The following is a 57,671-nucleotide window of genomic DNA, read 5'->3' on the forward strand; positions in this document are numbered from 1 at the left end:
AAGCAGTTCATGGTGAATTATAGGGGCACGCTCATCGACGGCACGGAATTCGACGCATCGCCGGAAGGCTCGCCGGTGCCGATGACGCTGCAGGTGATCGACGGTTTCCGGGAGGCGCTGACGACCATGCCGATCGGCGCGAAGTGGAAGCTTTTCATCCCAAGCGATCTGGCCTACGGGGCGGAGCGCCGCAGTGCGGACATTGCACCGAACACGACGCTGATCTTCGAGATTGAGCTCCTTGAGATCAAGGATGCCCCGCCAGCCCCTGCCGGTGGCGGTTTTCCCATCCCGCTCCCGCAAGGTGAGTGAGCGGAGCCTGCGGTGAGCCGCCATTCGCAAGGATCCCCCCAGTTTTCATCGATTCACCCGAGCGATGCTTTGCATGGTGGGGGCCTTGAGGTGAAAAACGAAGTTCCAGCTAGCGGAATCCAGGTCTGATCCTGAATTGGGGCGGCTTAGTCCTTGCGGCGTAGGTTCAGCCATTTGCCGACATCGCGGAAGACCTTGTCGCGGTCTTCGTCGTACATCAGGAGGTGGTGGGCGTCCGGATAGTTCCGGTAGGTGGCCGGGATATTGGCAGGGATGCGGGCGAAGAAACCGCGGACATCCGAGTCGCTGTTGAAAAAGTCCTGGCCGCCGTGGAGGACGAGGGTGGGCACCTCCAGCTTTTCGGCGCAGCCATTCATGCCGTCGATGAGCTTCGCGAGTGTGGCGAGCAGGCGGAGCGTGTGTTTCTCGATATTGTAGGAATTCGTCTTCGACTGCTCGGTGTGAACCGACTCGCTGGTCATCTGGACGGCCTGGCCTCCCGAGATTGCGTCGATGGGCACGCGGGCAAGGGGCAGGGTGGCGGCGGCAACCTGGACGAGGGCGGGCTTCCAAGGCTCGATCTCATCCTTGAAGCGGACGATGGGCGAGGAGAGAACCAAGCCGTCGCAGGGGGGCTTTCCGGGCGGTGCGGAGCTCAGGGCGTGGGTGGCGATGAGCGCTCCCATGCTTTCCCCATACCAGATGATTTTTGCGCGTGGGTGGCGCTCCTCGACGAGCTGGGTGAATGCCTCCAGATCCGCATACCATTCGGCGGGATTCCCGATATCGCCGCGGCGTTCGTGGATGGGGTCGCTGCCCTGGCCGCGGACTTCATAGGCATAGACGGCGGTCTTTGGCTGCCGTCTAACGAGATGCTCGCCGAGGTTCTTGTAATCCACCGATGCGCCGCAGAACCCGTGGATTCCGATGACCACGAGATCGGGATCCACGCCTTTCCGTTTCCATGTGCGGTATCCGAAGGTTTCGGATTCGGCGTCGCCGCCCTTCTGATTGATGACCAGATAGCTTTCCGGCGCACATCCCACAGAGGCAAGCCCGAGGAGGAGTGCGGATAACAGCCAGCGAAGTCCGAACACCACAACGGAACACTGCGTTAGCGGCACCCTGATTGCAACCCCGGATGCCGTGTGTGATTTACCGCTCTTCCATCATGGAGAAGGGTTTCTGAAACCCTTTTGCGAGCAACCGGGAAAGAGCTTGGGTAGTGAGAGGGGATGTAATGCCCCACGGGCACGCTGCCCATTTTTCCATGTTTACGGTGGATCGACCGATGAAGATCACACACAGGTATGCCGCCCGCCCTTTACAGAGATTTTACCTTATCTCCGGGTTTTTGGATTTCATTCGGCAGGGTCCCGTTTACAAAGGAATACAAATCGAAATCCCGATCCCATGAAGACAAGCAGCATCGTTCCCCTAATCCTCGCCGCGGCCATGTTACCCATGGCGGCAGCACCCCGCATCACGGTATCCACCCCTACCCTGGCTCCGGAATCTGAGATCGATGTAATCTTCGACCAGCCAATGGTGGGTCAGGATGAGCTGGGGAAGGCGGTGGAGAACAAGCTGATCCTCACCCATCCCGAGCTGCCCGGGAAGCTGTTCTGGAAAGCGCCGAGCATCGCGGAATTCCAGCCGGATGGCATCCCGCAGATCGGGACGGAGTACAGCTTTTCCGCTGCCAAAGGCCTGAAACACCTGGACGGGACGGCGGTGGAGGCGGGCGAGTTCGCAAAGGTTTCGAGCGAGCCGCTGCGCATCCTCGCAGCGAACATCCCCAACCGCTGGTCGCAGGATTACTCGCCCTCCGCGCCCAGCTGGCTCATCGTTTTCAACGACGATGTGGATCCCTCAGCCGTCGCAGGCTTCCTCGGTTTCTCCTCCGGGGACAACCTGAGGATTGCCCCGAACGTGACCCATGCGACTGCGGCCCAGGCGGGTTATTACAGGACGAATTACATCAGTTGGGCGAACCGCTCCGAGCCTGGCAAGCAGCTCGCGGATGCCGATCCCTCATCCCCTGTTGGGAATATCCTCCATGTGACGCCGAACTCTCCGCTGCCGGTTGCGAAAAACTGGGAGCTGAAGGTGCTCAAAGGCCTGCCGAATGCGGGCAAATCCGCGAAGCTCGGTGCCGACGCATCCTACAGGATCGGCGATGTCGAGCCGTTCCGCCTCGACAAGGTCTATCCGCAACTCTCCTCCGATATGCCGCGCAGGCTGTTTCTTTCCTTCAATGGGAAGCTGCCTGCGGATTTCGATGCGGATGCCATTTCCGTGACCCCGCAACCGGATGGGATGACGCTGAAGGCCGAGGGGAAATCGCTCTACATCATGGGAGACCTGTCCAGGCACGACAAATATGTGGTTGGCATTGCGAAACATTTCCACTCCGCAGAGGGCAGGGAAATAAGCAACCCGGGAAACTTCGAGGCGACATTCCAGAGGCTCGAATCCCAGGTGCTGCTGCCATCCTTGGATGAGGCGCAGCTCGCCCATGGCTTGCGCAGATATGCCATCGATACGGTGAACATCTCCACGCTGACGATCCGTATCAAGAAGCTCTCCGGCCTCGGTGCCATAAGGGCTTTCCAAGGATATCGCAGCTACACAGGAGAGGGGCCGAACCATAGCCAGGTTTCCCCGGTCTCGGTGCTGCCGTACGCGCTGGTTGCCGGCGAAACCATCGCCGAAAAGGAAATCCAGCTCGGCACGGCGGTGGATACAGGCAAAACCGTCGAGATCTCATGGGATGAACTTTTGCCGAAAGGGCTCGGCACCGCTCCGCTTTTCGTGGATGTGATCGGCACCCCACACCCGGATGCGGAGGCGGAAGGCCGACGCAACGCCCAGGCCATCGTCCAGCTCACCGATATCGGGATCGCATGGAAATTCACGGAAAGCTCCTCGCTCGTGTTCGCGTTTTCCTGCCAGACGGGAAAACCATTGCCCGGGGTGAAGATCGGCGTGCACGGCGAGGATGCGAAGCTTCTTGCCGAGGCTGTCACGGACGGGAGCGGCCTGGCCACCATCGTGCGCAATGCGGATGTCCGCCACCTCCAGGCGCGCCTAGGCAATGACTCCTACACCGTCGCCTTCGACGAGACGCTCGACAGGGTGGGAATGTGGCATTTCCCCGTGAAATACTCATGGATGAAGCAGCGCCCCGAGACGCGCCGCGCATTCCTTTTCACCGAGCGCTCGCTCTACCGCCCGGGCGAGATCGTCCGCATCAAGGGCATCGTCCGGGATCAGCTTGGCAATGCCATCGCCCTTTCCAAACAAGCGCCCGCCCGCATCGTCATCACCGATCCTGAGGAAAAGGAAATCTTCACCCAGGCGGTGGAGCTTTCCGCGCTCGGCTCCTTCGATGTCACCTACGCCCTGCCGGATTCGAAAACCGGAGACCACATGATCAAGCTGGAGTTCCCCGGCGAGCTTGAGATCGCCGCGAAGACGGAGGACTGGGAGGAGCAATACGCCATGGAGCAAAGCGCTTCGTTCAGCCTGCCGCTCAAGGTCGAGGAATTCCGCCGCAACACCTTCGAGATCGTCCAGAAAATCGATGTGCCCGCGCCGGGTGCGACGGAAATTTCCGCGAAGCTCACCGCCACCTACTACCAGGGCCAGCCGGTTGCCGCCGGAAAAGCATCGGCCTTTACCGAAATCACCGAGATCAACCCCTACCCGGAGCGCTACCGCGATTTCCTCTTCGGAAACCACCGCAGGGACGACTGGAGATACTGGTACAACTATTTCGGATACCGTGACAACGACGGCGACGATGGCATCTCCAGCACGACCTTCGATTCCGAGCAGGTGCTTTCCAGGGAGGGTTTCGCGGAGATTCCGGTGAAAATCCCAACCGGCGATTTCCCAACGGCCAGGCAAGTAAGCATCGCCACGGAAGTGACTGATGCGAACAGCCAGACGCTCACCGCGCGCTCCACCTCGACCGTCCACCCGGCGGCGCTTTATGCCGGGATTTCTCGCATCGACCGACTCATCCGCGTAGGCGACGAAACGCCATTCCGCATCGTCGTCACCGATACCGAGGGCGAGCCGGCCAAGGGTGACATCGAACTGATGGCGACCGTCACCCGCGAGGTGCATACAACCACCAAGGTCACCAACGCAAACGGCGACACCGTCACCAAGAGCGAGCCGCACGAAGAGGACGTATCCTCCGCACGGATCACCGTTACAGCGGCGGATTCCGCGAAGGAAGGCTTTTCCCTGGCGATCTCCCCGAAAAACGACGGCCTTCATTTCCTCACCGTGAAAGGCAAGGATGAGCAAGGCCGCGAGTTTGCGACCGTCACCCGTTTCCACGTCTATGGCGCGAAGGAATACCCATGGCAATACGAGGAAGGGCTGCGCATCAAGCTCGTCTCCGAGAAGAAATCCTACCAGCCTGGGGAGACCGCACGCATTCTCGTGCTATCACCCATCGAGGGCACAGCACTCGTGACGGTGGAGCGGGAAAATGTCCTGAGCTCTTACCTCACCGAGCTGAAGGCTGAGAACCCTGTCATCGAGATCCCCCTGACGGACGACCACGCCCCGAACGCATACGTTTCCATCCTCATCGTGAAAGGTTCCGCGGAATCCGCCCGCGAGATCAAGGAACCGCAGCTCCGCCTCGGCTACTGCGAGCTGAAAGTCGAGAACCTGCGCGACAGCCTGACAGTCTCAATCGATACCCCTTCCGAAAGCTACCGCCCCGGCACTTCCGTCAGCCTCGGAGGCATGGTGATGGCCTCCGACGGCAAGCCCGCCGCAGGCGCGGAGGTGACCCTTTACGCCGTGGATGAAGGCACTCTCGCCGTAATGGGTTACGACACCCCGGACCCGATGGCACACTTTTATGACAGGCGCTACCTGTCTGTGGATGCCGGCACCTCGTTCCACGATTTCATTCCGGAGAACGAGGAATACCGCTCCTTCCACAACAAGGGATTTTTCGTCGGCGGCGGCGGCGACCTTGGCAAGCTTGAAGACTTGATGCGGAAAAACTTCGACCCCTGCGCGACCTGGGCTCCAGCACTCCTAACGGATGGGGCTGGGCGTTTCACCCACACCTTCGCCCTGCCGGACACGCTCACGCGCTACCGCGTCATCGCCATCGCCCACCACGGCGGTGCGCGCTTCGGCCACGGAGAATCCGCAATTCTCGTCAAGAAGCCTCTGATGCTGGAGCCGAAGCTCCCCCGCTTCGCCCACCAGGGGGATCGCATCACCGGCCGCGTCATGGTGCAGAACGCCTCCGGCCGCACCGCCACATGGGAGGTGATCTGCTCGACCGGATCCGGCACCCTAACACCCGTCGCCATGCTGGAAGGCACGGCCCCGCAGAGCGTCACGCTCGCCGATGGTGATTCCTCCGTGCTCGAATTCCCGATACGCATCGTGGACACCGGCACGGCCGAAATTTCCTTCCGCGCGAGGCCTCTCTCGCTCGGGGAAGGGGAACTGACACCGCAGCTGAACGAGTCCCTATCCGACGCCGTCCAGGAAAGCTTTGAGTCCCATTTCCCCATGCCCCTGCTCCGCCAGGTCACCGCCGTCCGGCTGGCCGCGAACGGGAAAACCGATCTCCGCAACCTTCTCAGCAAGGATCTGCAAACCGCCACCGGCAGCGTGGAACTTGAGTTCGCCACCTCGCCGCTTGTGGAGATTTCCTCCTCCGTGGATTATCTCCTGCACTACCCCTATGGCTGCGCGGAGCAAACCAGCTCTTCCATGATGCCATGGCTCGCGGTCAAAAACCTCCGCCCCTTCGTTCCCGCCTTCGCCAAGAAAAGCGATGCGGAGGTAGAGAAAGCCATGGCAATCGGCGTCGGCCGTCTCCTCAGCATGCAGCAACCCGACGGCTCCTTTGGCTACTGGCCGGGCGCAACCGAGACCAACGAATGGGTCACTCCCTACGCCGGCCTCGTGCTCACGCTCGCCTCGCAGAACGGAGGCAATGTCCCTGCCTCCGCCCTGGAAAGGCTTTCCCAATATCTCATCGGTTCCTTGCGCGGTGCGGGCGATGCGAAGACATCCTACGAGCTGGAAAACCACGCCCGATCACTCTACACCCTCGCCCTGTTGGGAAAAGGCCAGCCGCCCTACCACGCGCTCATGGCGGAGAAACTTCCCTCGATGAGCGACACTTCACGCGCATTTCTCGCCGCCGCGATGGCCGCTTCCTCGGAAGGCAGGCCCAAGGTTCTTGCCGCCGCCAGCGGCATCATCGATTCCACGGAAAAATACCAGCCGCTTGAGAACGGCGGCTACTGGAGTCCGGGGAATTCGGCCACAGCGGCCGAGCTCATCGCCCGCCTTGCCATCGATCCGGATTCCAAGGAAGTCCATGTCACCCTCGACAGGCTGCTCAACGACCGCAACCCCTATGGCCACTGGCGCAGCACATGGGTCAACGGATGGAGCCTCCTCGCGATGTCGCAATACGCCTCGCACCAGGAAACCTCCACAAAGCCGGTTCGATTCTCCCTCAATGTAAACGGCACAAGCGATACGATACAACTCACCAGGGAAAATCCCACCGCTGCCAGCAGCTTCCGTTTCACCGCCGCCACCGCCATGGAAATCGAGACCACCGCCCCCGCCTACGTCCGTATGAAAGTTGCCGGCAAGCCCGCCATCGCTCCGATGGCGCCGGTTGCGAAAAACGGGCTGTCCATCGACCGCTTCTACGAAAAAGTCCTGCCCAGCGGCCAGACAGAGGTTCTCAAGCACCCCTCCAAGGGCGACCTGATCCGCGTCACCCTCCGCGTCACCCTGCCGCAGGATGACACCCGCTACCTCGTCGTGGACGATCCGCTGCCCTGCGTCTTCGAGACCGTGAACAGCGACTTCGCCTCCCAATCCTCCGCCCAGACCATCCGCACCAGCGAGAAAGATTGGAACATCTCCCACTCCGAACTGCGCTCCGACCGCGCCGTCTTCTTTATGGATCATGTCTGGCGGAAAGGAACATACAACATCACCTACCTCGCACGCTGCACCGTCGATGGCGGTGTCATGGCTCCCCCCGCCAAGGTCGAGTCCATGTATGAGCCCGAAAACTTCGCCCTCTCCGCCTCCCAGGAATTTTCCACGGAATGATCCGCAAGGGGGCTATGGTTGCATTTTCCTTGAGAGGCGGCTCATGCTCGCGGAGTATCCCAAGCATCATGAGAACCTTTTATGGAATCGGGATGGCCTGCGCACTTGCGGCAGGGACGACGTTCGCGGAAGTGAAGATGGAAGCGGGTCTTGGAACGCTGAAATTCACCGGCGGCGAGGGACCCGGGAAAGGCAAGCATGTGGTCCTGCTGGCTGGCGACGAGGAATACCGCTCCGAGGAGGCCATGCCGGTCATGGCACGCATCCTCGCCGAAAAACACGGATTCGACGCCACCGTCCTGTTTTCCGCCAATGAGGATGGCACGATCAATCCTGACGCCGGTGGAAGCCTCATGGGCGCGGAATCGCTGGACTCTGCGGACGCCCTCGTGATGTCCCTCCGTTTCCGCCACTACGACGATGCCACGATGGAAAAGTTCAAGGCTGCAGTGGATCGCGGGGTTCCGATGGTCGCACTTCGCACCAGCACCCATGTCTTCAATTTCCCCAAGGACAGCAAATGGGCGGTGTGGTCGTGGAACCATGCCAGCGGCGGATTCGGGAAAACCGTTCTCGGCGAGACATGGATCAGCCACTGGGGCGTCCACAAGAAGGAAGCGACCCGTGGGGCGACCGAACCCGGCCAGGAGAGCAACCCGCTGCTCAACGGTGTGTCAGGAATTTTCGGGGACACCGACGTCTATGAGGCCGCACCCCCTGAAGATGCGACGATCTTGCTTCGCGGACTCGTGCTCAAGGGCATGAAGCCGGAGGACGAACCTGCCGACTACGAGAAAAAACCGAGGGGCGGCACAACCCAGAAAGTGAACGATCCCGCGATGCCCATCGCATGGACCCGAGAGGTAAAAAACGATGCAGGGAAAACCAACAAGGTGCTCACCTGCACCATGGGTTCCGCCACCGACCTCGCCAACGAAGGCCTCCGCAGGCTGGTGGTCAACGGCGTTTTCTGGGGCCTCGGGATTGAAGTGCCGGAAAAGGCCGAAGTCCCGCTACCGGAAGGTTTCGTCCCCACGATGTACGGATTCAAGACCTACAAGAAAGGCCTCAAGGCCGCCGATTTCGCCAACTGATCGGCCTCGAAAATGCTGTGCGGCGGTGGGTTTCTTCCCTCCGCCGCTTTTTTGTATCCCGGATCGGCTGGAATTCTTCTAGAAAACCACATCAACCACACACCACCCATGCAGCAGGAATTGGAACTCGATACCCACCAGAAAGCCCTCAAGATCAATCTCGATCCCCGTTGGTACGGAACCTTCGCCGAGATCGGCGCAGGCCAGGAGGTGGTGAGGTGGTTCTTCCGTGTCGGCGGCGCGGCGGGGACAGTTGCGAAAAGCATGTCCGCCTATGACATGACGGTGAGCGACGCAATCTATGGCGGCGGCGACCGCTACGTTTCCCAATCGCGCTGCCAGGCGATGCTCGACCGCGAATACGGCCTGAACCTGGAGCGCCTGAAAACCCAGCGCGGCGACACCACCGCTTTCTTCGCCTTTGCCGATACCGTCGTGGCACGCTCTTTCAAGGGCGGCAACGAATGCCATGGCTGGATGGGCTTGAAATTCCAATCCCGCCCCCACGACGAACCGAGCCAGATCATGATCCACGTGCGCATGCTCGATGCGGAGGCATCCCTCCAGCAGGAGGCGCTGGGCATCGTCGGCGTCAACCTGCTCTTCGGAGGGTTTTTCCTCCACCACGAACCGGAACAACTCGTGGAAAGGCTCCTCGACAAGCTGACGACAGGCCGCGTCGAGATCGACATGATCAAGTTCGAGGGCATCGAGTTCCGCTCCGTGGACAACCGGCTCATGGCGCTAAAACTCGTCCAGCTGGGCCTCAGCGGTGCCGCCATGTTCAGCGCGAGCGGCGAGGTGCTCCAACCTTCCGAAGCCCTCTACAAAAAGGCGGTGCTTGTCGAGCGCGGCAGCTTCCGCCCGCCCACCAACGTCAACTTCGACATGCTCGAGTGCGCGATGATGAAATTCAAGCTCGACCCCTCGGTCACCGAAAAGGAGGTGCTTCCGATCTTCGAGCTGACGATGCGAAACCTTCTCGCCGGCGGCAACGATGTGGACAGGAGGGACTTCCTCGCACGCGCGGATCTTCTCGCCGCCTGTGGGATGACAGTGCTGATTTCCGACTACTTCGAGTATTACAGGCTCGCCGCCTATCTCTCCTGGAGGACCAAGGAGCGCATAGGAATCGTGATGGGGGTTCCATCGCTCATCGAACTCTTTGAGGAAAAATACTATACCGCCCTTCCCGGCGGCATCCTCGAAAGCTTCGGGCGTCTCTTCAAACACAACCTCAAGCTCTTCGTCTATCCGCTCCTCGATGCGGCAAGCGGAACGCCCATCACCAAGGACACCATGAAGGTCGCGCCGGAACTGGAAAAGCTTTACGGATACCTCGCCGACCGCGGCAGCTTTGTGGATCTCGATAACTATAACCCGGATTTCCTCAGCATATTCTCCCGTGACCTGCTGGTGAAAATCGCGGAGGGCGACCCCACATGGGAAACCTGCGTTCCCAGTGAGGTTGCGGAACTCATCAAGGCGCGGCGCTTCTTCGGCTACCTGCCCCGCTGACCCCACAGCCAACGCGAGCTGATCCCAGCGTAAGCATCGATCCTCCTGTCCCTGAAGAAGGGCCAGATCCGCCGGAAGTCCTCGACCAAGCCGTATTCGATGTCGTGGAAAACGATCTCCTCGTTTTCCACAGAAGCTTTCGCCACAAGCTCCCCATACGGATTGGCCACGAACGACTGCCCCCAGAACTCGGTGCCTTCATGCGTGCCGGATCTGTTGATTGCGGCAAGGTAGCAGCCGTTCGCAACCGCATGTCCACGCTGCACGGTTTCCCACGCGCAATGCTGGGCTTTTCCCAACGCGTCCTTCTCCTCGGGAAGCCAACCGATCGCCGTCGGGTAAACGATCAGTTCCGCACCCCCGAGCGCCATCAGGCGCGCCGCTTCCGGATACCACTGGTCCCAACAGATCAGCACACCGATTTTCCCGAACGCCGTATCCCATACAGGCCACCCGCTGTCTCCGGGCGTGAAATAGAATTTCTCCTCGAAGCCCGGATCCTGCGGAATGTGCGCCTTGCGGTAAATGCCAAGGAGACTGCCGTCGGCATCATGGATTGCGGCGGTGTTATGGTATAGCCCGGGTCCCCTGTGCTCAAAATGGGAGGAGATGATCACAACACCCAGCTCCCCCGCCAGCGTGCCCAGCCTCTCCGTCGCAGCCCCAGGTATCTTCTCCGCAAGATCGAACCTTGCCGTATCCTGAACCGTGCAGAAATAGGGCGTAAGGAAAAGCTCCTGCGTGGCGATGATCCGCGCACCGCCCGACGCGGCGTTGCGGATGAGCGTTTCGTGGTGATCGAACGCTTCCCCTTTGGTGGGGAAGGTGCCGGACTGTAGTAGTGCGATTCGTGGCATGTCTTGGTTTCGGATTGGGGCGAGTGTGCAGGCCGGAGGCGCCGAATTCAAGCAGGCATCATTCCTTGCGGCGCGCGCCATAAGATCAATTGGGATGTGCCGGCGCATGAAATACTAGACATGTAGTAATTGGCTGCGCGATGGCATCCGAATCGATGTCATGCATGCGATATCCGAACATCAAGGCGTCAAAGCGAGGCATGGAAGTCGGTTCCCTGGCCATCCAGGCCGTAAAAAGCGGAACAAAGCGGCCAGCCATGCACGATTTCACCCGGGATCGGCCTATAGCCATGTCCTCCACCCCTTGCAAATCAAGGGATTACTGCGATGACAAAAAAAATCAGAAAAAAACGCCAAAAACAGATTGACCAGTCCTGGCTGGGCAGATTAGGGTCTGCCCGTCGCCACGAAAGCGGGCGGCGCGAGAGACAGACGGTCGATCGCGGTAAGTAATTACCCGATCGGCTTTTTAGTCCCCTCGAAACAAGCTCTTTGACAGTGTGACTCAGCGCAAATCGTGCCAACTGCAAAACGAAAGTTGATCAGGGAAGCAGCCTTAAGCCGGCCAGATTTACGTTGAGATGAAGAAAAAGATTAAATTGTGCGCTGCGCGAAATGTCGCGCAGTACGTAAGGATGCCTGCCTTCGGGTAAGGATCCTTATAAGGTCAATTTGGAATACGATATCCTAGGGATCTCCGGATCTCGAAAGATACGCCAACCGAATTTTTTACGGAGAGTTTGATTCTGGCTCAGAACGAACGCTGGCGGCGTGTTTAAGACATGCAAGTCGCACGGAATCATTTTGGTAGTAATACTTGAATGGTTCAGTGGCGCACGGGTGAGTAACACGTGAATTACATGCCCTTCAGTGGGGAATAGCCCAGGGAAACTTGGATTAATACCCCATGGTCTCGCAAGAGTAAAGGTGGCCGCAAGGCTGTCGCTGGAGGATTGGTTCGCGCCCTATCAGCTTGTTGGTGAGGTAACGGCTCACCAAGGCTACGACGGGTACCTGGTCTGAGAGGACGATCAGGCACACTGGAACTGAGACACGGTCCAGACACCTACGGGTGGCAGCAGTCGAGAATAATTCACAATGGGGGAAACCCTGATGGTGCAACGCCGCGTGGAGGATGACGGTCTTCGGATTGTAAACTCCTGTCATCCGGGAGAAAGACCTGGCCGTTAATAGCGGACAGGGTTGATAGTACCGGAAGAGGAAGGGACGGCTAACTTCGTGCCAGCAGCCGCGGTAATACGAAGGTCCCGAGCGTTGTTCGGAATCACTGGGCGTAAAGGGAGCGTAGGCGGCGCGGTAAGTCGGATGTGAAATCCCGGGGCTCAACCCCGGAACTGCATCTGATACTGCCGTGCTAGAGTAATGGAGGGGTAGCTGGAATTCTCGGTGTAGCAGTGAAATGCGTAGATATCGAGAGGAACACTCGTGGCGAAAGCGAGCTACTGGACATTTACTGACGCTGAGGCTCGAAGGCTAGGGGAGCGAAAGGGATTAGATACCCCTGTAGTCCTAGCAGTAAACGGTGCACGCTTGGTGTGAGGGGATTCGACCCCCCTTGTGCCGGAGCTAACGCGTTAAGCGTGCCGCCTGGGAAGTACGGTCGCAAGACTAAAACTCAAAGAAATTGACGGGGGACCCGCACAAGCGGTGGAGTATGTGGCTTAATTCGATGCAACGCGAAGAACCTTACCTAGGCTTGACATGCATCTCTAAGCGCGTGAAAGCGCGTGACCCTTCGGGGAATTTGCACAGGTGCTGCATGGCCGTCGTCAGCTCGTGTCGTGAGATGTTGGGTTAAGTCCCGCAACGAGCGCAACCCTTGTGATTAGTTGCCAGCACGTAATGGTGGGAACTCTAGTCAGACTGCCCAGATCAACTGGGAGGAAGGTGGGGACGACGTCAGGTCAGTATGGCCCTTACGCCTAGGGCTGCACACGTACTACAATGCCCAGCACAATTAGAACCGATACCGCGAGGTGGAGGAAATCTGTAAAACTGGGCTCAGTTCGGATTGGAGGCTGCAACTCGCCTCCATGAAGTTGGAATCGCTAGTAATGGGGCATCATCTACGGCCCCGTGAATACGTTCCCGGGTCTTGTACACACCGCCCGTCACATCATGGAAGCCGGTAGCACCCGAAGTGCCGTTCAATCGGTCCTAAGGTGAAGCTGGTAACTGGGATGAAGTCGTAACAAGGTAGCCGTAGGGGAACCTGCGGCTGGATCACCTCCTTTCTACGGAGTAAATTGCACACGGTTCTCGCCGTCACTGCAATAGGTCGAGCCCCAATTCATTGGGGTTGCAGCGCCCGCAAGGGACTGCACCTAAAAACAACTAAAAAATCTGCGCGATCAAGTATCGCAGCGCACAATTTAATCTTTTCTCTTCGTCATTTGCACCTCCCTGATAACGGGGGTATAGCTCAGTTGGTAGAGCGTCTGCTTTGCAAGCAGAATGTCTGCGGTTCGAATCCGCATGCCTCCACCAGTGGACATCTCGATAACATCTTGTCCATGGGTAACCCAACCGGGCCTGTAGCTCAGTTGGTTAGAGCACACGCTTGATAAGCGTGGGGTCGCTGGTTCGAGTCCAGCCAGGCCCACCATCCATCCGGTTGCTACCGGAGCTTCAGAGGTTCGCATTTGTCACACGTCACGGTCACCTAGTCCGCTCTTTGACATCCATATGGAGAGAAATAATTTTCTGATTGTATAATAATGTAGCTCATTTGAGCCATTCTTACGCGATACTTGAAAGTATATTCGAATACCAAATACATCAAATTTTTACGGCAAAGCCAGGGACGCTCGCGTTCCTGGCCGTTAAAATAGAAGAACAGATCGCTGCGGTGAAAACTGTAGCAGTATGGACTACATTAATAACAGCTGATTTCAATTTAGGAATCAAGCTTTAAAGGGCACACAGTGAATGCCTTGGTGCTAACAGGCGATGAAGGGCGCGATCAGCTGCGATAAGCTTCGGGGAGTGGTTAATACACTATGATCCGGAGATTCCCGAATGGGGTAACCTAATGGTGGTAATACATCATTGTCCGTTTCTGAAGCCAAGCCGCCGCAAGGTGAGCGAGGAAGTTAGGAAACGGTACGCGATACCCGGTGAAGTGAAACATCTCAGTAACCGGAGGAAAAGAAAGAGAATCGATTCCGTCAGTAGTGGCGAGCGAAAGCGGATCAGCCCAAACCGGAGACTTGTCTCCGGGGTTGTAGGACCCCGACGTGGGATCACGATCGATAGGAGAAGGAAATGGAAAGTTCCGACACAGAGGGTGAAATCCCCGTATCCGAAATCGAAAGTGACCCTAGGGAGTTCCTGAGTAATACGGCACACGTGAAACGCCGTATGAATCTGTGCGGACCACCGCATAAGGCTAAATACTAGTTAGCGACCGATAGTGAACCAGTACCGTGAGGGAAAGGTGAAAAGAACCGCTGTGAGCGGAGTGAAATAGAACCTGAAACCGTGTGCCTACAAGGTGTCAGAGCCCTTCGGGGTGATGGCGTGCCTTTTGCTTAATGAGTCTGCGAGTTAGTATGTGTGGCAAGCTTAAGTACTTATGGTACGCAGGCGAAGCGAAAGCGAGTCCGAATAGGGCGACATTAGTTGCACGTGCTAGACCCGAAGCGGAGGTGATCTACCCTTGGCCAGGTTGAAGCGCAGGTGATACTGCGTGAAGGACCGAACCGGTGAATGTTGAAAAATTCTCGGATGAGCTGAGGGTAGGAGTGAAAGGCTAATCAAACCCCGTGATAGCTGGTTCTCCTCGAAATGCATTGAGGTGCAGCGTTGCGTGTTGACCCGTGGGGGTAGAGCACTGAAAGGGCTAGGGGGCATACCCGCCTACCAACCCCTATCAAACTCCGAATACCACGGGGTAGAGCGCAGCAGTGAGACGGTGGGGGATAAGCTTCATCGTCAAAAGGGAAACAACCCTGATCAGCAGCTAAGGTGCCTAAACTATGCTAAGTGGAAAGGAGGTGGAATTTCATAGACAGTGAGGATGTTGGCTTAGAAGCAGCCACCATTTAAAAAGTGCGTAATAGCTTACTCATCGAGAGATTCTGCGCCGAAAATGATTGGCGATAAGCATAGTACCGAAGCTCTGGGCTTTCATCCTCGGGGATGGGAGCGGTAGAGGAGCATTCTCAACGCACTGAAGCGCGATGGCGACTGACCGTGGAGTGTTGAGAAGAGAGGATGCAGACATGAGTAACGATAAGCCGGGTGAAATCCCCGGCCGCCGTAAACCCAAGGTTTCCCGGGCTACGATTTTCGTCCCGGGGTTAGTCGGGACCTAAGGCAAGGCCGATAGGCGTAGCCGATGGACAGCAGGTTAATATTCCTGCACTTCCAACCCTTTAACCGGAGGGACGCATGTGTGGAGACAACCAAGTGATTGAATTCCTAGGGGATGCTTCGGCTGAACCGCATTGTCAAAACATGTGCCGAGAAAAGCTCCGGTGTATGCTAAGGAACCCGTACCGCAAACCGACACAGGTGGGTGGGTAGAATATACCAAGGCGTAAGAGTGAACCCTGGTTAAGGAACTCGGCAAATTGGCCCCGTAACTTCGGGAGAAGGGGTGCCTATGTTTACATAGGCCGCAGTGAAATGGCCCAACCGACTGTTTAGCAAAAACACAGCATTCTGCCAAGACGCAAGTCCAAGTATAGGATGTGACACGTGACCAATGCGGAAAGATTAAGGCAAGATGTTAGCCGCAAGGCGAAGCTTTGAACCCAAGTCCCCGTGAATGTCGGCCGTAACTATAACGGTCCTAAGGTAGCGAAATTCCTTGTCGGGTAAGTTCCGACCTGCACGAATCGTGAAACGAGTTGGGCGCTGTCTCAACCAGGTGCTCAGTGAAATTGTAATGGCGGTGAAGATGCCGCCTACCCGCAGAAGGACGGAAAGACCCTATAGACCTTAACTGTAAGCTGTCATTGGTTTTTCGATTTTCATGCTCAGCATAAGTGGGAGACTTTGAAGGGATTCTTTAGGGAATCCTGGAGTCGCCAGTGAGATACCACCCTTGGGTGTTGGAAGATCTAACTTTGTGCCCTGAATCGGGCCAGAGAACAGTGTCAGCCGGTCAGTTTTACTGGGGCGGTATCCTCCCAAAGAGTAACGGAGGAGCGCGAAGGTGGGTTCAGCACGGTTTGTAACCGTGTGTCGAGTGCATAGGCATAAACCCGCCTAACTGTGAGACCTACAAGTCGAGCAGACACGAAAGTGGGCCTAAGTGATCCGGCGGTTGAATGTGGAATTGCCGTCGCTCAACGGATAAAAAGGTACGCTTAGGGATAACAGGCTGATTTCATCCAAGAGTTCATATCGACGATGAAGTTTGGCACCTCGATGTCGGCTCGTCGCATCCTGGGGCTGGAGAAGGTCCCCAAGCGGGTCCGGCTGTTCGCCGGTTAAAGCGGCACGCGAGCTGGGTTCAGAACGTCGCGAGACAGTTCGGTCCTCTATCCTCTGTGGGCGTAGGAAAATTGAGGGGTTCGGTTCCTAGTACGAGAGGACCGGAATCGACGCACCTCTGGTGTACCAGTTGTCCTGTCAAGGGCATGGCTGGGTAGCTACGTGCGGAATAGATAAGCGCTGAAAGCATCTAAGCGCCAAGCTACTCCCAAGATGAATTTTCCCTTAAGGATCGTCGAAGACTACGACGTTGATAGGCTGGAAGTGTAAGTGCAGTAATGTATTCAGCTCACCAGTACTAATAATCCGTTTGGCTTGATTCCTATTTTTTGAATTCGGATATCAAGTATTGTGTAAGGCTCACATGAGGCCTCGTGAATCAATCATTTAATGAAATATCTCCATATGGATGCCAGGGAGCGGGCAGTTTTTGAAAAACTCCGCGACAAGCTAATTCACCGGCAATGTTCCCCAGAGTCCCAGCCCCGAAGTATCAGGCACTAGTGTCTGCACGGGGTTGCCCTCTGGTGACCAGAGCGCGGTGGAACCACCCGGTCCCATTCCGAACCCGGAAGTGAAACGCTGCAGCGCCGATGGTAGTGGGACGATAGGTCCTGTGAGAGTAGGTCGTCGCCAGGTATATGCCCGGCTCCAAGTAATTGGAGCCGGGCTCTTTTTTTGTAATGTCGGGGCAATCTGTTAGGTGCTTTGTGAAAAATTATTGCCGTTGTTCGTAGTGTGTCCGGCAGACCGAACGGATGGTTTCCGGGCGGTCGAGCAGTGCGCGCAGGGACTCGAAGAGCTTCTTGTTTAGTTTCTCCCCGCGCTTTGTGATATATCCGGCCATGTGGTGGCTTTTGAGATGCTGCCAGAGCCGTTCGATGGGATAGAGATCGGGGCTGTAGGGAGGAAGGAAGACCGGTTCGATGTGGTGCCAGTCCAGCCTTTTGGTCTTGTGCCAGCTCGCGTTGTCGAGAACCAGCAGGACGCGCCTCCCTTTCGTTGCCGGAACCTCGGCGGCCATGGTGTCGAGGAATGCCTGGAAGACTTCCGCGTCGCAGTGCGGGACGATGAGGCTCACCAGCTGGCCGCTTGCGGGATTGACCGCGCCGACAACATTCTGGTGGACGTGCCCGCCGTAGTAGCCCTGGGTCGGGCGGGAACCGCGTTTCACCCATTTCTGGCGCGGCCGGGGATCGCCCTCGAAGCCTGCCTCGTCTCCGAAAAAGACATCGCAGCCGCGACCTTCGAGCATGGCCAGGAGTTCCCCGCAGAAGCTTTCGCGGCGGTCTTCCCATTGTTCGCGGTCTGGGGGCTCGGGCATGCGGCGCGGGATGCGTCTGGCGTAGCCGTGCTCGTGGAGGTAGCGCACGAGGGTGCGGTAGGATAGGTCGAGCTGTTTCTCCTCGCGCAGCCAGCCGCAGAGTTTGGTGACAGTCCAGCGGGTGTGGTTTGCGAGGGAGGGGTCGTCTACAACGGGCAGGATGGTGGAGGCGACGGTTTCGCCCGCCAGCTTGCGCGGCCTGCCGGGCTGCGGGTGGTGGATGAGGCCGTCGACGCCCATGGAATTGAAGCGTTCCACCCAGAGCCGGACAGTGCGTTCGCTGCGGCGGCTGTTGCGCACGACATGCCCGAAGGAGACACCGATGAGCAAAAGGTGGATGGCTTGGAGCCGCCTGACCGACTTGCCGTCGGGGGAACAGTCCATGGCCGCCTCGATCTCCTTGATGGGGCAGTTCTCAGGGTCTGGCAGATGACGCGGACGGCAGATCCGCTATGATGGAATGGCTCAAACGGTCGTAGCAGTCTTTTCCTGGAGTTTCTCGGCAATTATTTTTGTCAATCAGTCTATCACATCGAAAGGCAGACCCGCCAAACCGCCGCACCACCGGCCTTCCGCGCACTCATCCGCCGCGCCCGCAGCCTTTCCATCGTTGATGTACTCCACCTCTTCGTCCACGCTGAACGCCAGCGGCACCTCCCTGGCAGCGACATCGCCCAAGCCATCAAACACACCCCCAACCAGTGGCACAAAAAATACTCTTCTGCTTCGGGGACGGAGCGCTCGAACTCAACACCAACCTCGTCGAGAACATGTTCATCCGCAACAAGCTGGGCATGAAAGACTGGATGTTCTTCGGCAGCCTCGAAGCGGGGCGAACAACGCACCCATCTACACCCTGCTCGACAACTGCCGACCCAGGGACTCGATCGCGAAGACTACCTTGTTGAAGTCCTCACGATGCCACCCCCGAGCAAGCCGCCACACTAACCTCCGCCCGAATCGCCACCGAGCGTAAAGCCAAGACAGAAGCGGAAGTCGAAGCCGAGAAAGTCGCCTGACCGCCCGCACCTCCCACCGCTCCACCAGAGCAACGGCAGGGGGAGGAATTTAGGACGATTGCAGAGGGTATGCAATGAATCGTCTTACATCGGCTTATGGGGACTAAGATGATTGCGATGGAATTCGGGCTGAGGTGCCTTCGACCCAGCGAAGCATCCAGCATGCTGCGGTATCCGCCGAGGCAAGGCCTGGCCTTGCCCGGATGGCGAGACCTAGGCGATTTTGAAACGTGACACAACCTGCGCCGAGCAGCTGGCCTTTCACGACGGGCGGACAAAATAACCACGAGTCGGAGGATGGGTTGGACACTTTCGCGTCCCAGGCACCGAGGTTGGAGAATGCCCCTATGTTTCCTTCAGGCTTTGCGCGGTCTCTTGTGAGGTATTTCACCATGGCTGTATGAGTCAAGAGCGCGCCGAGGCCGAGGAGAAGGTGGTTTGCCCGGTGTTCGCCGTCTTCCAGGCGGCGGCGGATCTGGCGCTGGATGTCTTGCTCGGTGTCGTCCGTTGAGATGCAGGGCTCCACGCAGCTGACGTGGTTCTCCGTATCAACCGGGTATCTGATATCGCCTCGCAGGTTGACCGGAATCATCCATGGGATTCGGAGGAGAGGGCGCAGGGTGCTTCTGCGTATCGCCTGATCCAGGTGTTTGAGTAGGAAGCTATTCAATGAGACTCCGCGCTGACGGCAATTCGATATTATATCTGCGGTTTCCACTTCGCTGAAAATGTGCCATGCGGGTAGCATGGCGCCATGTATGCCGGTATGTGGATGTTGTTCCCAATCGTGCCGGTTCGCACAGACTTCTTTTGCGTGGCTGTTGCGCCAGAGTTTCCAAAGGGGAGCTATGATATCCCGGCATGGGTTATTTGTTTCCGGTAGTAGGGGAATTTCGGCGCCGCCATCCCTCAACAATCTAGCAAATCCGCCAATCCCGTCGCAATCGCTGTGGGGGATCCTGATCCATTCGGGTGTTTTCGAACCTGCGGTAATGCGTCCGTAGAGGATGCTCATGTCATCCCCTGAGGCCTCCGATGCACGGAACCATCGGGAGGCGGTGTTTGGTTTGCATGTTTTTCTCAAGGCGCCCGGCATCATCGGCTTCCCGATTCCGATTGGCAAGCGAGGCGGGATGCGTTCCGGTAGGTGCAATGATTTGGCGGAAGATAAGATCCCTGTTTCCAAGGGTGGAGCATGTGCCGCCTGTCTTCAGGCCGGAGTGGAAGGAGCAGTTGCTTGAGAAGGTGCCGCTTTACGGACGGCTGCCGGATGATCTCAGGCCCTTGCTGCATGAAAGGATAGCGCGTTTCATTTCATCCACCCGCTTTGAGGGCTGCAACGGGCTTGAACTGACCGAGACCATGATCCTTACGGTTGCCGCGCAGGCGGCCATGCTTGTCCTTTTCCGCGATGGAGAACCGTATCCTGCACTAAGGACGGTCTATCTGTACCCGACAACCTTCAGCTCCGTGCTGAAACGCCAGGACGCATCCGGGGTCGTGACGGAAGCCGAGGTGCACCGGCTGGGGGAATCCTGGGAGACCGGAACGGTGATCCTTGCCTGGGATTCGGTGGCGCAGGGCGCCCGGAACATTCATGATGCCCGGAATGTCACGTTCCATGAGTTCGCGCACCAGCTTGACCATGAGGATGGCGGAACGGATGGTGCGCCGGGCTTGCCGAGCCGCGAGGCGTACCGCTCGTGGGCGCGGGTTTTCCAAGAGAATTACTCGGATTTCCTCAAGCAGGTCGATGCCGGGAAAAGAACGCTCATCGATCAATATGGTGCGACCGATCCGGCGGAGTTTTTTGCTGTGGCGACAGAGACTTTTTTCGAGAAGCCACGGCAGCTTTCCAGGATAAGGCCGGATCTATACGATGAACTCAGGAACTTCTACGGGGTGGATCCGAAGGAGTGGCTCGTATGAGCCAGGTCACTCCATATTGCCGGCGATGAGTGGGTTCCGGGTGTTTTCGTCCTGGGCAACGCGCATGATGCGGATGACCTTTGGCTTTGCATCCTCTTCCTTCTGCATGCGGGCGACGGTCGCCTGCTTTGTCTGGTAAACGCCCCAGAGGATGTGGATGGTGCAGAGGAGAAAGGCGATGACGGCGCAGCTTTTGACGAGATCCCACACGGGCGATGCCGTGCGTTTAGGCATCCCGGCAGGCTTGGCGATAGGTGAGGCGGGTCTCGGCCGTGCGTAAGGTTTTGGCGAAGCTGCGGTCAAGAGGCGGGATGACCCGGAGGAGAGCCAGCGCTCAAGCTGGTCGGCGAGGATTGTTGCGTCTTCGCAGCGCATTTCCGCATCATCGCAGATAGCGGCTAGGCGGAGGTCGGGAATCGCGGAAGTTTGGCTTTCGCTCTCACCGGTGAGCAATCCGCGCAGCATGTTCACGATGGCGCGGACATCGGCCTTTGCATCGGCAGCGCCGGTGCCGAAAGAGCCGATCTTCGGCTCGCATTCCGCATTCAGGAGTATGTTGGCAGGGTGGATGTCGCCGTGGATGATCCCCTTTGCGTGTGAATGAGCAATCCCACGGCATATCTCGATGGTGATGCACACCGCCTGCCCTGGATCGATGGCTTTTCCCTTGGAGGATCTGAAAAGCGATTTTCCCGGGACGTATTCCATGATCATGTAAGGCATCCCGTCCACCTCGTCGGAGTCATAGACGCGGATCAGGCTGAGGTGGGAAAGGCAGGCCATCGCCTTGGCCTCTGCTTGGAAGGCACTGCGCTTGGAAGCATCCGCCGCAAGTTCACGCGGCAGTATTTTCACTGCGACGTCCCTATCGAGCGCGGGTTGGCGGGCTTTGAAAACTGCGCAGGATGCGCCTTCGGCGATCAGGTGCTCAATTTCAAACGCTGGCAATAGACGGGAGAGATCCTTGATTTCCAGGGTTGGGGACGTGACGTGGGACATGCTGTAAGGGTGTGGGTGGATGCTTATTCAAAATATGTTGAATACCAATGGGTGTTGGATAGGAGGTTTGTATGATATTTTTGATGATTCGGGCATTACGTGATCGCGTGTGCTGACTTCAGGGGGGAAACAGCGCGGACAATTTTCCTCGAAACCGATGCCGTTGTCCCGATGATAGGTGCATATGGGAAACACGCCACAAGACAGCATCGCCCTGCTCATCGACGCGGACAACTCGCCTGCCGCAAAGATCGATTTCATCATCTCGGAGCTTGCCAGCCATGGTGTTGTGAATATCCGCCGCGCCTACGGGAACTGGACGAAGCGCGGCCTTTCCGGCTGGATCGAGGTGCTCCACGGCTACGCGATCCAGCCCATGCAGTCCTTTGATCTGGTGAAAGGCAAGAACGCCACGGACATGTCATTGCTTATCGATGCGATGGACATCCTCTACACCAAGGACATACAGACCTACTGCCTGGTTTCCTCGGACAGTGATTTCACTCCGCTCATCCAGCGCCTTCGTGCCGATGGGAAAAAAGTGATTGGCTTTGGCGATAAAAAGACACCGGAGCCGTTCATCGCCAGCTGCACCCATTTCCTCTACCTTGATGACATTCCACGGGTGGCTTCCTCAAAATCCACGAAAGCTGCTGCCTCCAGCCCTGACAACCAGCTCAAGGGCAATACCAAGCTCATGAACACCCTCCGTTCCGCCGTGAAAGCCGCGGCTGATGAGGATGGCTGGGCCGCGCTCGGGCCTGTAGGCTCGCACATCACCAACCAGGGGCCATTCGACCACCGCACCTACGGATTCAAGAAACTCAGCGATCTCTTCGCCGCGATCGATCTTTTCGAGGTCAAGGCGGAGAAATCCGCCAGCCAGACGAACTACCGTGTGAGGGTGAAAAAGGCATGAAAGATATGGTCGGCGTTTGCATGATGCTTGTTTTTGCGGCGGCATCCGGAGTCGCGCCATGTGGCCATGTACCCTTCGCACCGCTCTCCGAGGTGGATGTTGCCAGGCTCTACCAACAGGCGCGTGTCACCCCGGGCGCTCGCCAGATCGGCCTGTCGTGCGCGTTTTTTGCAAACGTGCCGGTGCTGACGATGGCCGGCGGCATCAACATCGCGGACGGCTCCCTGGAGTCGCGCGAATTCAATTCAAGGATCTATGCGTTGCGGCACGGCGACCCGACCTTCATGAGCGCCTTCGACCGAGGCATGTTCTTCGATCTCTTCGGCATCCCCTCGAAGCCTGTCACGATCTACCACCGCGAGGCGACGCGGGGAGAGTTGCTCGCCGATGCGGAGCAGATCGCCCGCCGCGATCTCGCTTCGGCGCTGGATGCCGGCCAGTTCGCATCCCTCCGGGTGATCGGTGATTTCGGCGGGCCGCACAACGTCCTGCTTCTCGCGCACCGGGCGGGTACTTTCCATTGCCATGACCCGAGGACGGGCAAGGTCAAGGCATGGCCCGCTGCGGAGATGGCTTCCAAGATCCTGGGTGTTTCCAAAAAGGGCGGGGTGGTGAAAAAGCGTTATTTCACCTCCTACCACCTCATCTCCATTCCCGCCCCGCAGGCGCTACGGCCAAAAGTTCCGGGATTGGAGGGACTGGCGGAGAAGCTGGAGATCGCGCCGACCTCGGAACAGCTCGCGGCGATTTCCGTCATTCTCACGCCGCAGGGAAATGGCAAGGATGTGGTGGCATCATTCCCGGGGATCTCCTTGGCCGTTACCGGCAAAGGCCGCAGTGCGATCAGCCAGGAGCTGCCGGCAGGCGGTTTGTATGGCGTTTTCAATCTATCGAAACTAGCACTCAACAGCTACCACATCGGCGCAAGGGACATCCTACCCGTCTGGATGATGGCAGGCGGGCCTATGGTGTTCATCGGTTATACCGGAGGCGATGTCAGGACGCTGGTTTTCACCGATGGGAAACGCAGGATGGAAATGGGACTGGACGAGGCCTTGGTCAGGTTCAGGGAGCGGGGGTGTTTCTTCGGATATATCGTCCCCGGCGCCGCGTGAGCGGCAGCTCCGGCTCCCAAACTGCCAGATTGACCGCGGCAATGCGGGTGCTACCTTTTCCGCTGAATGAAAACCCGAAACCTCCCATTTCTCGGTGCACTGATCCTGCTTTCGCTGCTCCTGCCAGCCCACGGGCAATTGCGGGATGCGGTCAAGCCAGCCGATGACCCGGCTTTCCTGAAAAAATCAGCGCTCCAGATCGACCAGCAGATCGCCAATTTCTACCGCAGGAAAAAACTGCCGGTGCCGGAGGTCACGGACGATGCGACCTTCATGCGGCGCGCGTTCCTTGTCGCCATCGGCAGGATCCCCACCGCCGAGGAGGCCCTGGCCTTTTTGGAAATCGAGGACGAGTCGAAACGGGAGGAACTCATCGGATACCTCATGGCTTCCAAGGGCTACCCCAGCCACATGACCAACTGGGCCTTCGACCTCCTCCGTCTCCGCGACGGCAGGCAGGGCAGCCAGGCGAGCAACGAACCCTACCGGAACTGGATCCGCAAGGCCATCGACGGGAACATGCCATGGGATGAGTTCGTCACCCAGCTCGTCAGCAGCTCGGGCGATGGCTGGGATCCCGAGTCGGCCTCCGTCGGCTACTACACGATCGACCGCGGCATGCCGCTCGACAACCTCGCGAACACGATGCGGATTTTCCTCGGCTCCCGGATGGAGTGCGCCCAGTGCCACGACGATCCCTTCGGAAAGACCGAGCGCATGGATTTCTACCACCTCGCCGCTTTCACCAACGGCCAATACGAACTCAACAAGAATTACATGGCGCCGTTGTGGAGGGAAATCCAGGACGACAGGCAGAGCCGCGGGCAGGAATACCAGGTGGCGCAGCTTTTCTGGGACAGGATCTATGGGATGGCCCTCGGCGGAGGTGGGAAGGGCCGCATCGACCTTCCTTCCGACTACCAATACCGCGATGGAAGCCCGGGCGAAATGGTCGGGGCCAAGACGCCCTTCGGGAAATCCGTGCGCATGTCCGACAGGAAGGACGAGGGCGACGGACGCAAGGAGTTCGCCGAATGGATCGTCACCAAGACCGGCGGGCAGTTCGCATCCGTCATCGCGAACCGGATGTGGGAGCGGGTAATGGGCAAGGGGATCTACGAGCCGGTGGACGAATACATCGAATCGCGCAGCACCGTCTATCCCGAGCTGGTTGACTACATCTCCAAGCTGATGCACGACCTCGATTACGATCTCAAAGCCTTCCAGCACGTCCTCATGCTCACCAGGACATTCCAGTTCGCGACCAACCCGAATCCCTCTACGCTCGCGGAGGGCGACGATTTCCACGGTAGGAAAATCGAACGCCTCACCTCGGAGCAGATCTGGGATTCGCTCATCACCCTCGCAAGCGGCGACCCGGACAAGAAGAAGTTCCGCACCCCGGACAACCGGATCTACGTGGGCAACAGGCCGGTGCTGGTCGGCAAGATGGACATGCCCCAGCTCTCCAGGGAAGTGCTGGCCCTGGAGTCCGAGCAGGAGGTTCGGAAATATTTCAACGACTTCGTCCAGAAGGTGAGGAGCGGTGGCGGTCGGTCGAAGGGGGAGGACTCCATGTCGATGAACACGATGCAGGTCACGAAATACGGCAGGGATGCCCCTGTGCGTGCGTCCGAGCTGCCATCGCCTGCCCCGCGCGAACATTTCCTCTACCTCTTTGGTGCCTCGGACCGTGAGGTCGTCGAGGGCGCGAGCAAGGAGCCGAACGTAGGCCAGGTGCTCTCGCTGATGAACGGCTTCGTCCAGCGCCAGCTCGTCGGGAATTCCGGCGCACACATCTACAAGAGCCTAGAAGGCGCGAGCACGGACGAGGAAAAGATCCGCCGTCTCTACGTCGCCATCCTCAACCGCCCGCCCACTGCCGAGGAGATGGGTTGGATGAAGGAGGAGGTGAAATCGCAGGGCGAGGAAGGCCTGCGCAACATCGTCTCCGCCCTGGTCATGTCCTCCGAGTTCCTGTTCCTCCAATAATCTCTAACAGAAAATCCCATGAAGCACCTACTCAACAAGGCCGATGAGCCGACCCGTCGCCAGTTCATGCAGAACGCAGCGCGCGCCTATCTCGGAGTCCACCTTTTCCCCATGCTCGGCTCCTCCATCGCCAGCGCCGCACCCGACGGCGCGGCCAAGGGCGCGAAGGCGAAGCACGTCATCTACCTCTACATGTCCGGCGGCATGAGCCACCTCGACACCTTTGATCCCAAGCCGAAGAAAAAGGAAGTCATGGGCCCCGCCACCGCGATCCCGACGAGTGCGGACGGGGTGGAGATCAGCGGATACCTTCCGGAGACGGCGAAGGTGGCGGACAAGCTCTGCATCATCAACTCCCTCAATTCGACCCAGGGCGCTCACGAGCAGGGCAGCTACATCATGCACACCAGCTACAGCCAGCGGGGCACGATCCAGCATCCGGCGCTCGGCTCATGGGTGGTGAAACTCGGCGGCAGGCTGCACCCGGAATTGCCCGGTTTCGTCGCCGTGAACTCCTCCCCGGAGCTCACCGGTGGCGGTTTCTTCGGTGCGAAATATTCCGCCGCTCCCATTGGCAGCCCCGACCAAGGCTTGCAGGACTCGCACCGTTCCGGGGATGTTTCCAAAGAGGATTTCTCCCGCCGCCTCTCGCTCGCGGACAGGCTCAACAAGCAGTTCCACGACCGCTACCCGAACACCGATGTGAAAGCCTACGAGGAGCTTTATCGCGAGGCGATCGCACTGATGAATTCCAAGGATCTCAAGGCCTTCGACCTCGGCGAGGAGGATTCGGCGACACGCCAGATGTATGGCAGCGGAAATTTCGCGCAGGGCTGCCTGCTCGCCCGCCGACTCGTCGAGCACGATGTCCGTTTCGTCGAGGTCCAACTCGGAGGCTGGGACACGCACTATGATAATTTCACCGCCGTGGAAGGCCGCTGCAAGGAATTCGACCAAGCCTACGCGGCACTCATCTCTGATCTGGAAAAGCGCGGCAAGCTCAAGGATACGCTGGTCGTCGTTGCGACGGAATTCGGTCGCACGCCGGAGATCAAGGCGGAGCACGGCGATGGGCGGGATCATCACCCGGGTGCCTTCAGCTGCGTCCTCGCGGGCGGCGGCGTAAAAGGTGGCATGAAATACGGCGAAACCGATTCCACCGGCGGCAAGGTGAAGGAGAACAAGGTGACGGTTCAGGACTTCAACGCCACCATCGCCTATGCCCTCGGGCTACCGCACGATCTGGTGCTCATGTCCCCGACGAAACGCCCGTTCAAGATCGCGGACAAGGGGTCTCCGGTGACCTCGATCTTCGGGTGAGGGGAGGCTTTCCGGAACGCCCGGCTCCGGTCGTGCGACCGTCACTTCGCCACACGTTCGGCGAACTTTCCGACAAGATCCACGATCTCCTCGCCTGCGATGTTGAACAGGTCGTTGTGGCCGGCGTCCGGGATCAGGTGGAGTTTTTTGTCGGTGGCGGGTGAGGCGGCGAAGAGTTTCTTCCCGTGGGAGACATTGATCACGCGGTCATCCTCGCCGTGGATGATGAGCAAAGGATGATGCATGGATCGGATGCGGCCCATGTTGGGGAACCTGTCGCCGGGGAAAATCGATACGGGGGTGGGAATGGCTGCGGTGAAAGCGGATCTGAAGGGGGATATAAGCGCCAGCCCCGCAGGTTTTTCACGAGAAGCCAGCCAGACGGATGGTCCGCTGCCCACGGATCTTCCGACGATGATGATTGAGGATGGGGGGATGCCGGTGTCGGCTAGGTGATTCCATGCCGCCTGGATGGCGCGCTGGCAGGATTCCTCGCTGGGCGTTCCTGTTGATTGTCCGTATCCAGGGTAGTCGTAGGCCATCACGCCGAGGCCCCGCGCGTGGAGTTCCTCATAGATGATTTCAGACTGGGCGAGATCCTCGGCGTTGCCGTGGGAATAAAGGATCGTTGGCATTCCCTTGTCGGCGGGTAGGTGGACGTAGGCGATGGACTCGCCCCGGGTGGATTTGAGCAAACCAAGATCAGGATACGAGCTGGTGTAGGACGGGGATGGCGGAACGAATATCAGCTGGTCCGCAAAGAAACAGGATGTGAGCAGGAGCATGAAATAGATCGAGCCAAGGGAGATGAATGGCTTCTTCCAGTTCCACTTGCCGATGAGGATGCGTTTCCAGTCCATCCCGGATCATTCGCACGGTATTGGGAAAATGGAATCACGGAATGCGCAGGTGATATCACGGCCAAGGGTGGCGGGGATAACGGCCCGCGAGTTCCTTTTTCATCTGGGGATATCCGTTCGCCCAGAAGTTCGGGATGTCCTTGGTCATCTGCCAGGGGCGCTGGTTCGGGGCGAGGATGTGGACGAGCAGGGGAATGCGGCCTGCTGCGATGGTCGGGGTGCGGTCGGTGCCGACGAGCTGGGCGAGCTTTGAGGAGAAAAACGGATCCTTGTCCGGGTGGTAGGTGATCTTGGCGGAGTGGCCGGAGGTGAGGTGGATGCGCTCCGGGCAATGGCTGTCTAACAAATGGCGCTGGTGCGAGGATAGCCAATCGTTGAGGACGGGCCAGACATCGGCTTCCTTGATTTCCTTGTAGCTGACCGCTCCGTGGCAGATTTGGGAAATCGCGGCGATGCGATCCTCGTCCGTCCATGTCGGCAGGCCCAGCTCTGGCATCCATTTCGAGATGCAGGCAAGGCGGTGGGTGAACTGCTCGACCTGCGAGTCCCAGTTTTTCAAAACGAGTTCTCCGGTTAGGACGCGGGCGGCGAGGATTTCCGCGGCGGCATCGAGGGGGACGTTCTGGTCGGTTTCCTTCGACTCCAGGACGAGATCGCGGAATTTCGTTTCGCGGAGGCGGACGACGCGCCTGCGGGATTCATCGTAGGCGGCACCGTCCGTGGTGCTGACAGCCTCGGGGAAAAGTTCCTCGATCCACGGGATCTCGACGGCCGTTGCGAGGCGCAGATGGGTGGTGGTTTCACGCGCCTCGACCTCGGTGATCTCGCAGGCGACGAAGGCGTCGGCTTTTCGCACGCAGGATTGGTCGTCGAGGCGGCCGCGGCGGTTGCCGACGAGGCGGCAGGCAAGGTTGCCCTGGGAGAGGCGGATGGCGAGTTGGTCGGAGAAGGCGGCGAGTATGGATTTTGCGACGGCCTCCCGGTTTGCATGGAAGTCGATTTTTCCGACGGATCTCTCCGGAAACATGCCGAGAAGCCGCGAGAGGATCATGGCGGTGTCCTTCGCCCCCCGGGCATGTATGCCTTGCTGGGATAGGCGGCGGGGATCGAAGTTCATCGCTGTGGCGGAATCGAAGGCGCGATGCTCGCCTGCGAAGTCCGATGGATCGTCCGGAAAGATGAAATCCTTGCGGTCGCCGCCGCCCTTACCCTTGGGGAAAATGCCTTCGCCCTGAACGACGGCGGCGATGAACGCCGTCTCGGCGAGGCAACCGTTGTGTAGTCCGGCGAGGAGTAGGCGCGCGTAGCGGGGTTCGAGTGGAAACCCTGCCATTTCCGCCCCGGTTTCGGTGAGTTCTCCGGAGGCATCGATGGCATGCAGTTGCCTGAGGAGGGTTTCGGCTTTGAGGATGCTGTCCTCCGTGGGGGCATCAAGCCACCGGAAGGCTCGCGGATCAAGGACGCCTGCCGCCTTGAGCAGAAGGATCGCTTCGGACAGGTCGATGCGGTGGACTTCGGGGGTTTCGAATTCCTCGCGTTTTGCATGGTCGCCGGTGCTCCAGAGGCGGAGGCAGCGGCCGGGTGCGGTGCGGCCTGCGCGGCCTGCACGCTGGTCTGCGGCGGCGCGGGAAATTTTCCGGATCAGCAGGGTGTTGATGCCACGGCGGGGGTCGAAGGCCGAGGCGCGGGCGAGGCCGGAATCGATCACCGTGCGGATGCCGGGGATGGTGAGGGAGGTTTCCGCTACGTTGGTGGAGACGATGATCTTCGGTTTCTCGGAAGGGCGGATCGCCTTTTCCTGATCGGCGGGGGGCAGTGCGGAGTAGAGCGGGAAAATGTCGTAGAACTTTGCGGCGGGTAAGTTCCCTAACAGCTCAATGGTGCGGCGGATCTCGTGGGTGCCGGGGAGGAAGACGAGGATGTTGCCGGGATCGGGAAGTGTGAGCGCCTCGCGGGTGAGTGCAGCAACCTGTTCCCAGACGGGTGCTTCGCGTTGCGGGCCGGCATGGCGGTGGTTTGTGGCGGGCCGGTGGGGGCGGTGCAGGATCTCGACGGGATAGGTTCTGCCGCCTGCGTTGAGCTCGGTCACGGGAGCCATGTAGTTGGCGAGTGTGTCCGTTTCCAGTGTTGCGGACATGACGACGAGGCGGAGATCGGGGCGTGTGCCATCCTGGAGATCGAGGCAGCGGGCGAGTGCGATATCGACCGCGAGGCGGCGCTCGTGAAACTCATCGAAGATGACCGCCGAGATGCCATCGAGCTGTGGGTTTTCATGGAGCATGCGCTGGAAGACCCCGTCGGTCAGATAAAGGATCTTTGTTTTCGCGGTGTATCTCGTATCGAAGCGAACCGCGTATCCAACCTCTTGGCCGAGCTGTGATTTCCTGTTTCCTGCAACAAATCCCGCGAGCAGCCGGGCGGCCATGCGGCGGGGTTCGATGACGATGACGCGGCCAGCGATTTCCGGAAGGTCGGCGATCATGCCGGGGACTTCGGTGGATTTCCCCGAGCCGGTCGGTGCGGTCAGGAGGATGCGCGACAGTGTTGCCGGTGAAGCGGCGGAACGGATCTCAGCTTCGATTTCGTGGATGGGGAGGCGCACGGGGTGATTCAGTACGGGGCGGTCGTGGCAAAGGCAGCGAAGCCAAAGGGGGGCGTGGCGACAGTGATGGACGGCATTGCTTTTATCTCGCGCGGTGTTTGGAAGCTGCCGGTGCAATCACTTCTGCTTCGGTCGCTTGCCAAGGCTTTCGATGCTGCGGGGTTTGTTGTCGAAGTTCCGCGCACCTTTGCCCACCGTGTCCATGTCGCCAAGTTCAAGGCGCGCGGCGGCGATGCGCTTTAACAAATCGGCCACGACTTCAGGATGTTGCGGAGCAAGGTTGGAGGTTTCTCCGGGGTCGGAGTTGAGATCGTAAAGCTGGATTTCCGGAATAGCTTCGATCATGCGGCCCCACCAGCCGGTTCCGGGCGGGTTTGCCGGACGTGGTAGCACGAGCTTCCAGCGATCCGAGCGCACACCGTTGAGCAAGCAACCGGTGTAGTAGAAAAAATCGTCCCTTGGGCTAGCCTCGGTTTTCCCGAGGAGGAAGGGGCTTGCATCGTATCCGTCGAGTGTGCGGTCTGCTGGGAGTTCTGCCCCAGCGAGTTTGGCGAAGGTGGGGAGAAGGTCCATGGTGCTTAGGAGTTCGTCGCTGGAGCGTTTTGCCGCGATTTTTCCCGGCCAGCGGACGATGAAAGGGACTTTGCAGCCTCCGTCCCACGCAGACATCTTCCATCCCTTGAGAGGAGCTGCGGAGCCGGAGTGGTTGCGAGGAATGAATGGCTTCGCACCCGGTTTCATGCCAGCCGTGGTTTCCACCCATGGGCCGTTGTCGGAAGTGTAAACGACCAGCGTGTTTTCATCGATGCCAAGCTCCTTCAGTTTTCCGAGGATCTGTCCGGTCGACCAATCGATCTCCTCGATTGCATCACCATAGGGGCCGTATTCGGACTTGCCTTTGAATTTTTCCGAGGCTCCCAGCGGGATGTGGGGCATATTGTGGGCAAGGTAGAGGAAGAATGGCCTGTCGCGGTTCCCGGAGATGAACTCGACCGCTTCCCTTGTGTAGTCGGCGGTGATGTGATCCCAGCTCTCGGTACCTTTGATGACGATATCCTGGTTGCGGAAAACCGGCACCCGCAGCTTCACATCGTCCACGCGGACCGTATAGCCATTGAACAGCGGCGTGCCGTAGAAATAGTCGAAACCCTGGGCGTTCGGCATTGTCAGTGGATCGAATCCGCCGGGGCCATTGCCCCTGGCTGTCAGATGCCATTTGCCTATGATGCCGGTCGCGTAGCCCGCCGCTTTGAGCACTTCGGCCATCGTGGTTTCGTCGGCGTGGGGAACCGTGTGCAGATGTTTCAAATTGCCGGGCTCGGCGATCCGGATCGGATAGGAACCGGTCATCAGCGCCGCGCGGGAAACGCCGCAAACCGGCTGGGCGTAGAAGTTCGTCAGCTTCAAGCCCTCGGCAGCCATTTTGTCGATGTTCGGGGTCTTGATGGTCTTCGAACCGAAACAGCCGAGGTCTTCGTAGCCTTGGTCGTCGGTGAATATCAGGATGATGTTTGGAGCGCTTCCATGAACATGGCCGTACAAGGCCATTGTGGCGAGACCCATGGCGTGGCATAGGCTAAGAGCCATTTTGGCTCCCTGTTTCGGAAAGGATGGTTTTTTCATTTATCGCAGACCACGACGAGGCAAGGATGGGTCAGGAATCCTCGGGCGCTGCGGTGGAGGGGGAACCGGCGGCCGCTTCGGAGGGTGGGGGATCGACGATCTCGACGGGAGCGCCGTCCGGGGCGTACGGGAGGCGCGATGTCGCCAGCCAATCGCCGGGGGTGAGGCCGTTGCGGACGATGAGGACTTCAGAGTTGGACCAGATGGGGGAGAGATCGGTGCGGCGGATTTTGGGGTCGTCCTTATCGATGAGGAAGACACGGTTGAGGCTGCGCATGGCGGTGCGGGGGATGACAAAGACATCTTGCAGGGTGATGCCGGACACGGCGGCGCGGAGCGGCTGGCCGATGCGGAGCTGGGGGAGATTCGAGCCGAGGCTGAAGGGATCCTCGATGAGGGCGATGGCGAAGAGCTCGCGGGAGGTAGGATCGAGAGTACCCTCAGTGCGGACGATGCGGGCTTTCCACTGGTGCGTGGTGGGCTGGGAGGGATCGGCGAGGGCGTCTGTCAGCAGGACATCGACGGGCTGATCCGTTTCATCCTCGGGAAGATCGACGAAGGGCAGCTGGGAGGGGGAAAGCGGCAGGCGGATCTCTGCGGTGAGCGTGCCGAAAATTTCACCCAGCGGGGTGGCGGCCCCGACCGCCTGGCCGACCCCGACGAGGCGCTGCCTGACCCGGCCATCGAAGGGGGCGCGGACTTTCGCGCGGTGGAGGTTTCGCTGTGCCTGATCGAGCTCCGCCTGGGCGGCGCTGACGTTCGCCTCCGCCTCGCGGAGCTGGGGGATGCGGAGTACGAGCGGGGAGGGGGCTTCGCCGGGGGCGATCTCGTCCCAGTTGAGCCGAGCCTGCTTGCCGCGCGCCTGTTCCTGGATGAGGGCGGCTTCCGCGCGTGCAAGGCGGGATTCGGAGGCGAAGACCGCCGTTTCAAGATCCGCAGGATCGAGTTCGAGAAGCACATCGCCCTGTTTGAAAAACGCGCCGTCCTCGAAGGCGGGGAGTATGGAGAGGACTGTGCCGGCGACGAGCGGGGTGATGGTGACTTCCTGCTGGGCGCGCACGTTGCCCTGGGTCTCGATGATTACCTTGTAGGAGGTGGGATTCAGGACACATCGCTCCGTCTGGAGGCGCTGGCGGGCTTGGTGCTGGGGCTTCGGTTTCTCCACGGGGATGCCGAGCCATTTCCACGCGCCAAAGCCGATCGCGAGGATGGCAATGGGGATGGCGGCTCTGACGAGGATTTTCATGCGGGGCGGGAACATCCGCCGGGAACGGGGATTTTCCAACTACGAATATGGGGTTGGGTTTGTTGCATTGATTTGGGGGGTGCCTGAAATCCCCATCCATCCCATGGCTACTTCCTAACCCCGGTTGCGGCCGCCCAATCATCCCACTTCCCGGCTAGCCCATTCACCCGATCCGGGTGCTTGGAGGCGAGGTTTTTGGTTTCCGTCCTGTCGGTTGACAGGTCATAGAGCTCCCAGGCCTTGGATTTTCCGTGGGAAACGATCTTCCAATCGCCCTGGCGCACGGCGCGGGTGCCGGCCCAGTGCCAGAAGAGGGTGTCGTCCGGGCTGCGGATGGAGGCTTCGCCCTTGAACAGGGGGAGCAAGCTCTTGCCCTCCAGCGGGAGCAGTTTTTCCCCGCCTGGATATTCCGTCCCGGCCGCGGCGAGGAAGGTCGGCATGAAGTCGATGATGTGTCCGACGGCATCCGTCCTGGAGCCCGGCTTGATCGCAGCCGGCCAGCGGGCGACGAGGGGGGTCGCGATCCCGCCTTCGTGGGAGGTGGATTTGTATTTCCTGAAAGGCGTGTTCTGGAAGTGCGCCCAGCCTGGGCCGACATGGGAGTAGAATTCCTTGGGGCCGGGGATCTGGGCGGTGTCGTTGCCGCCGGGTGTTTCGGAACAGGAGCCGTTGTCGCTGAGGAAAAGGATGAGTGTGTTGCGGGCGATGCCGAGTTCGTCGAGTGCGGCGAGCACCTTGCCGATGTTGTGATCCATCGAGGTGACCATCGCGGCGTAGGTTTCCATGCGGAGGTTCTGCCAATCCTCGCCGATGCCCTTGGCCTCGTCCCATGCCTGGACCTTGTCGATGCCGCGTATGTCCGGCCATGTTTCTGGGTCGATCAAGCCCATCCTGATCTGGTTCGCGCGGCGTTCCTTGATGAGCGAGTCCCAGCCTGCGGAAAATTTCCCCTTGTAGGCGGCGATGTCCTCCGGCTTCGCGTGGAGCGGATAATGCGGGGCGGTGAAGGGGAGGTAGTGGAAGAACGGCTTGCCCGACTTCGCGTGCTTCCTGATTGTCTCGACGGCGTGGTCGCCGAAGGCATCGGTGGCGTAGAAACCTGCCGGGAATTCAGTGATGATATCGTCGTTGTGGCCGGAGACCCGCACCGCACCGCCCTTGAATTTCGGGTCGGGCTGCAAGGGGTTGAAGAAATTGCTGGCGCCGTCCCACAGCCCGTAGGCCTCATCGAAGCCGCGATCCCATGGCCGCGTACCCACCGAGCTGCCGTTGTGCCATTTCCCGCTCATCCCGGTCGAGTATCCCGCCCCGCGCAAGGCCTCGCCGAGCGTCAGCATGTCCTTGCCGATGAGCTCGATGCCCTTGCCGCCCTTGCGCGGGTAAAGCCCGGTGAGCAGGGAGGCGCGGGTGGTGGTGCATTTCGCGTTGTTGTAGAACTGCGTGAAAAGCATCCCCTCGCGGGCGATGCGGTCGATGTGCGGCGTCCTGATATGAACCGCCCCGTAGCAGCCGATGTCGGACCAGCCCATATCGTCCGCCATGATGAGGATGATGTTGGGCTTTTCCGAAGCCGACGCGGCGCAGGCCAGTGACAGGGAAAGAAGTGCGGGGAGGGTTTTCATGCCGCCAGACTCCACCGTGCCAAGCCGCGCCGCAAGGAGGAAGAGGTAGGCCTTGATTCAGGGATGGGAGCCACGGATTTCATGGAAAGCACGGATGTGAGCATGGTTGGGGAATTCATCCCGACCCCCCCGGGGGAGGAGTGGCCGGATCCGAGGAATTCATCGGGAATCCATGGCGATCCGTGGGTCTGGCTTCCGTTCCCGCGTTCCTCACTTTTCCACGAAGTCCGCCGCCTGGAGGAGGGCGGCGCGGTCATCCTCCGCGAGATCGGCGAGGGAGTATGAAACCCAGCGGGAGCCGACTTTCAGCATTACGAAGTCATCGCCGACCTTGAAGACACCCGGTGCGGTGATGGCGACCCCCTCCTTGTTGTTCCATTTCCTGGCGGGGATGGGGAGGCCTTCGGGGGGCTGTGCTTCCACAGGCGGCGGGGTTTCGGCGGCGGGTTCCGCAACTGTTTTTCCGGAAAGGTCTTCAAGGCCGGTTTCATCGATCTTGCGCGGGTCGATCTCCGCGCCGGTGACGAGGATCATGGCATCGTGGCGGAGCGGCGATCCGCCAAGGTACATGCCCCAGCGGAAGGAGCTTTGCCCCTCGGGGCGGGCGTAGGAGCCTTTGCCGACCTCCCTGCCGTTGAGGAAGACCTCGTAGTCGCGCCCGTTGTCGCGGACGCGGATGTGGAAGGGTTTGCCGGTCATGTTGCGGGCGATGGTCTTGTCCTCGCCGCGGCGGTGGTTGAGCTTGATGTCGCCGTCGTCGCTCATGTTGAGCTGTACCGACCAGTCATTCACGTTGTTCTTGGCCTGGAAGATCGCGGCGCCGTGAGGCTTGATGATCGTGTAGGTGCCGACCCATTCGTGCCATTTCCCCTCCGTCCAGTTGAGCTTGCTGAAGGCCTCCACGCGGGCGGCGAGCTCCCGGGCGTTGCGCACGTTCGTTTCTCCCTTGAAGAGCCGGAAGACCTGGGTGTTGCCGTCCTCCTGGTACCACCTTGTCCATTTCGGGAAATCCCGCCTCTGGATGGAGCTGTTGGCGAGGGTGTGGATGTTGATCTCCTGGGGGATCTTGCGCCGCGCATTCGGGCCGTCGCTGAGCAGCGCTTCGTTCACGCTGATGCGCGAACCGGTGAGCCCACCGGTGGTGTTGCTGCCGGTTTCCAGGTCGCCGCTCTCCATGATCTCGGCGAAGGTCTTGTCCGTCCCGCGCTGGGTGTAGAAATCCCCAGGATCCGCAAGGCCGGCCGCCGGTACCACGGACGCGATCAAGGTGAGCATCCGCAAGCCTTTGGAGCGAGGCTTTGCGAGCCGGGGTTGGCAGGGCTTTCTCATCGGATGGAACGGCTTGTATGCAAGATACGCATCCCTTGCATGGAAATTCTCACTTTCCGCCGCATTTCGCGCTGCCTGCCCAAAGCCCCGGGCGGGTATGGCGGGGAAGGGCTGCGGATGACGGGAACCCGGGAAAAATTCATCACCATTGGCATTGCTCCTGCAGCAGGAACTATCTAAACCACTGGCATGCAAATGAACATCCGCGGTATGTTTCCCCTCTTCATAGGGCTTGGGCTTTCCATGCAGGGCATCTCGAACGCAGCGGAATCCCGCATCTGGACATCCCGAAAGGGCAGCATCCTGGAGGCGGAGCTCCTGAAGGCGGATGCGACCAGCGCAACGCTCGTCACCAAGGATGCCCGCCAGATCGTCCTCAAGCTTGAGGATCTCAGCCTAGCCGACCGGCAATTCATCGTCGAATACGGCGGTGGGGATCCAGGCATGCTGACCACCGGGGATTTGGGGAAACCGGAAGAGCAGGTCAGGATCGATTCGGCGACGATCACCAGGCTGAAGGACGCGGCGCTCATCATGGGCGGGGACAGCGAGATGGATTTCGAGCTGACGCAGAGCGAGCATTTCCTCATCGCAAGCGCCGGGAAAGTCCGCGCCGATGCGGTCGCGAAAACAGCCGAGAGGCTATGGCACGGGATGGCGTTCCAGCACATGAATTTCCGCCGCGACTGGGCGGACACCCGCATGCTCATCTTCCTGGTGGAGGATCGCACCACCTACGGCGCCCTGGGTGAGTGGAACAAGAAAACCCTGATCGCCGCAGACCAGCGGGATGCGGCCGAGCGCTCCGCCGCGACCTGGGACAGGGTGGGTTCCACCTCGGTCACCGTCACCCCGGAGATGGCGGAGCCCTTCAAGCTCCAGCCGCGCGCCCTCGTTTTCAATGTCAAGGACGACGCCCGCTACAAGAAGGAGATGGGTCCCTTCCAGATCCACTGCATCGCAGGAGCCTTGCTCGGGAAGCAGCTCGGGGGTGTCAGTTCCTTCGGCAGCGAGGGCTACTTCGCCATCACCACCGGGCATTCCTATTACAAGGAAATCTCCCTGGGCGGGAAAAGCGAAACGCAGATACTCAACGTAACCGGCTCCCAGAATGACGAGATCGCCTCGGCAAGGGGCTTCGAGGACGGATCGTCGTGGGCGCGCTCGCTGCGCAAGGCCGTCCGCAAGGGCGATGTCAAAGTGGAGCTGGAGCCCATGCTGAAGTGGACCTTGGACGGCCTCAAGCCGGAGCAGCTCGTTCTCATCTACTCCTTCAGCTACTATCTGCAGAGCGACATGAAGCGCCTCAGCGCCTTCGCCGCCATGGTGCGCCGCATCGAATCTTCCAACCAGATCCCCCCTGCCATAGAGATTGCGAAAATTTTCGGCTTCGAGACGGTCGAGGCTCTCAACGAGGATTGGGCGAAGTTCATCAAGGAAGGGGATTTCAAGTGAAGCGATCCATGAAGCCCTGCACCACCGCGCTCGCCGCCCTCGCCCTATTTTCCGCCCTATCCGCCGCCAGCGCACAGGCGCCGCCCGCGGAGGAGTACCGTGATTTCGTAGGCAGCAACGGCAAGGTCATCCAGGCCGTCCTCATCGACAAGACGGAGGACAGCGCCACCCTCTTGCTGCGCAACGGCCAGCGCGCCACCGTGCCGCTCGACAAGCTCAGCGATGCGGACAAGGGATACGTCGGCGCTTGGTCCAAGGAAAAGGCCGTGTTCCTGCAGAAGTGCATGAGCCTCTCCGTCGGCCAGCTCCTTGAGCTGCGCGGCTACGAGGCCTTCCCCTTCCGCCTCGACGGGAATTCCATTTTCATGGACGGGAAGCTCAACGGCAAGGAAGGGGCGTTCCTCATCGATACCGGCGCGGGCACCAGCCTGCTCCACATCCCGTTTGCGGAGGCGGCCGGTTGCAAGGTCGGGGAGCTGGACCAGATCATACGCGGGGTGGCGGGCGAGGCTCCCGCCGGCTTCACCGATGTCCCCACCATCTCCTTCGGGGAGTCCGTTTTCAAGGGCACCACCATGCTCGCCACGGATCTGACCAACGGCCTCGACAAGCCGGAACAGCTCAACAAGCAGGCCATCCTCGGGGCGGAGCTGATGAGCCAGCTCGATGCGGTCATTTCCTATCCGGAGCGCCGCATTTTCCTGCGTCCCGACAAATCCGACGGCGCGGAGGTCGATGCCACGGATGAATCCGCCCTTGCCTTCCGGCTTTTCAAAACCACGGACAAGAAGATCTACCGTGGCGAGATCACCTCCAAGACCCCCACCGTCATCACCCTCACGCTGGTCGGGGGGAAAACCCTGCAGCTGCCGATTTCTCGGCTCTCCCCGGAGGATGCGAAATATGCGAACAACTGGAGCGAGGCCTCCGCGTTTTTCCTGAAACATTGCCAGAGCCTCACCATCCAGGAACTCCTGACCCTGCGGAAATACCAATCATTCGAATACAAGCGCGAGGGCAACCACATTTTCGTGGACGGCACCCTCAACGACAACCCCGTGACCTACATGGTCGATACCGGAGCGGACAGCAGCCTGCTGCACCTCAAGGCCGCCAACGACAATGCCTGCGAGGTCGGGCCCATGGATCAGGAGGTCATGGGGATAGGCGGGAGGGCGCCCGCCGCCGTTGCGAACATCAAGAAGCTCACCATGGGCGATGCCGTCCTGACGAACCGCAAGGTGCTCACCACGGATCTGAACCGCTTCAGTCCGGACAAGGAGCTGAGCTACGTCGGGCTTTTCGGCGCGGACTTCATGCGCGAGCTTGATGCCGTCATCACCTACCGCGAGAAACGGATTTTCCTCATCCAGCGTTGAGCCGCTCAGAAACCCAGCTTCCGCTTCTTCGGCTCCCGGTTGAGCTTCTCGCATGCCAGCTTGCAGAGTTCCAGCACGATGGGCTCGCAGATCTCGTAGAACACCCCGGTCCCGCGTTTTTCCCGCGATAGCAGCCCGGCCTCGTGGAGCACGCGGAGCTGCCGCGATATGTTTGCCTGCGTGACGTGAAGCGCCTCCACCAGCTCCCCGACGCTGCGCTCCCCGTCCTTCAGCTCCTGCAGGAGGGCAAGGCGCGTGGGCTCCGAAAATGCGCGGAAAAACGACGCCACCCGCCCGAGGTCTGACAAATCCAGTTTCATCGACGCAAAGATATCCGGATTTTTCGCTTGCGCAAACATAATCGTATGCGCATATTCGCATGAAATGAAAATAGAAGCAAAGGAATTGGAGGCCGCCCTCGAAGCGGGCCGGGTCAGGTTGGTGGATGTGCGCACCCCCGCGGAGTTCGGGGAGCTGCATATCGAGGGCTCCGAGCTGATGCCGCTGGACAGGCTGGATGCGGATCGCCTCAAGGGCGGCGGGCGGGAATGCGTCATCGTGTGCCGGTCGGGCAAGCGAGCGGCTCAGGCAAGGGAAAAGCTGGAGGCCGCAGGCTGCGAACGGATCCGGATCCTTGAGGGAGGTGTGCAGGCATGGGAGCAGGCGGGCCTGCCGGTGAAGCGTGGCAAGGCCGCCGTTTCCCTGGAGAGGCAGGTCAGGATTGCGGCGGGGCTGCTGGTGCTGCTTGGCGTAACCCTTGGCACCTTCGTCCATCCGGGTTTCCACGGCATCGCCGCTTTCGTAGGCGCCGGGCTGACCTTCGCGGGCATCACCGACTGGTGCGGGATGGGCATGCTGCTTGCCCGCGCCCCGTGGAACCAAGGCGCGGCTCAGCAATCCTGCTCCCTCTGAGACCCAACCAAACGACACCATGTTCCTCAGGCAAATCACGGATCCCGCGCTCGCTCAGAACGCATACCTCATCGGCTGCCAGCGGACAGGCGAAGCCTTGGTCATTGACCCCGAGCGCGATGTGGACCGCTATCTTGAAGCCGCCCGCAACAACGGGCTGAGGCTGATCGCGGTGGCGGACACGCACATCCATGCGGATTACCTCAGCGGTGCCCGGGAGCTGGTGGAGCGCCACGGCGCGCGCGGATACTTTTCCAAGGAAGGCGGCGAAGACTGGCAGTTCGAGTGGGCCAAGGGGCTCGATGGCGTGACCATGCTCGGCGACGGCGATGTCTTCCGCATCGGCAACATCGGGATCAAGGCGCTGCTGACCCCGGGGCACACCCCGGAGCACATGAGCTTCCTTGTGACGGACACCGGCGGCGGGGCGAGCGAACCGATGGCCATCGCCAGCGGGGATTTCCTTTTCGTGGGCGATGTTGGCCGCCCCGACCTGCTGGAGAGTGCGGCGGGCCAAGCAGGCCTGATGGAGCCTTCGGCAAAGGCGCTTTACGAAAGCCTGCGGGGCACCGCGGCACTGCCAGGTTTCCTCCAGGTGCTTCCGGCACATGGTGCGGGCAGTGCGTGCGGCAAGGCGCTCGGCTCGGTGCCCACCAGCGTGCTCGACTACGAGCGCCACAACAACGCGGCCTTCCGCCAGGCGCTCGAAGGCGGCGAAGGGGATTTCGTGAAAACGATACTCGAAGGCCAGCCCGAGCCGCCCCTCTACTTCGCACGGATGAAACGCGACAACCGCCTCGGCCCGCCCCTGCTCGTTGGAGGGATGATGCCGCAGCCGGCCAGGATCGGGGCTGCCGATCTCGATGCATGGGTGGGGCGTCCCGGAAGGGCAATCCTCGACCTGAGGACGGACCGTGCAGCTTTCATGGCCCGCCATGTGAAGGGGGCGCTGTTTACACCAGCAAGCGGCGTCCACCTTTCCGCAGCCGCAGGCTCCTATCTCGCCGAGGGCGACGAGATCCTGCTTCTGTTAGATGATGGTGCCGGGCTGGGGCTTGCCGTCCGGCAAATGATCCGGATCGGTCTCGACCGTGTGGCGGCATGGATGCCCGTCTCGGAAGCGCTGTCTGCGGACAGGCACATTGGATCGATACGCCGGATTCCAAGCGCTGATCTTGCGGGGGAAATTTCAGGCCATCCCGGTGCGGCCGTGCTCGATGTCCGGGGTGCGGGCGAATTCGCTGCCGGGCATGTGGTTGGTGCGGCGCACATCGCGCACACCCGCCTCGCTTCCGGGAAAAATGAAATCCCGGAAGGCAGGCCCTTGTTCGTCCACTGCGGCAGCGGGATGCGCGCCTCGATGGCTTGCGCGTACCTCGCCCACCAGGGACATGACGTCGTGCATGTTGACGGGGATTTCGGAGATATCGCGGAATCCCTGAGGCAATGAACCCGCTTGTCATCTCAGGAGCCCTTGCCATAGGTCTCTCGCTCGGCCTCACAGGTGCGGGTGGCAGCATACTGACCGTGCCTGTGCTGGTCTATCTTGCCGGGCTTCCGCCGGATGAGGCGGTCGGGGTGAGCCTTTTTGTCGTGGGGGCCGCAGCCCTTGTCGGGGCGCTGCAGCGCTGGAGAAGCGGTGATTTCCACCCGCAGGCCGCGCTGATCTTCGGCGGTGCCGGGATGCTTGGTGCGGCGGCGGGTGCACGCTTCACCCCGCTCGTTCCAGGTGCGGTGCTGATGGGGCTGTTTGCCATCCTGATGATCGTGGTGGCCATCGGGATGCTCTTGGGAAAGGACGGCCAGGTAGCCCCGCTGCCCGAGTGCAAACCCGCCCGCTGCCTGCTGGCAGGCGGCGCCACCGGGGTGCTTACAGGTTTCGTCGGGGTAGGGGGCGGGTTCGTGCTCGTCCCCGCGATGATGCGTTTCGCCAGGCTGCCGCTGCCGATGGCGGCCGGTACCTCGCTGGCGGTGATCGCCGCGAATTCAATTTCCGGAGGGATTTCGCACCTGCCCTCGGTTGCCGGCCACTGGCCTCTTGCCGCGATGTTCGCCGCTTTTGCCGCAGCGGGCGTCCTGCTTGGGAAGCGCCTCTCGGAGAAGCTGCCGGCGAGGGCGATGCGCCAGGGATTCGCGGTGATGGTTCTGCTGGCGGGAGGGTTTGTCCTCTACCGCAGCCTGGCCGGATGAAGAGGGATTCTTTGCAGGAACCGGGCTTTATGTTTGCCTGATTGCGCCCTGATTCCCAAGGTTTGCCCTAACCTCGACAAACCCATGCCGACCTACCTGACCCCGCTTGCCGGATTGCTTGGCCTTTGCCTCGCAGCATCCCTGTTTTTCACGATCAAGAAACAAAGTGCCGGCGGTGGGCTTGCCGAAGCGATCTCGTTGAAGATCCAGAGGGGTGCGATGGTTTTCATGAAGCGAGAGTTCATGCTCATTGCCGCATTCTCGGTGATGCTTGGCGGGGCGCTGTTCCTCTTCCAGGACAAGGCCTACGGCGGTGCGCAGGCGGTCGCGTTTTTCATGGGCTGCGTGGCATCGTCCGCAGCCGGTTTCATCGGGATGAAAACCGCCACCCTCGCCAATGTCCGCACCACCGTCGCGGCCAACGAATCGGGCGCCCCCAAGGGGCTCAAGATCGCCTTCTCCGGCGGTGCGGTGATGGGGCTGACGGTTGCGGCAATGGGACTTCTCGGCCTGGGGACTTTGTTCCTGGTTTTCTCCGGCAACTTGCATCTTCCGGAAATCCTGGAGGGCTTTGCGATGGGCGCCTCGCTCGTCGCGCTCTTCTACCGGGTCGGCGGCGGGATTTTCACCAAGGCGGCCGATGTCGGCACGGATCTCGTCGGCAAGGTGGAGGCGGGGATCCCGGAGGACGACCCGCGCAATCCCGGGGTCATCGCGGACAACGTGGGTGACAATGTCGGCGATGTGGCGGGGATGGGCTCGGACATCTTCGAGTCCTACTGCGGAGCGCAGATCGCGACCGTGGCCATCGCCGCCTCGGCAGGTGTCGCTGCGGCATCCTACGGTGCGGAGTCCAAGGAAATCCTGCTCCAGTTTCCCTTCATCCTGACCACTGCGGGGATCATTTGCTCTGCGCTGGGCATCGTGATCGTGAATCTCTTTGCGGACAAAAACCCGGCGCGGGCGCTGCGGACGGGCACGATCGCGGCGGCGGTTCTGTTTGTGATCGCCGCCTTCGGGCTGACGAAGTTTCTTGGCCTCAGCCAGATGCTTGCCGGCGCGGTTCTGTGCGGATCTCTGGGCGGGATATTGATCGGCCTCATCACGGAGCATTACACCGGAGGGAAGCCTGTCCGCACGATTGCCGCGCAGGGTGAGACCGGTGTCGCCACGCTCATCATCTGCGGCCTCTCGGTGGGTCTGCAATCCGTCGTCCTGCCTGTCCTGACCATCGCCGCGACGCTCTATGGTGCGTATGAATTCGCCGGTCTCTACGGAGTCGGTCTCGCCGCGATCGGGATGCTTGGCACGGTCGGCATGACCATGGCCATCGATGCCTACGGCCCCATCGCGGACAATGCGGGCGGGATTGCGCAGATGGCGGATATGGGAGAGGAAACGCGGGCGATCACAGACAGCCTTGATGTGGTGGGCAACACCACTGCGGCCATCGGGAAAGGCTTTGCGATCGGTGCCGCAGGGCTTGCGGCGCTGGCGCTCATCACCGCGTTCATCCAGAAGACGGGGATCAGCCTCGATCTCGCCGCGCCGGATTCTCTGCGCTATTTCTTCGTCGGCCTGCTCATCGGTGGGGCGGTGCCATTTTACAACGGATCGCTCACCATGGATGCCGTGGGAAAAGCGGCGGGCAGGATGATTGGGGAAATCCGCCGCCAGTTCCGAGAGGAACCGGGCATCCTGGAGGGAACGGTTGAGCCGGATAGCGATCGCTGCATAGACATCGCCACCAAGGCGGCGACCCGCGCCATGGTGGGGCCGGCGCTGCTTGCGGTGGGCACGCCGCTGGTGGTGGGGTTCGGCTTCGAGTGGATGGGGGCGGAAGGGGCGCAGGCTGGGGCCAAGACCCTCGCCGGGACGCTCATCGGGGCGCTGCTAGGCTGTGTCTTCCTTGCCCTGTTCATGTCGAATGCGGGCGGTGCTTGGGACAACGCCAAGAAATACGTCGAGGAAGGCCACCACGGCGGTAAGGGCTCGGAACCGCATTCCGCTTGCGTGGTGGGCGACACCGTCGGCGATCCCCTGAAAGACACTTCCGGCCCGTCGATGAATATCCTGATCAACGTGATGTCCATCGTCAGCCTGGTGATCGCCGGGCTGCTGTAGTGCGGCTAATTGCCGCCGAGGGATTCCAGCCATGCATCGAGGTCGCCGGCTTCCCTGATGGAGCCGGTGATTTCCTCCTCCAGCCTGGTTTGGCCTGCGGACTTGGCCTTTGCTGCGATCTCGGCGAGCTTGGATACGTAGGCATCGCGGATGGTTGTGGCGGAGGCGGTGAACTGCTTGTCGATCTCCGCCTGCTTTTCCACATGATAGTTCGCCAGTTTCAGGGTTTCGGTGGAGTAGGCGATTTCATCGGATCGCATGTCTTCGACGATGAGGCGGTTGTCCCTCACGCATTGCTTGATGCGCTCCACATGGGGGGCCCATTCCGCCTGGCCGCTCTTGTTGAGGTTGCGCAGGAAAGAGTCCAGATCCCATGTGAGTTTCTTGGAATTCGCGGCGATGGCCTCGTCGCGTTTGGCAGCCGCCGCATCCACAACCTCCTTGGCGCGGGCAAGGAGCGCTGCGGTCTCCACGCCGGGATCCGGCGTGGGGGTGGCTTCCGTTTTGGGATCCTTGCTCCACTCGATGATGAAACCGGATGCCTCCTCTTCCCTGTCCAGGCCGTCCCAGCCGCCGCCGGGGCGGATGGAGAGGGCGGAGTTCCCGTCGCTTGCGGAGGCATCGTCCGCCCACTGTGCGAAAACCCATGGTTCACCGGTGGACCATTGCCAGAGGTTGCCTTCGAGGGAGCCGCCGAGCCAGATATGCGAATCCTTGTCCAGCCGGGAAGTCAGCTTCCTGAGGTTGTCCGCCTCCTCTTCGTTGGAAACGACAAGCAGGTGCCCTCCGGCGCTTTCCGCGAGGCCGCGAGCGAGATCCCAGCTGAGCGGGCGTGGGACATGGAGATAGTGGCGCTCTCCGAAGGCGACGGTGCCGGGCGGGAAAAGCGGAGCGGGCTGGGACATGGATTTTGCGGTGGCGGCCAGCTGGGATTCCAGTTTCCCGGGATTCGATCCGTCGCGGTGCCACTGGATGATGAAAGGAAGCTGCGAGCCGACTCCGTCCGCTGCGACGGTGCCCGCGTTTCCAAGCGAGAGGCTTTGTCCGCTGCCCGAAGATGCCGCGCCGCCTTCCCAGATGGATCCGGTGACCGACACCCATGTGTTTTCCCCTGCGGATGAAACGCCGATCCATGCGGCCTTGCCCTTTGCGACCGCGTCAAAGAGCCATGCGGTGTCCGCCTCATTTGCGGGAACGGACAGATGACCGCCGTGCCCTTCCGCGAACCATGCGGCATCCGCCCAGCTCATCGGCTTGGAAACGAAAAGGTAATCGCTCTCGCCGCGGCTGATGCTGCCTGCTGGCATTTCCGTGCGTGTGCCGGATGCGAGGCTGGAGCGCAGGCGCTCCAGGGATTCCATGGCGCTCTCCGTTTCCTTGGGAGCTTCAAATTGCTGTTCCGGCCTATCCTGGGGGACAAGGCGCTGATCCCTGACCTTCTGGATCGCGGCCTCCGCAAGTGCCCTCTCTTTCTTGGCTGCCTCATGCTTGGCGATGATCTCCTGGTTTTCCCGTTCGCGGGCAGCCCGCACCTTGCCGAGCAGCTGCCATGTCAGGTGGATGCCGAAGAGGAGGCCGACGATGATGACCAGGTTCCTCAGCAGCTTCCAATCGAAGCCGACCTTGCCGGATGGCAGGGGCGTTGCCTCCGAGCCAGCCGGGGACGGCTCGCGACCCTGAGCCTTGGGCAAGGCCGCGAGTTTTGATTTTCCCGCTTCCGCAGCCTTTTTGAGGGATGCATGGAGGGCACCCACATCGGCCATCCGCTTCGCCGGATCGGGATCTGTCGCCTGTTTCCACACGGCATCGATTTCGGGACGGCAGACGCCGAGCTCCGATGGGGCGCGGGCATCTGCGCGGTGGCGCCGCCCGGTGATAAGCTCATAGAAGACGGCTGCAGCGGAGTATACATCCGATTGAGGGCTGCCCGCCGATGGATCGGCAAGCACCTCGGGAGCGGCGCAGGCTGTGGTGATGTCGTCTGCGGCATCTTCCTGGGTGGAATAGGCCAGCCCGAAGTTCCCGATCTTTGGCTCCGCCTTTTGGTTCAGCAGGACGCATGAGGGGCAGAAGTGACCGTGGGAGATCCCCTTTTCATGGGCATGGGCGAGTCCATTGCAAATCCCTGCCATGAGCAACATGGCTTGGTCGAACTCGACCGCCGCGCCCCTGGTGGAGCGTGCGAGCGATTTGCCCGGCACGAACTCCATGACGAGATAGGGCATTCCCCCAACGGTGCCGGAATCGAAGATGCTGATCAGGTTCGGATGCTTGAGGCCTGCCGCGAGGCTTGCCTTGCTTTCGAACGCATCGAGGGATTCGGGGTTGAGGAGTTTGATGGCAACCTGCCTGTCCAGCGACTTCTGGGTCGCGAAATATACCGCCCCATGCCGGTTCCCGGAAATTTTCGCCGTAAAACCGTATCCCGGCAGCAGGGAACTCATCGACTCCGGAGCCGGTGCATTGAATGGTGTCTCTGTCATGGGAAAGGGCGGACGGGCGGACACTCCATCATCCACCCACTCGGCAGGAAGCACAAAATTTGCCGGAATGGGGTATTCACGAAAAAAACCGCATTAGGTTGAATTCGACCGATGGCATGCCGCTCACTCCAGCTTGACGGCTTGGTCGACGAGATCAAGGAAGTCGTATCGATCCGGGACGAGACCGTCCGCAGCGACTTCCCTGGCGAGGCCGAGCACCATGGTTTCATCGAGGGAGGCGGCATCCTCGCCCCGCAACCACAGGCCGAAGCCGCAGACGAGGGCGGCGAAGCGGGCGTCATCGGAAGGTTCCTGCTCCGGGTTGCGTAGCAGGGGGATGGACGGGGCGGGGGATCCATCGACGCTCCAGGCGAGTCGGCCGAGGTTTTCCGACCTGGAGTTCACCTCGAGCACAAGTAGCATCGTGGAGTTGGGGGACATGCGGGATGCGGCGGGGTTTGCGGCAGAGCCGGATGCGGGCGGGTATCCGAGGAGCTTGTGGGAAATGACCGATCCGGCATCAGCCTTGTATTCGACGGAAAGCGACCTTTCTCCGTCCTTTGCGCCGCGCACCTCGATGAGGATGAGGCTGCCGGAGGGTTTCCAAGGGCAGGGGATGATCTCCGCGCCGAGCTTGCAGCCGCCCTTCAGCGCCACGGCGGCGTTCGCCCTGAGGGGGAATGCGTTGAGCATTTCCGGGACGCTGACCTCATCGGCGGAGGGTTTCCTGGATGCGATGCGCACCGCGGAGGAAATCTTGGCAAGGCTCTCCTTTCCGGCGCGCAGCGGGAGGCGGATCGCGCCAGCCGTGCCATCGCGGGGCACGGCATCCGGCATGGCGGAGGGTGGGGCGGCGTTGTTCGCGCTGTTGCCGCTGACGCCCTTGCCGCCGCCCTTGGTCGCAGGGATCTTGGTGAGGATGAAAATGCCCGCCGCGATCGCCGCTGCTGCGGCAAAGGGGACGACCCATGATTTCCGGGCTTTCCTGTGGGAGCCGAGCTGCACGACCTTGCCATTGCGCGCCGCCTCCTTCGCGGCGCGCCGGATGTTGTCGCGCTGGCGCGGCAGCAGCGTGTCCCTTCCCCCTCCGAGCAACCCGGTGAGCTGGGACTGCGCCTTCTCCGCCTCCGCGACAACCATGCGCAGCGAGGGATCGCCCGCGACGGCATGCTCGACCGCCAGCGCCTCCTCGGGCGGGAGTTCGCCGAGGATGTAAGCGGTGAGCCTTGGATCTTCCGTATGCAGTTTCATATCAAATCGCCTGTTTCTGTGGCAGCCATTCGCGCAGCCTTTTCAATCCGGTGTGGATCAGGAAACCGATGTTCCCCTCCGTGAGGCCTGTGACGTCACGGATTTCCGAGTAACTCATGCCTTGCTGGAATTTCAGCAAAATGACCTCCTTCTGGTTCTTTGCGAGCCTGTCCATGAAGCGCATGACATGGGCGAGCTGTTCGTCCCTGTCCGCCTGCTCGTCGGGAGCAGCCTCCACGCCCGCGACCCGCTGCCAGCGCAGCTCGTCGAGCGGCTCGATCCGCTTGTCCTTGCGCAGGACGTCGAGGCAGCGGTTCCGGCAAACGGTGAACAGCCAGCTCTTGAGGCTGTCGCGCACCTTTTCCGGATCCTGCTGGCAGAGCCGGATGAAGGTGTCCTGCACGACATCCCGAGAGCGGTCCAGATCATGTAAAAAGGTTCTCGCATAGCCGATGAGCGCGGATTCGTGGTCCTCCACGGCCTTTTCTATGAACTCTTCGAAGTCGCAGGGATTCATCAGATCGGTCGGTTAGGAACCAGCGCACCCTGATGGAACGCGCAGGCCCCGGGGTTCATTAGGGAATTTTTTCCTGCCCATTTCATCGGATGAAATAGCCGAGGTGCTCCAGCTCAAGGGCGAGATCGACGTTGTTGACGGTCACTTCCGCAGGCACCTCAAGCATGATTGGGGAGAAGTTGAGGATCGCCTGGATGCCGCAGGCAACGAGGCGGTTGGTGACTTCCTGCGCGGTGCCGATGGGAACGCAGAGGATGGCGAGCTTCACCGAGTGCTCGGGCACGAAGGTCTCCAGGCTGGAAACGTCGTGAACCGGGATGGAAAGCGCCCGGGCGCGGGCTTCGTCCGGCCTCGCATCGAAGGCGGCGATGACCTCGAAGCCCTCTTTCTGGAAACCCTGGTAGCGGAGCAGGGCTGAGCCGAGGTTCCCCGCACCCACCAGGATGACGGGCTGCAGGTGCTCGCGGCCCAGCGCCTCGCGGATTGTCGCGATGAGTACGTCGACGGGGTAGCCGAGGCCGCGTGTCCCGAACTGGCCGAAATACCCTAGGTCTTTGCGCAACTGGGAGGGCGTGACCCCGGCGGCCTTGGCAAGGGTCGTGGAACTGACCGTCTCCTGTCCGTTGTCGCTGAGCTTCTGAAGGCAGCGATGGTAGATGGAAAGCCGGTAGATCGCCTTTTTCGGGATATCCGTCCTGTCGGCTTTTCCGGTTTCGTCTTCCACGCTTGTTTGTGTTAGAGGCTCTCGGGCCGCTGAAGCAGGTCCGATACGCGCTTGAGAAGCACCCCCGCCCCGCCACCGTCCACAACCCGGTGGTCGAAGGTCAGCAGCAGCTCCGCCTCGGTGGCCGGGATGAAGGTCTCCACCTGCTCGCTCCACACCGGCTTTTTCCTGCCCGCACCGATCCCGAGGATGAGGGTCTCGTTGGGCAGCGGGATGGGCGTGCCGGTGGTCAGCCCGAAGGTGCCGAAATTGGTCACGGTCGCGATCCCTCCGCGCGAGTCCTCCTCGGTGAGGCGGCGGCGTCGGGCGCGATCCACGAGGTCGTCATACTCGGCGACCAAATCCGCAAGCGATTTCTCATCGACTTTCCGGATCGTGGGAACGACCACCCCGTCCTCCACCTGCACCGCCACGCCGATGTCAAAGGAGCGCGGGTGCACCACCTTTTCGCCGATCAGGTAACCGGCGGTCATCGGCTGCTCCTTGAGCGCCAGGGCGAGGGCGCGAAGCAGGTAAAGCGTCATGCCCGGCTTGGGTGATTGGGCGCGGCGGTGGTCTAGCAAGCGATCCAAAAGCACAGGCATGCCCACGGTGGCGAGCGGTCTTGTCCAGCTGCGCCGCATCGCATCGGCCACGGCCATGCGCATCGGCGAGGCGGGGACGCTGGGCCACGACTCGAGGTAATCGAGGAAACGCTCGAGATCTTCCACCGTGACACGGCCACCCGCACCGGTTCCGGCGACTGCGGAAATGTCCGCTTCGCGCAGCCCCATGTCGTCCATTCGTGCGCGCATCCTCGGGGAAATGTAGTGGGCGCCCATGATCCCGGTAGGCACCGGCAGCCCTTTGACGCTGGGGATGATGCTCGGATCCTCCTCGTAGGAATCCCCGTCGAGCGCGAAGTGCAGGTTCTCCTCATCGCCGGATTTCTGTTCCGGCTGCGGATCGCGCTTCGCCTCCAGGGATTCCGTGGTATCGACCCCAGTCCTCGCGACCTCCTCCTCAGTGACTTCCAGCATGCCCAGGAGGGAACCGACGGAGTAGGAAACGCCTTCCACCGCACGGATCTCGGAAACGATGCCGTCGCACAGCGTGGTCACGCCCATCACCGCCTTGTTGGTCTCCACCTCGATGATTTCCTGATCCGTCCGGACGGCATCCCCCACCTGCACGCCGAGGCGGATCACGGTCGCTTCGGCGATGGATTCTCCGAGCTGGGGCATCAGAATGGGGACGGTCGGCATGATCTTGGGGGTCAGAAGGATAGGAGTTTTCTCAGGGCATCGCAAATCGACTCCGGGGTCGGCCTGTGGGCTGCCCAGAGCTTGGGGTGGTAGGGCACGGGGGTGTCGCGGGCGTTGAGCCGCTGCGGCGGTGCGTCCAAGAGATGGAAGCCTTCCTCGGTCACTTTCGCCACCACCTCTGCCGTAACGCCGCCCCATGGGAAAGCCTCGCCAATGGCGAGCAAACGCCCCGTCCGCGCCACGGATGCCAATACGGTATCGAGATCCAGGGGCTTCACCGAGCGCAGATCCACCACCTCGATTTCCCAGCCATCCGCCTGCAGGCGATCCGCAGCCCGCACCGCCTCATGCACCATCGCGCTGTAGGTGACGACCGATGCGTGTTTTCCGGGTCGCGCGATTCGCGCCCGCCCGATGGGGAGGTGCTCGCCGTTGATCGCCTTGGATTTCAGCCAGCGGTAGAGGAACTTGTGCTCGCAGTAGATCACAGGGTCATCGAGCTTCACCGAGTCGATGAGCATGTGGTAGGCGTCGGAAACGGTCGCCGGCGTGACCACCACCAGACCCGGATATTGCGCGTAGATCCCCTCCATGCTCTGGCTATGGAAGGGACCCGAGCCCGGGGTGCCGCCGGAGGGCAGGCGCACGGTGATCGGAATGGGCATCCCTGTGCGGTAAAAATGCGTCGCCGCCTGGTTGACGATCTGGTTGAAGGCGATCGAAGAGAAATCCGCGAACTGCATCTCCACAATGGGTCGCATGCCTTCGATGGCCGCGCCGACGGCAAGGCCTATCATCGCATCCTCTGAGATCGGGCTGTCGAAAACCCTGTTTGGAAAGGCATCCGAAAGCCCCTTGGTCGCCTTGAAAGCCCCCCCGAAATTCGAGATGTCCTGGCCGTAGAGGAAGACCCTGGGATCCTCGCGCAGCAAGGTTTCCTGCGCCTCGCGGATTGCATCGATGTAAGTCACGCTCACGGTGCCGGGATGGGGAAACGGGTTGATAATGCGGTCCAGTTTTCCCTGTAGGGATCCGGCACCGGTTCCTGCTGCGCCTGCGCCACCGCTTTCTGCACCTCCTCGGCGGCCTCTTCCTGCCATGACATCAGTTCATCCACAGTTGCGTATCCGCCCTCGGCCAGTTGCCGCATCGCCACCTCGATGCAGTCCCGCCCATAGTGCCCGCCTTTCGCGGAATCCGGCACATACGATCCGTCGTCGTGCTCTCCGTGGCCGCTGAGCCGCAGCAAATGGGCGACGACCATCTGCGGCCCCTCGCCTTCCCTGGCCTTCCTGACCGCGCCGCCGATCACCTCCGCGCAGGCCAGCAGATCGGTGCCATCCACCGAGTGCCCGCCGAAACCGTATCCCTTCGCCCGCTCGACCAGATCCGCACACGCGAACTGGCGGTGGTTCGGGGTGGAGTAGGCGAACTGGTTGTTTGCCACCACCACCACCATGGGCAGGTTTTCCACCGCTGCGGTGTTCATACCCTCGTGGAAAGCCCCGGTCGAGGTCGCGCCGTCGCCGACCGTGGTCGCGCCCACGCAGCCATCGAGGCAGCCTTTCAGCCGTTTCGCGAAAAGCATGCCCGCGATCAACGGCACCTGGGCGCCGAGGTGGGAAATCATGGCGGGCATGCCCATCTCCGGCCTGCCGCGATGGATGTTCCCGTCGCGCCCTTTCATCGGCCCCTCGACGGAGCCGAGGTAGGTGCGGGTGCAATCGATCATCGGCTCGCCGAAGGCCGTCCTCCCCGCCTGATCCCGGATCAGCGGCGCGAAGCAATCCTTCCCCTGGATCAGCGAGGCTCCGAGCGTCGCGCTCACCGCCTCCTGGCCGCGCCCGAGATAGACGCCGCCTACGATCTTCCCGGCCTTGTAGAGGCTGGAGAGCTTGTTTTCCAAAATCCTCGCCCGCAACATCGCCCGGAACGATTCGCGCAGGTAATCCTTCCGGGGAGACATCGCGGCAACGTTTGTTATCTCTTCTGCGAAGGGCACGCACGAGGCTATGCCGCCGCAAGCCTTCCCTGCAACCGCTTTCCTCTGCATCCTGACCGCAAACCCCGCCTAGCCTTGGGCCGCCTTGCGGAAGCATCCCTTCACCTGCCCGCCAATGAGCTCCATGGGAACCCCGTGGCTGGCGCCCGGACAGATCCGCCCGGCGCGGGAAGCCCCAGTCCACTGCCCCCTTGCAGGCGCGATTTCCAAATCACGGTTCCTCTCTCTCCAGCCCGTGCGACAGCCGGATCGCATACAGCAGGGGAAAAATGCAGAACACGCCGAATGCGCAGTCGATCATCTGCCAATAGAAAGGGATGCCACGTATCGGCCCGCAGATCAGTGCCAGGGGAATGACGAGCACGCAGGCGGCCACGCCGATGTGCAGCACACCCCGGTAACGCACCGGCTCCCGGTATGGGAGGATGAAAAACAGCGCGATCACGATGTGACCGAAGGCCAGCCAATCCGTCCCATAGGCGATGAACGGATAGGCCGCGTAGGTGACATCCAGCCCCTCCCTGACTTTCAGGATCCACGCTGTCAGGCCGGAGTAATTCGCGGGATTCAGGTCCGCCGAATTCCCCGTGAAAACAGCGGCCAGGAAATTCAGCTCGGTGAGCAGGGGGAAGGCCGTCACCCCGCTGACCACCAGCCCGAGGATCACGAATGCAATGACGATGCGGAATTTGCTGAGCATGTGCATCGACCCCGCGCTAGGCCGGGATCAGATCCTTGACCGCGTCCCTTTCCTCAAGCAGCTCATTGATCGTCGCATCGATCTTGCCTTGGGAGAATTCGCTGACCGGCACACCCTGGACAACCTCCCATGAGCCATCCGCCTTGGTGCGGATCGGCATCGAGGCCATGATGCCTTTCTCGATTCCATAGGATCCGTCCGAGCAGACGGCGACGGAGTGCCAGTCGCCTTCCCGGGTCGGCGTGATGAGGCTTTTCACCGTGTCCATGGCGGCGTTTGCGGCGGAAGCCGCGGAGGAGGCGCCGCGTGCCGCGATGATGGCCGCGCCGCGCTGCTGGACGGTCTTGATGAACTCGCCCTCCAGCCACCCCTTGTCGGTGATGACCTCGGTGGCAGGCTTGCCGTTGATCTTGGCGTTGGTGAAATCGGGATACTGGGTTGCGGAATGGTTGCCCCATATGCAGAGGTTCGTGACCTCGGAGCAATGCGCCCCGGCCTTCGCGGCGAGCTGGCTTTTCGCACGGTTCTCATCCAGCCGTGTCATGGCAAAGAAGCGGTCGGAAGGAACGCCCGCCGCATTGCTCATTGCGATCAGTGCGTTGGTGTTGCACGGGTTTCCGACGACCAAAACCCTCACGTCCTTCGCAGCGACACGTGCGATCGCCTGTCCCTGGCCGGTGAAAATCTTGCCGTTGATGCCGAGCAGATCGGCACGCTCCATCCCCGCCTTGCGCGGCACGGAACCTACCAGCAAGGCCCAATTTGCGTCCTTGAAGCCCTCGTCGAGATCCGTGGTGGCCACAACTTCCCTGAGCAGCGGGAAGGCGCAGTCATCCAGCTCCATGACCACTCCTTTCAGCGCGGGCAGGCCCGGCTCGATCTCGATGAGGCGCAGATTGACAGGCTGGTCATCGCCGAAGACGAAACCCGAGGCGATTCGGAACAGGAGTGCGTAGCCGATCTGGCCAGCGGCTCCGGTGATGGAAACTGTGATTGGTGCTTTCATGGTTGTGTGGTTGGGAAAAAAATTTACGGGCGAATGCTACGCCCGCCCCCTTTGCGCTGGCTAGGCGAATCTGGCCTTTTCCTACGCAGGGTTTACCGGGGCGGCTTCATGGCGCCGGCGAGCGGCCGCCGTCATGCCCTCAGGCCAGCCGGAACGGCTCCGCGATCTCGAACCACGGCGTGACCTCCGCCTGGGTGGCGCAGTGCAGGGCGGTGGCGGTGTGACCCATTTCCGCAAGGCAGTTTGCGAAGCGGGCGGTCGCTTTTTCCGGGCAGTTGCAATCCGAGCTGAGGTGGCCGAAGACGATCTGGAGCAGATCCGCATGGGAAATTTCCCGCAGCAAGGCCTCGACCTGGACGTTGGAAAGGTGGCCGTGGCGGGAGGAAATGCGCTGCTTGATGGACCACGGGCGCTTGGTGTCGGCCTCTAACAGATCATCGTCGTAGTTCGCCTCCACAAACAGCGCGGCAAGACCCCGCAGGTGGTGGATCATGCCTGAGGTGACGTGACCCGCATCGGAGACCAGGCCGAAGCGCAGGCCCCGGCTATCGACCACGAAGCCGACGGGATCTACCGCATCATGCTGGATGGAGAAGGACTGCACGGCGAGGTGATCGATGGCGAACGCCTGTCCGGCCACGAAGGTTTTCCAGGTCGCCTCAAAACCCTGTTCGCGGACGACGAAAGCGGTCTCGGCGGTGGCATAGATGGGCGTCGGGTGTTTCCTGAGGAAATGTTTCAGGCCGCGTATGTGGTCGCCGTGCTCGTGGGTGAGGAGGATTCCGGAAAGGGAGGCGGGGTCAATGCCGAGGGATTCGAGGCGGAGGCAAAGCTGTTTCGCGGACAGCCCGGCATCGATGAGGATGCGGGTGGAGCCGCACTCGAGGATGGTGGAATTCCCGGCGGAGCCGGAGCCTAGGACTGCGAATTTCACAGCTTGGAAAGTTCGTAGGAGTCCTTCCCGTCCTTCACCGCCCAGCCTTGCGCGGCGAGTTCGTCGCGGAGCTTGTCGGAGGTGGCCCAGTCCTTGGCGGAGCGGGCGATCCAGCGGGTTTCTGCGAGGTCGCGGATCGCGGCGGGAATCTCTGTGGTTTCGGAGGAAATTTCCGGGAGGGTGATGCCGAGGGCGCGGAGGATGCGGTTGAGGCCGGCGAGGGCGGCGGCGGCTTCGGTGCCGGTGAGCTTGGAGGCTTCGCGCAGGCCGGTGAAAATTCCGCCGAGTGCGCCGGGGGTGTTGAGGTCGCCGTTGAGCGATTCCCAGGCAGCCTGGAAGGGGCCGAAATCGGCGGACTGGAGCTGGGTTTCCCCGTCCATGTTTTCGGCGAGCTTGGCAGCGGATTTCGCGAGTTTCCCCAGGGCTTCCTTGGCTCCGGAGAGCGACTCCAGGGTGAAATTCAGCTGCTTGCGGTAGTGCGCGCCGATGAGGGTGTAGCGGACTTCCATGGCGGTGAAGCCTTTGGCCTCCAGATCGGAAAGGGTGTACATGTTGCCGAGCGATTTCGACATTTTCCCGCCATCCACGAGCAAGTGGGAAGTGTGGAACCAATGCGCCGCGAAGCTCCCGCCGCAGGCACATTCGCTCTGGGCGATCTCGTTCTCGTGGTGCGGGAAAACCAGATCAACCCCGCCGGAGTGGAGGTCGAAGGAATCGCCGAGGTATTCGCGTATCATCGCGGAGCACTCAAGGTGCCAACCGGGGCGGCCTTGGCCCCATGGGGATTGCCAGAAATTTTCCCCGTCCTCTTCCCTGCGGGCTTTCCACAGGACGAAATCGGAGATGCTGTCTTTCTCATACTCGTCGGCATCGGCGCGGGCGTTCTGGGTTTTCCCGAGATCGAGCTCGCGCTCGTCGAGGCGGGAGAGCCTGCCGTAGCCGGGGAAGGAGGAGATGCGGAAATAGACGGAGCCGTCCTCGGATGCGTAGGCGTTACCCTTTGCGATGAGCTCCGCGATCATCGCGATCTGCTGCGGGATATGCTCTATCGCGGAGGGCTCGATGTGCGGCGGCAGGCAGGCGAGCGCCTCGCAATCGGCATGAAATTTTTCCGTCCATCCCTCGGTGAATTCCTTGAGCGTCTTCGCGGCCTTCTGGGAATCGCGTATCGTCTTGTCATCGACATCGGTCAGGTTGCGGACATGCAGGGTGGCGGTGCCGCCGGTCTCCAGCGTGCGCCGGAACACATCCTGGAGCACGAAAGTCCTGAAATTCCCGATGTGCGCCGGGCCATAGACCGTGGGGCCGCAGCAATAAAAGCGGTAGGTTTTCCCATCGAGTGGGCGGATTTCCTTTTCGGTGCGGGAAAGGGTGTCGAAGAGACGCATGGAGGGGTTCTACGGTGGCGGCGCGGAAGATGGAAGCCGGGATTGCTTCCCTGCGCACCGAGGATACGCGAAGAAAACAAACGTCGTGGATGGTTTGTTGGCCAATGCCCCAATGATGGGTTGCCTTCGCCAAAGCCCATGAAAAAACACGCTCTCATCCTTTTGCTCGCTTTGGCATCCACGACTGCCGCTCACAGCGCCGGTGGCCAGGGATTTTTCCTGGTCCTAGTCGTGGTGTTCAAGGCGCAACGGCGGTCTGGCGGGTTTGCCTTTCGATGTGATGGATGCTCTGGATGAGGAGCAGGATGGGGATGGCGACTCCGGGGGAGGCTTTCCCTGAGGCGGCTGTTTGCCCCTTTGCTCCGAGGCCTTTGTGGCCGGGGTCGAGGCGGAGCTTGCCGGGGTGAGGAAGGATGGGGCTTTGGCGGCGGAGATCCATGGCCGCTTCAGCTGCCGGATGCACGATCTGAGCGAGTTCATGAAGACGCTGCTGCAAAGTTTCACCCGTTGGTTCAACCGGACGCACCAGCGCAGCGGAACACTGTGGGAGCAACGCCACAAGAGCGTGATTGCCTGATGAATTATTTCGCCCGTGGCGATGAAGTGTCAGGCTTTCTCGCTGCGCTCGGCTGTGGAGAGCGGTGTGGCGGCGCGGACGATGGCGGCATACATTGACCTCAACCCGGTGCGGGCGGGGATGGTTTCCGGCCCGGCGGGCTATCGCTGGAGCGGCTACGGCCAGGCGGTGGGCGGCTTCCTCCTCCGGAAGCCGGGGAAGCTTGGCGTTGGGAGCAAGGGGTTCGTGAACGAGGCGTTGGCGGCGGTGCGGGAGAGGTTTTCCGAGAGAAGAAAAGACGGCGCGCGTCGGATGCGGGGGTACGGAAAGGCGGCGTCGGGGGGCTCTGGAGTATGAGGGATCTGCGGGTGGGGGTGGGGTGAAGGGACGTGGGAGGATTCGGGCAATGACAGACAGATTGCCAATAGCCTTGGTGCAGGCCAGCGGTGGGGCATTTTACCTGAAATCATCGTGAGTGGAAAAGTCATTGAGTTGCAGCTGAAATTACGGGTTGCCGCCGATTTCGTGG

At 60.8% G+C, this 57,671-nt stretch carries 41 protein-coding genes, 2 tRNA genes and 3 rRNA genes (1 of these 46 only partly in view); 23 read left to right on the top strand and 23 right to left on the bottom strand.

All coding sequences use genetic code 11. The features are described from left to right. Positions 1 to 312 carry the final stretch of an FKBP-type peptidyl-prolyl cis-trans isomerase gene (locus HZ994_14540; protein ID QTN33483.1) on the top strand. Its footprint begins 504 nt before the window's first position, so 312 of the gene's 816 nt are visible here — the last part of the coding sequence; its start codon lies off the left edge, out of view; its stop codon occupies positions 310 to 312. A gap of 146 nt (positions 313 to 458) precedes the next feature. On the opposite strand, the gene HZ994_14545 is transcribed toward HZ994_14540, so the two are convergent. Further along, complete coding sequence (locus HZ994_14545) at positions 459 to 1,409, bottom strand: alpha/beta fold hydrolase (protein ID QTN33484.1); 951 nt, start codon at positions 1,407 to 1,409, stop codon at positions 459 to 461. A 316-nt stretch (positions 1,410 to 1,725) separates the two neighbouring features. Here HZ994_14545 and HZ994_14550 point away from each other — a divergent pair, with 316 nt between their 5' ends. From HZ994_14550 to HZ994_14560, 3 genes are all read left to right on the top strand, one after another. Then, positions 1,726 to 7,446, top strand: a complete 5,721-nt coding sequence (locus tag HZ994_14550; protein ID QTN33485.1) for a hypothetical protein — start codon at positions 1,726 to 1,728, stop codon at positions 7,444 to 7,446. 68 nt (positions 7,447 to 7,514) lie between these two features. Continuing rightward, positions 7,515 to 8,540: a hypothetical protein gene (locus HZ994_14555; GenBank protein QTN33486.1), complete on the top strand. Its 1,026-nt coding sequence runs from the start codon at positions 7,515 to 7,517 to the stop codon at positions 8,538 to 8,540. 108 nt (positions 8,541 to 8,648) lie between these two features. Continuing rightward, positions 8,649 to 10,058 carry a TonB-dependent receptor gene (locus HZ994_14560; protein QTN33487.1) on the top strand — a complete coding sequence of 470 codons (1,410 nt, stop codon included), beginning with the start codon at positions 8,649 to 8,651 and terminating at the stop codon, positions 10,056 to 10,058. Here the strand turns inward: HZ994_14560 and HZ994_14565 are convergent. Further along, positions 10,043 to 10,915 carry a carbon-nitrogen hydrolase gene (locus tag HZ994_14565; GenBank protein QTN33488.1) on the bottom strand — a complete coding sequence of 291 codons (873 nt, stop codon included), beginning with the start codon at positions 10,913 to 10,915 and terminating at the stop codon, positions 10,043 to 10,045. The two genes, HZ994_14560 and HZ994_14565, sit on opposite strands and share 16 nt — an antisense overlap. Before the next feature lie 728 nt (positions 10,916 to 11,643). Between HZ994_14565 and HZ994_14570 the strand changes: the two genes are divergently transcribed. From HZ994_14570 to rrf, 5 genes are all read left to right on the top strand, one after another. Then, positions 11,644 to 13,184, top strand: a 16S ribosomal RNA gene (locus HZ994_14570). Between the two features lie 163 nt (positions 13,185 to 13,347). Then, positions 13,348 to 13,423: transfer RNA gene (locus HZ994_14575), tRNA-Ala, on the top strand. Between the two features lie 41 nt (positions 13,424 to 13,464). After that, positions 13,465 to 13,541, top strand: a tRNA-Ile gene (locus HZ994_14580). 296 nt (positions 13,542 to 13,837) lie between these two features. Beyond that, positions 13,838 to 16,709: ribosomal RNA gene (locus HZ994_14585) — 23S ribosomal RNA — on the top strand. 192 nt (positions 16,710 to 16,901) lie between these two features. Continuing rightward, positions 16,902 to 17,017: ribosomal RNA gene (gene rrf, locus HZ994_14590) — 5S ribosomal RNA — on the top strand. The 16S, 23S and 5S rRNA genes sit together here with 2 tRNA genes alongside, the layout of an rRNA operon. A 79-nt stretch (positions 17,018 to 17,096) precedes the next feature. On the opposite strand, the gene HZ994_14595 is transcribed toward rrf, so the two are convergent. Then, positions 17,097 to 18,086 carry an IS630 family transposase gene (locus HZ994_14595; protein ID QTN33489.1) on the bottom strand — a complete coding sequence of 330 codons (990 nt, stop codon included), beginning with the start codon at positions 18,084 to 18,086 and terminating at the stop codon, positions 17,097 to 17,099. A gap of 105 nt (positions 18,087 to 18,191) precedes the next feature. Between HZ994_14595 and HZ994_14600 the strand changes: the two genes are divergently transcribed. The 3 genes from HZ994_14600 (at position 18,192) to HZ994_14610 (ending at position 20,650) form a co-directional block, all read left to right on the top strand. Continuing rightward, positions 18,192 to 18,500: a transposase gene (locus HZ994_14600; protein ID QTN34409.1), complete on the top strand. Its 309-nt coding sequence runs from the start codon at positions 18,192 to 18,194 to the stop codon at positions 18,498 to 18,500. After that, a complete protein-coding gene (locus tag HZ994_14605) occupies positions 18,404 to 18,610 on the top strand; it encodes a hypothetical protein (protein QTN33490.1) in 207 nt (68 codons plus the stop codon). Before HZ994_14600 ends, HZ994_14605 begins: the two co-directional genes overlap by 97 nt. 1,263 nt (positions 18,611 to 19,873) lie before the next feature. Further along, a complete protein-coding gene (locus tag HZ994_14610) occupies positions 19,874 to 20,650 on the top strand; it encodes a zinc-dependent peptidase (protein ID QTN33491.1) in 777 nt (258 codons plus the stop codon). Positions 20,651 to 20,656: 6 nt separating this feature from the next. Here the strand turns inward: HZ994_14610 and HZ994_14615 are convergent, their stop codons facing one another. Further along, on the bottom strand, positions 20,657 to 21,649 hold the full coding sequence (locus HZ994_14615) for a serine/threonine protein kinase (protein QTN33492.1): 993 nt from the start codon (positions 21,647 to 21,649) through the stop codon (positions 20,657 to 20,659). Between the two features lie 184 nt (positions 21,650 to 21,833). Here HZ994_14615 and HZ994_14620 point away from each other — a divergent pair, with 184 nt between their 5' ends. The 4 genes from HZ994_14620 (at position 21,834) to HZ994_14635 (ending at position 26,995) form a co-directional block, all read left to right on the top strand. Then, entirely contained in the window at positions 21,834 to 22,568 is a 735-nt protein-coding gene (locus HZ994_14620) for an NYN domain-containing protein (protein ID QTN33493.1), read from the top strand. Continuing rightward, a complete protein-coding gene (locus tag HZ994_14625) occupies positions 22,565 to 23,683 on the top strand; it encodes a hypothetical protein (GenBank protein QTN33494.1) in 1,119 nt (372 codons plus the stop codon). The genes HZ994_14620 and HZ994_14625 overlap by 4 nt, the downstream gene beginning before the upstream one ends. A 66-nt stretch (positions 23,684 to 23,749) precedes the next feature. Further along, the gene (locus HZ994_14630) at positions 23,750 to 25,675 is read left to right on the top strand and encodes a DUF1549 domain-containing protein (protein QTN33495.1); all 1,926 of its coding nucleotides are present in this window, start codon (positions 23,750 to 23,752) and stop codon (positions 25,673 to 25,675) included. Between the two features lie 18 nt (positions 25,676 to 25,693). Then, positions 25,694 to 26,995 (top strand): DUF1501 domain-containing protein, encoded by a 1,302-nt coding sequence (locus tag HZ994_14635; protein QTN33496.1) that lies wholly within the window; start codon positions 25,694 to 25,696, stop codon positions 26,993 to 26,995. Between the two features lie 41 nt (positions 26,996 to 27,036). Here HZ994_14635 and HZ994_14640 read toward each other — a convergent pair whose 3' ends face one another. The 6 genes from HZ994_14640 to HZ994_14665 form a co-directional block, all read right to left on the bottom strand. Continuing rightward, on the bottom strand, positions 27,037 to 27,855 hold the full coding sequence (locus tag HZ994_14640; protein ID QTN33497.1) for an alpha/beta hydrolase: 819 nt from the start codon (positions 27,853 to 27,855) through the stop codon (positions 27,037 to 27,039). A 55-nt stretch (positions 27,856 to 27,910) separates the two neighbouring features. Further along, positions 27,911 to 30,457, bottom strand: coding sequence for an ATP-dependent helicase HrpB (hrpB, locus tag HZ994_14645; GenBank protein ID QTN33498.1), 2,547 nt, complete (start codon positions 30,455 to 30,457; stop codon positions 27,911 to 27,913). Positions 30,458 to 30,574: 117 nt separating this feature from the next. Then, positions 30,575 to 32,005, bottom strand: a complete 1,431-nt coding sequence (locus HZ994_14650) for a sulfatase (protein QTN34410.1) — start codon at positions 32,003 to 32,005, stop codon at positions 30,575 to 30,577. 106 nt (positions 32,006 to 32,111) lie between these two features. Beyond that, positions 32,112 to 33,326, bottom strand: coding sequence for an efflux RND transporter periplasmic adaptor subunit (locus tag HZ994_14655; protein QTN33499.1), 1,215 nt, complete (start codon positions 33,324 to 33,326; stop codon positions 32,112 to 32,114). 107 nt (positions 33,327 to 33,433) lie between these two features. Further along, positions 33,434 to 34,948 carry an arylsulfatase gene (locus HZ994_14660; protein QTN33500.1) on the bottom strand — a complete coding sequence of 505 codons (1,515 nt, stop codon included), beginning with the start codon at positions 34,946 to 34,948 and terminating at the stop codon, positions 33,434 to 33,436. A 210-nt stretch (positions 34,949 to 35,158) separates the two neighbouring features. Then, positions 35,159 to 36,223 (bottom strand): hypothetical protein, encoded by a 1,065-nt coding sequence (locus HZ994_14665; GenBank protein QTN33501.1) that lies wholly within the window; start codon positions 36,221 to 36,223, stop codon positions 35,159 to 35,161. A 243-nt stretch (positions 36,224 to 36,466) separates the two neighbouring features. On the opposite strand from HZ994_14665, the gene HZ994_14670 reads away from it, so the two are divergent. Further along, the gene (locus HZ994_14670) at positions 36,467 to 37,732 is read left to right on the top strand and encodes a hypothetical protein (protein QTN33502.1); all 1,266 of its coding nucleotides are present in this window, start codon (positions 36,467 to 36,469) and stop codon (positions 37,730 to 37,732) included. An 8-nt stretch (positions 37,733 to 37,740) separates the two neighbouring features. Then, entirely contained in the window at positions 37,741 to 39,111 is a 1,371-nt protein-coding gene (locus HZ994_14675) for an aspartyl protease family protein (GenBank protein QTN33503.1), read from the top strand. A gap of 5 nt (positions 39,112 to 39,116) precedes the next feature. Here HZ994_14675 and HZ994_14680 read toward each other — a convergent pair whose 3' ends face one another. Then, on the bottom strand, positions 39,117 to 39,431 hold the full coding sequence (locus HZ994_14680; protein ID QTN33504.1) for a winged helix-turn-helix transcriptional regulator: 315 nt from the start codon (positions 39,429 to 39,431) through the stop codon (positions 39,117 to 39,119). Positions 39,432 to 39,495: 64 nt separating this feature from the next. Between HZ994_14680 and HZ994_14685 the strand changes: the two genes are divergently transcribed. The 4 genes from HZ994_14685 to HZ994_14700 all read left to right on the top strand — a co-directional run bounded on the left by HZ994_14685 (position 39,496) and on the right by HZ994_14700 (position 44,337). Continuing rightward, complete coding sequence (locus HZ994_14685) at positions 39,496 to 40,023, top strand: rhodanese-like domain-containing protein (protein ID QTN33505.1); 528 nt, start codon at positions 39,496 to 39,498, stop codon at positions 40,021 to 40,023. A gap of 19 nt (positions 40,024 to 40,042) precedes the next feature. Beyond that, complete coding sequence (locus tag HZ994_14690) at positions 40,043 to 41,473, top strand: MBL fold metallo-hydrolase (protein QTN33506.1); 1,431 nt, start codon at positions 40,043 to 40,045, stop codon at positions 41,471 to 41,473. Next, on the top strand, positions 41,470 to 42,213 hold the full coding sequence (locus HZ994_14695; protein QTN33507.1) for a sulfite exporter TauE/SafE family protein: 744 nt from the start codon (positions 41,470 to 41,472) through the stop codon (positions 42,211 to 42,213). Before HZ994_14690 ends, HZ994_14695 begins: the two co-directional genes overlap by 4 nt. A gap of 84 nt (positions 42,214 to 42,297) precedes the next feature. Next, entirely contained in the window at positions 42,298 to 44,337 is a 2,040-nt protein-coding gene (locus tag HZ994_14700) for a sodium-translocating pyrophosphatase (GenBank protein ID QTN33508.1), read from the top strand. A 5-nt stretch (positions 44,338 to 44,342) separates the two neighbouring features. Here the strand turns inward: HZ994_14700 and HZ994_14705 are convergent, their stop codons facing one another. The 12 genes from HZ994_14705 to HZ994_14760 all read right to left on the bottom strand — a co-directional run bounded on the left by HZ994_14705 (position 44,343) and on the right by HZ994_14760 (position 57,025). Beyond that, complete coding sequence (locus HZ994_14705) at positions 44,343 to 46,820, bottom strand: protein kinase (GenBank protein QTN33509.1); 2,478 nt, start codon at positions 46,818 to 46,820, stop codon at positions 44,343 to 44,345. Between the two features lie 123 nt (positions 46,821 to 46,943). Continuing rightward, entirely contained in the window at positions 46,944 to 48,071 is a 1,128-nt protein-coding gene (locus tag HZ994_14710; protein ID QTN33510.1) for a hypothetical protein, read from the bottom strand. Between the two features lies 1 nt (position 48,072). After that, positions 48,073 to 48,588, bottom strand: coding sequence for a sigma-70 family RNA polymerase sigma factor (locus tag HZ994_14715; protein QTN33511.1), 516 nt, complete (start codon positions 48,586 to 48,588; stop codon positions 48,073 to 48,075). Between the two features lie 82 nt (positions 48,589 to 48,670). Further along, positions 48,671 to 49,312, bottom strand: a complete 642-nt coding sequence (locus tag HZ994_14720; protein QTN33512.1) for a redox-sensing transcriptional repressor Rex — start codon at positions 49,310 to 49,312, stop codon at positions 48,671 to 48,673. An 11-nt stretch (positions 49,313 to 49,323) separates the two neighbouring features. Beyond that, complete coding sequence (locus HZ994_14725) at positions 49,324 to 50,556, bottom strand: 2-oxo acid dehydrogenase subunit E2 (GenBank protein QTN33513.1); 1,233 nt, start codon at positions 50,554 to 50,556, stop codon at positions 49,324 to 49,326. Positions 50,557 to 50,567: 11 nt separating this feature from the next. Then, entirely contained in the window at positions 50,568 to 51,533 is a 966-nt protein-coding gene (locus HZ994_14730; GenBank protein QTN33514.1) for an alpha-ketoacid dehydrogenase subunit beta, read from the bottom strand. Then, on the bottom strand, positions 51,530 to 52,480 hold the full coding sequence (locus HZ994_14735; GenBank protein QTN34411.1) for a thiamine pyrophosphate-dependent dehydrogenase E1 component subunit alpha: 951 nt from the start codon (positions 52,478 to 52,480) through the stop codon (positions 51,530 to 51,532). Before HZ994_14735 ends, HZ994_14730 begins: the two co-directional genes overlap by 4 nt. A 289-nt stretch (positions 52,481 to 52,769) precedes the next feature. Next, positions 52,770 to 53,264, bottom strand: coding sequence for a hypothetical protein (locus HZ994_14740; GenBank protein QTN33515.1), 495 nt, complete (start codon positions 53,262 to 53,264; stop codon positions 52,770 to 52,772). A 10-nt stretch (positions 53,265 to 53,274) separates the two neighbouring features. Further along, positions 53,275 to 54,264: a malate dehydrogenase gene (locus tag HZ994_14745; GenBank protein ID QTN33516.1), complete on the bottom strand. Its 990-nt coding sequence runs from the start codon at positions 54,262 to 54,264 to the stop codon at positions 53,275 to 53,277. Positions 54,265 to 54,403: 139 nt separating this feature from the next. Beyond that, entirely contained in the window at positions 54,404 to 55,198 is a 795-nt protein-coding gene (locus HZ994_14750; protein ID QTN33517.1) for an MBL fold metallo-hydrolase, read from the bottom strand. Beyond that, positions 55,195 to 56,586 carry a cysteine--tRNA ligase gene (locus HZ994_14755; GenBank protein QTN33518.1) on the bottom strand — a complete coding sequence of 464 codons (1,392 nt, stop codon included), beginning with the start codon at positions 56,584 to 56,586 and terminating at the stop codon, positions 55,195 to 55,197. The genes HZ994_14750 and HZ994_14755 overlap by 4 nt, the downstream gene beginning before the upstream one ends. A gap of 238 nt (positions 56,587 to 56,824) precedes the next feature. After that, positions 56,825 to 57,025 carry a hypothetical protein gene (locus HZ994_14760; protein QTN33519.1) on the bottom strand — a complete coding sequence of 67 codons (201 nt, stop codon included), beginning with the start codon at positions 57,023 to 57,025 and terminating at the stop codon, positions 56,825 to 56,827. A gap of 159 nt (positions 57,026 to 57,184) precedes the next feature. Here HZ994_14760 and HZ994_14765 point away from each other — a divergent pair, with 159 nt between their 5' ends. Beyond that, positions 57,185 to 57,499: a hypothetical protein gene (locus tag HZ994_14765; GenBank protein ID QTN33520.1), complete on the top strand. Its 315-nt coding sequence runs from the start codon at positions 57,185 to 57,187 to the stop codon at positions 57,497 to 57,499. The last annotated feature ends 172 nt before the right edge of the window (positions 57,500 to 57,671 follow it).

Source organism: Akkermansiaceae bacterium (genome assembly GCA_017798145.1).
In the GTDB taxonomy this organism is placed as follows: Bacteria; Verrucomicrobiota; Verrucomicrobiia; order Verrucomicrobiales; family Akkermansiaceae; genus Luteolibacter.

Excerpts from the sequence above, each read along its gene's own strand:
- HZ994_14550 (QTN33485.1), top strand. The coding sequence starts at position 1,726 with ATGAAGACAAGCAGCATCGTTCCCCTAATCCTCGCCGCGGCCATGTTA.
- HZ994_14555 (QTN33486.1), top strand. The coding sequence starts at position 7,515 with ATGAGAACCTTTTATGGAATCGGGATGGCCTGCGCACTTGCGGCAGGG.
- HZ994_14560 (QTN33487.1), top strand. The coding sequence starts at position 8,649 with ATGCAGCAGGAATTGGAACTCGATACCCACCAGAAAGCCCTCAAGATC.
- HZ994_14565 (QTN33488.1), bottom strand. The coding sequence starts at position 10,915 with ATGCCACGAATCGCACTACTACAGTCCGGCACCTTCCCCACCAAAGGG.
- HZ994_14595 (QTN33489.1), bottom strand. The coding sequence starts at position 18,086 with ATGGACTGTTCCCCCGACGGCAAGTCGGTCAGGCGGCTCCAAGCCATC.
- HZ994_14610 (QTN33491.1), top strand. The coding sequence starts at position 19,874 with ATGATTTGGCGGAAGATAAGATCCCTGTTTCCAAGGGTGGAGCATGTG.
- HZ994_14615 (QTN33492.1), bottom strand. The coding sequence starts at position 21,649 with ATGTCCCACGTCACGTCCCCAACCCTGGAAATCAAGGATCTCTCCCGT.
- HZ994_14620 (QTN33493.1), top strand. The coding sequence starts at position 21,834 with ATGGGAAACACGCCACAAGACAGCATCGCCCTGCTCATCGACGCGGAC.
- HZ994_14625 (QTN33494.1), top strand. The coding sequence starts at position 22,565 with ATGAAAGATATGGTCGGCGTTTGCATGATGCTTGTTTTTGCGGCGGCA.
- HZ994_14630 (QTN33495.1), top strand. The coding sequence starts at position 23,750 with ATGAAAACCCGAAACCTCCCATTTCTCGGTGCACTGATCCTGCTTTCG.
- HZ994_14635 (QTN33496.1), top strand. The coding sequence starts at position 25,694 with ATGAAGCACCTACTCAACAAGGCCGATGAGCCGACCCGTCGCCAGTTC.
- HZ994_14640 (QTN33497.1), bottom strand. The coding sequence starts at position 27,855 with ATGGACTGGAAACGCATCCTCATCGGCAAGTGGAACTGGAAGAAGCCA.
- HZ994_14650 (QTN34410.1), bottom strand. The coding sequence starts at position 32,005 with ATGGCCTTGTACGGCCATGTTCATGGAAGCGCTCCAAACATCATCCTG.
- HZ994_14655 (QTN33499.1), bottom strand. The coding sequence starts at position 33,326 with ATGAAAATCCTCGTCAGAGCCGCCATCCCCATTGCCATCCTCGCGATC.
- HZ994_14660 (QTN33500.1), bottom strand. The coding sequence starts at position 34,948 with ATGAAAACCCTCCCCGCACTTCTTTCCCTGTCACTGGCCTGCGCCGCG.
- HZ994_14665 (QTN33501.1), bottom strand. The coding sequence starts at position 36,223 with ATGCTCACCTTGATCGCGTCCGTGGTACCGGCGGCCGGCCTTGCGGAT.
- HZ994_14670 (QTN33502.1), top strand. The coding sequence starts at position 36,467 with ATGCAAATGAACATCCGCGGTATGTTTCCCCTCTTCATAGGGCTTGGG.
- HZ994_14675 (QTN33503.1), top strand. The coding sequence starts at position 37,741 with ATGAAGCCCTGCACCACCGCGCTCGCCGCCCTCGCCCTATTTTCCGCC.
- HZ994_14680 (QTN33504.1), bottom strand. The coding sequence starts at position 39,431 with ATGAAACTGGATTTGTCAGACCTCGGGCGGGTGGCGTCGTTTTTCCGC.
- HZ994_14685 (QTN33505.1), top strand. The coding sequence starts at position 39,496 with ATGAAAATAGAAGCAAAGGAATTGGAGGCCGCCCTCGAAGCGGGCCGG.
- HZ994_14690 (QTN33506.1), top strand. The coding sequence starts at position 40,043 with ATGTTCCTCAGGCAAATCACGGATCCCGCGCTCGCTCAGAACGCATAC.
- HZ994_14695 (QTN33507.1), top strand. The coding sequence starts at position 41,470 with ATGAACCCGCTTGTCATCTCAGGAGCCCTTGCCATAGGTCTCTCGCTC.
- HZ994_14700 (QTN33508.1), top strand. The coding sequence starts at position 42,298 with ATGCCGACCTACCTGACCCCGCTTGCCGGATTGCTTGGCCTTTGCCTC.
- HZ994_14705 (QTN33509.1), bottom strand. The coding sequence starts at position 46,820 with ATGACAGAGACACCATTCAATGCACCGGCTCCGGAGTCGATGAGTTCC.
- HZ994_14710 (QTN33510.1), bottom strand. The coding sequence starts at position 48,071 with ATGAAACTGCATACGGAAGATCCAAGGCTCACCGCTTACATCCTCGGC.
- HZ994_14715 (QTN33511.1), bottom strand. The coding sequence starts at position 48,588 with ATGAATCCCTGCGACTTCGAAGAGTTCATAGAAAAGGCCGTGGAGGAC.
- HZ994_14725 (QTN33513.1), bottom strand. The coding sequence starts at position 50,556 with ATGCCGACCGTCCCCATTCTGATGCCCCAGCTCGGAGAATCCATCGCC.
- HZ994_14735 (QTN34411.1), bottom strand. The coding sequence starts at position 52,480 with ATGTTGCGGGCGAGGATTTTGGAAAACAAGCTCTCCAGCCTCTACAAG.
- HZ994_14740 (QTN33515.1), bottom strand. The coding sequence starts at position 53,264 with ATGCACATGCTCAGCAAATTCCGCATCGTCATTGCATTCGTGATCCTC.
- HZ994_14745 (QTN33516.1), bottom strand. The coding sequence starts at position 54,264 with ATGAAAGCACCAATCACAGTTTCCATCACCGGAGCCGCTGGCCAGATC.
- HZ994_14755 (QTN33518.1), bottom strand. The coding sequence starts at position 56,586 with ATGCGTCTCTTCGACACCCTTTCCCGCACCGAAAAGGAAATCCGCCCA.
- HZ994_14760 (QTN33519.1), bottom strand. The coding sequence starts at position 57,025 with ATGGATCTCCGCCGCCAAAGCCCCATCCTTCCTCACCCCGGCAAGCTC.
- HZ994_14765 (QTN33520.1), top strand. The coding sequence starts at position 57,185 with ATGAAGTGTCAGGCTTTCTCGCTGCGCTCGGCTGTGGAGAGCGGTGTG.